General features: G+C 66.9%; 56 protein-coding genes (1 of these 56 running past the window's edge). 23 read left to right on the top strand and 33 right to left on the bottom strand.

The window, feature by feature from the left end:
• Positions 1-450, top strand: the 3' end of a protein-coding gene (locus ACWGIC_RS23545; protein WP_452078095.1) for a DUF6297 family protein. It extends 819 nt beyond the left edge of the window; the window shows 450 of its 1269 coding nt (coding positions 820-1269); its start codon lies beyond the left edge, outside the window; the stop codon is at positions 448-450.
• A 46-nt stretch (positions 451-496) separates the two neighbouring features.
• Positions 497-1072 (top strand): EndoU domain-containing protein, encoded by a 576-nt coding sequence (locus tag ACWGIC_RS23540; RefSeq protein WP_452078094.1) that lies wholly within the window; start codon positions 497-499, stop codon positions 1070-1072.
• A gap of 4 nt (positions 1073-1076) precedes the next feature.
• Here ACWGIC_RS23540 and ACWGIC_RS23535 read toward each other — a convergent pair whose 3' ends face one another.
• Positions 1077-1790, bottom strand: a complete 714-nt coding sequence (locus ACWGIC_RS23535) for an SDR family oxidoreductase (protein ID WP_452078093.1) — start codon at positions 1788-1790, stop codon at positions 1077-1079.
• 75 nt (positions 1791-1865) lie between these two features.
• Here ACWGIC_RS23535 and ACWGIC_RS23530 point away from each other — a divergent pair, with 75 nt between their 5' ends.
• Positions 1866-2699 (top strand): LysR family transcriptional regulator, encoded by an 834-nt coding sequence (locus ACWGIC_RS23530; protein ID WP_452078092.1) that lies wholly within the window; start codon positions 1866-1868, stop codon positions 2697-2699.
• A 146-nt stretch (positions 2700-2845) separates the two neighbouring features.
• On the opposite strand, the gene ACWGIC_RS23525 is transcribed toward ACWGIC_RS23530, so the two are convergent.
• A complete protein-coding gene (locus ACWGIC_RS23525) occupies positions 2846-3115 on the bottom strand; it encodes a helix-turn-helix domain-containing protein (protein ID WP_452078091.1) in 270 nt (89 codons plus the stop codon).
• A 304-nt stretch (positions 3116-3419) separates the two neighbouring features.
• Between ACWGIC_RS23525 and ACWGIC_RS23520 the strand changes: the two genes are divergently transcribed.
• Both ACWGIC_RS23520 and mctP read left to right on the top strand, forming a co-directional pair.
• Positions 3420-3698, top strand: a complete 279-nt coding sequence (locus tag ACWGIC_RS23520; protein WP_452078090.1) for a DUF3311 domain-containing protein — start codon at positions 3420-3422, stop codon at positions 3696-3698.
• Entirely contained in the window at positions 3695-5359 is a 1665-nt protein-coding gene (gene mctP / locus ACWGIC_RS23515; protein ID WP_452078089.1) for a monocarboxylate uptake permease MctP, read from the top strand. Before ACWGIC_RS23520 ends, mctP begins: the two co-directional genes overlap by 4 nt.
• A 4-nt stretch (positions 5360-5363) precedes the next feature.
• On the opposite strand, the gene ACWGIC_RS23510 is transcribed toward mctP, so the two are convergent.
• Positions 5364-6017 carry a hypothetical protein gene (locus tag ACWGIC_RS23510; RefSeq protein ID WP_452078088.1) on the bottom strand — a complete coding sequence of 218 codons (654 nt, stop codon included), beginning with the start codon at positions 6015-6017 and terminating at the stop codon, positions 5364-5366.
• 249 nt (positions 6018-6266) lie between these two features.
• Between ACWGIC_RS23510 and ACWGIC_RS23505 the strand changes: the two genes are divergently transcribed.
• Positions 6267-6842 (top strand): peroxidase-related enzyme, encoded by a 576-nt coding sequence (locus ACWGIC_RS23505; RefSeq protein ID WP_452078087.1) that lies wholly within the window; start codon positions 6267-6269, stop codon positions 6840-6842.
• On the opposite strand, the gene ACWGIC_RS23500 is transcribed toward ACWGIC_RS23505, so the two are convergent.
• From ACWGIC_RS23500 to ACWGIC_RS23480, 5 genes are all read right to left on the bottom strand, one after another.
• Positions 6830-7117, bottom strand: coding sequence for a hypothetical protein (locus tag ACWGIC_RS23500; protein ID WP_452078086.1), 288 nt, complete (start codon positions 7115-7117; stop codon positions 6830-6832). The genes ACWGIC_RS23505 and ACWGIC_RS23500 overlap by 13 nt on opposite strands.
• Positions 7118-8086 (bottom strand): bifunctional helix-turn-helix transcriptional regulator/GNAT family N-acetyltransferase, encoded by a 969-nt coding sequence (locus ACWGIC_RS23495; protein WP_452078085.1) that lies wholly within the window; start codon positions 8084-8086, stop codon positions 7118-7120.
• 225 nt (positions 8087-8311) lie between these two features.
• A complete protein-coding gene (locus tag ACWGIC_RS23490) occupies positions 8312-8461 on the bottom strand; it encodes a hypothetical protein (protein ID WP_162836041.1) in 150 nt (49 codons plus the stop codon).
• 257 nt (positions 8462-8718) lie between these two features.
• Positions 8719-9909, bottom strand: a complete 1191-nt coding sequence (locus ACWGIC_RS23485; RefSeq protein WP_452078084.1) for an AAA family ATPase — start codon at positions 9907-9909, stop codon at positions 8719-8721.
• Between the two features lie 130 nt (positions 9910-10039).
• Positions 10040-10798, bottom strand: coding sequence for a MerR family transcriptional regulator (locus ACWGIC_RS23480; RefSeq protein ID WP_452078083.1), 759 nt, complete (start codon positions 10796-10798; stop codon positions 10040-10042).
• A 186-nt stretch (positions 10799-10984) separates the two neighbouring features.
• Here ACWGIC_RS23480 and ACWGIC_RS23475 point away from each other — a divergent pair, with 186 nt between their 5' ends.
• Positions 10985-11491, top strand: a complete 507-nt coding sequence (locus ACWGIC_RS23475; RefSeq protein WP_452078082.1) for a DoxX family protein — start codon at positions 10985-10987, stop codon at positions 11489-11491.
• Positions 11492-11563: 72 nt separating this feature from the next.
• Here ACWGIC_RS23475 and ACWGIC_RS23470 read toward each other — a convergent pair whose 3' ends face one another.
• Positions 11564-12853 (bottom strand): acetyl-CoA C-acetyltransferase, encoded by a 1290-nt coding sequence (locus tag ACWGIC_RS23470; protein WP_452078081.1) that lies wholly within the window; start codon positions 12851-12853, stop codon positions 11564-11566.
• A gap of 95 nt (positions 12854-12948) precedes the next feature.
• Between ACWGIC_RS23470 and ACWGIC_RS23465 the strand changes: the two genes are divergently transcribed.
• On the top strand, positions 12949-14283 hold the full coding sequence (locus tag ACWGIC_RS23465; RefSeq protein ID WP_452078080.1) for a 3-oxoacyl-ACP reductase: 1335 nt from the start codon (positions 12949-12951) through the stop codon (positions 14281-14283).
• Positions 14284-14286: 3 nt separating this feature from the next.
• Positions 14287-15126, top strand: coding sequence for a MaoC/PaaZ C-terminal domain-containing protein (locus tag ACWGIC_RS23460; protein ID WP_452078079.1), 840 nt, complete (start codon positions 14287-14289; stop codon positions 15124-15126).
• On the opposite strand, the gene ACWGIC_RS23455 is transcribed toward ACWGIC_RS23460, so the two are convergent.
• Positions 15115-15774: a TetR/AcrR family transcriptional regulator gene (locus tag ACWGIC_RS23455; protein WP_101436807.1), complete on the bottom strand. Its 660-nt coding sequence runs from the start codon at positions 15772-15774 to the stop codon at positions 15115-15117. The two genes, ACWGIC_RS23460 and ACWGIC_RS23455, sit on opposite strands and share 12 nt — an antisense overlap.
• A gap of 120 nt (positions 15775-15894) precedes the next feature.
• Here ACWGIC_RS23455 and ACWGIC_RS23450 point away from each other — a divergent pair, with 120 nt between their 5' ends.
• Positions 15895-16539, top strand: a complete 645-nt coding sequence (locus ACWGIC_RS23450) for an SCP2 sterol-binding domain-containing protein (protein WP_452078078.1) — start codon at positions 15895-15897, stop codon at positions 16537-16539.
• A 30-nt stretch (positions 16540-16569) separates the two neighbouring features.
• Positions 16570-17148 (top strand): SCP2 sterol-binding domain-containing protein, encoded by a 579-nt coding sequence (locus tag ACWGIC_RS23445; RefSeq protein WP_452078077.1) that lies wholly within the window; start codon positions 16570-16572, stop codon positions 17146-17148.
• A gap of 481 nt (positions 17149-17629) precedes the next feature.
• Here the strand turns inward: ACWGIC_RS23445 and ACWGIC_RS23440 are convergent, their stop codons facing one another.
• Complete coding sequence (locus ACWGIC_RS23440) at positions 17630-18280, bottom strand: hypothetical protein (RefSeq protein ID WP_452078076.1); 651 nt, start codon at positions 18278-18280, stop codon at positions 17630-17632.
• Positions 18281-19001: 721 nt separating this feature from the next.
• Between ACWGIC_RS23440 and ACWGIC_RS23435 the strand changes: the two genes are divergently transcribed.
• The 4 genes from ACWGIC_RS23435 (at position 19002) to ACWGIC_RS23420 (ending at position 23994) form a co-directional block, all read left to right on the top strand.
• A complete protein-coding gene (locus tag ACWGIC_RS23435; protein WP_452078075.1) occupies positions 19002-19682 on the top strand; it encodes a hypothetical protein in 681 nt (226 codons plus the stop codon).
• A gap of 67 nt (positions 19683-19749) precedes the next feature.
• Positions 19750-21147 carry a transcriptional regulator gene (locus tag ACWGIC_RS23430; RefSeq protein WP_452078074.1) on the top strand — a complete coding sequence of 466 codons (1398 nt, stop codon included), beginning with the start codon at positions 19750-19752 and terminating at the stop codon, positions 21145-21147.
• Entirely contained in the window at positions 21148-22974 is a 1827-nt protein-coding gene (locus ACWGIC_RS23425) for a DEAD/DEAH box helicase (protein ID WP_452078073.1), read from the top strand.
• 60 nt (positions 22975-23034) lie between these two features.
• Positions 23035-23994: a NaeI family type II restriction endonuclease gene (locus tag ACWGIC_RS23420; RefSeq protein ID WP_452078072.1), complete on the top strand. Its 960-nt coding sequence runs from the start codon at positions 23035-23037 to the stop codon at positions 23992-23994.
• A 22-nt stretch (positions 23995-24016) separates the two neighbouring features.
• Here the strand turns inward: ACWGIC_RS23420 and ACWGIC_RS23415 are convergent, their stop codons facing one another.
• Positions 24017-25303: a DNA cytosine methyltransferase gene (locus ACWGIC_RS23415; RefSeq protein ID WP_452078071.1), complete on the bottom strand. Its 1287-nt coding sequence runs from the start codon at positions 25301-25303 to the stop codon at positions 24017-24019.
• 86 nt (positions 25304-25389) lie between these two features.
• Between ACWGIC_RS23415 and ACWGIC_RS23410 the strand changes: the two genes are divergently transcribed.
• Positions 25390-25842 carry a very short patch repair endonuclease gene (locus ACWGIC_RS23410; RefSeq protein ID WP_452078070.1) on the top strand — a complete coding sequence of 151 codons (453 nt, stop codon included), beginning with the start codon at positions 25390-25392 and terminating at the stop codon, positions 25840-25842.
• Positions 25843-25944: 102 nt separating this feature from the next.
• Here the strand turns inward: ACWGIC_RS23410 and ACWGIC_RS23405 are convergent, their stop codons facing one another.
• From ACWGIC_RS23405 to pdhA, 12 genes are all read right to left on the bottom strand, one after another.
• The gene (locus tag ACWGIC_RS23405) at positions 25945-27060 is read right to left on the bottom strand and encodes a DNA cytosine methyltransferase (RefSeq protein ID WP_452078069.1); all 1116 of its coding nucleotides are present in this window, start codon (positions 27058-27060) and stop codon (positions 25945-25947) included.
• A gap of 10 nt (positions 27061-27070) precedes the next feature.
• Positions 27071-27499 (bottom strand): very short patch repair endonuclease, encoded by a 429-nt coding sequence (locus ACWGIC_RS23400; RefSeq protein WP_452078068.1) that lies wholly within the window; start codon positions 27497-27499, stop codon positions 27071-27073.
• A gap of 12 nt (positions 27500-27511) precedes the next feature.
• Positions 27512-27976 carry an FxsA family protein gene (locus tag ACWGIC_RS23395; protein ID WP_452078067.1) on the bottom strand — a complete coding sequence of 155 codons (465 nt, stop codon included), beginning with the start codon at positions 27974-27976 and terminating at the stop codon, positions 27512-27514.
• A gap of 76 nt (positions 27977-28052) precedes the next feature.
• Positions 28053-28964 (bottom strand): SEC-C metal-binding domain-containing protein, encoded by a 912-nt coding sequence (locus tag ACWGIC_RS23390; RefSeq protein ID WP_452078066.1) that lies wholly within the window; start codon positions 28962-28964, stop codon positions 28053-28055.
• Between the two features lie 51 nt (positions 28965-29015).
• Entirely contained in the window at positions 29016-29513 is a 498-nt protein-coding gene (locus ACWGIC_RS23385; RefSeq protein WP_452078065.1) for a DNA topology modulation protein FlaR, read from the bottom strand.
• A 16-nt stretch (positions 29514-29529) separates the two neighbouring features.
• Entirely contained in the window at positions 29530-30714 is a 1185-nt protein-coding gene (locus ACWGIC_RS23380; protein ID WP_452078064.1) for a hypothetical protein, read from the bottom strand.
• Entirely contained in the window at positions 30711-31295 is a 585-nt protein-coding gene (locus tag ACWGIC_RS23375) for an ABC transporter ATP-binding protein (protein WP_452078063.1), read from the bottom strand. Before ACWGIC_RS23375 ends, ACWGIC_RS23380 begins: the two co-directional genes overlap by 4 nt.
• A gap of 31 nt (positions 31296-31326) precedes the next feature.
• Complete coding sequence (locus ACWGIC_RS23370; protein WP_452078117.1) at positions 31327-33261, bottom strand: ABC transporter ATP-binding protein; 1935 nt, start codon at positions 33259-33261, stop codon at positions 31327-31329.
• 20 nt (positions 33262-33281) lie between these two features.
• Positions 33282-33848, bottom strand: a complete 567-nt coding sequence (locus ACWGIC_RS23365) for a TetR/AcrR family transcriptional regulator (protein ID WP_452078062.1) — start codon at positions 33846-33848, stop codon at positions 33282-33284.
• Positions 33849-33957: 109 nt separating this feature from the next.
• On the bottom strand, positions 33958-35301 hold the full coding sequence (locus ACWGIC_RS23360; RefSeq protein WP_452078061.1) for a dihydrolipoamide acetyltransferase family protein: 1344 nt from the start codon (positions 35299-35301) through the stop codon (positions 33958-33960).
• A 16-nt stretch (positions 35302-35317) separates the two neighbouring features.
• The gene (locus tag ACWGIC_RS23355; protein ID WP_452078060.1) at positions 35318-36310 is read right to left on the bottom strand and encodes an alpha-ketoacid dehydrogenase subunit beta; all 993 of its coding nucleotides are present in this window, start codon (positions 36308-36310) and stop codon (positions 35318-35320) included.
• Entirely contained in the window at positions 36310-37515 is a 1206-nt protein-coding gene (gene pdhA / locus ACWGIC_RS23350; RefSeq protein WP_452078059.1) for a pyruvate dehydrogenase (acetyl-transferring) E1 component subunit alpha, read from the bottom strand. Before pdhA ends, ACWGIC_RS23355 begins: the two co-directional genes overlap by 1 nt.
• A gap of 360 nt (positions 37516-37875) precedes the next feature.
• On the opposite strand from pdhA, the gene ACWGIC_RS23345 reads away from it, so the two are divergent.
• Positions 37876-39297, top strand: a complete 1422-nt coding sequence (locus tag ACWGIC_RS23345) for a M20/M25/M40 family metallo-hydrolase (RefSeq protein WP_452078058.1) — start codon at positions 37876-37878, stop codon at positions 39295-39297.
• A gap of 123 nt (positions 39298-39420) precedes the next feature.
• Here ACWGIC_RS23345 and ACWGIC_RS23340 read toward each other — a convergent pair whose 3' ends face one another.
• A complete protein-coding gene (locus tag ACWGIC_RS23340) occupies positions 39421-40434 on the bottom strand; it encodes an ABC transporter substrate-binding protein (RefSeq protein ID WP_452078057.1) in 1014 nt (337 codons plus the stop codon).
• Positions 40435-40496: 62 nt separating this feature from the next.
• On the opposite strand from ACWGIC_RS23340, the gene ACWGIC_RS23335 reads away from it, so the two are divergent.
• Positions 40497-41513, top strand: coding sequence for a FecCD family ABC transporter permease (locus tag ACWGIC_RS23335; protein WP_452078056.1), 1017 nt, complete (start codon positions 40497-40499; stop codon positions 41511-41513).
• Complete coding sequence (locus tag ACWGIC_RS23330; RefSeq protein WP_452078055.1) at positions 41510-42490, top strand: FecCD family ABC transporter permease; 981 nt, start codon at positions 41510-41512, stop codon at positions 42488-42490. The genes ACWGIC_RS23335 and ACWGIC_RS23330 overlap by 4 nt, the downstream gene beginning before the upstream one ends.
• Here the strand turns inward: ACWGIC_RS23330 and ACWGIC_RS23325 are convergent, their stop codons facing one another.
• The 3 genes from ACWGIC_RS23325 to ACWGIC_RS23315 are packed head-to-tail and all read right to left on the bottom strand — an operon-like array spanning position 42491 to position 45954.
• Positions 42491-43333: a transglutaminase family protein gene (locus ACWGIC_RS23325; protein WP_452078054.1), complete on the bottom strand. Its 843-nt coding sequence runs from the start codon at positions 43331-43333 to the stop codon at positions 42491-42493.
• Positions 43330-44277 (bottom strand): alpha-E domain-containing protein, encoded by a 948-nt coding sequence (locus ACWGIC_RS23320; protein ID WP_009085091.1) that lies wholly within the window; start codon positions 44275-44277, stop codon positions 43330-43332. Before ACWGIC_RS23320 ends, ACWGIC_RS23325 begins: the two co-directional genes overlap by 4 nt.
• A 15-nt stretch (positions 44278-44292) precedes the next feature.
• Positions 44293-45954, bottom strand: coding sequence for a circularly permuted type 2 ATP-grasp protein (locus ACWGIC_RS23315; protein ID WP_452078053.1), 1662 nt, complete (start codon positions 45952-45954; stop codon positions 44293-44295).
• A gap of 166 nt (positions 45955-46120) precedes the next feature.
• Between ACWGIC_RS23315 and ACWGIC_RS23310 the strand changes: the two genes are divergently transcribed.
• The 3 genes from ACWGIC_RS23310 to ACWGIC_RS23300 are packed head-to-tail and all read left to right on the top strand — an operon-like array spanning position 46121 to position 48810.
• Positions 46121-47038, top strand: a complete 918-nt coding sequence (locus ACWGIC_RS23310; RefSeq protein ID WP_452078052.1) for an ABC transporter substrate-binding protein — start codon at positions 46121-46123, stop codon at positions 47036-47038.
• Between the two features lie 42 nt (positions 47039-47080).
• Positions 47081-48040, top strand: coding sequence for an amino acid ABC transporter permease (locus tag ACWGIC_RS23305; protein ID WP_452078051.1), 960 nt, complete (start codon positions 47081-47083; stop codon positions 48038-48040).
• Positions 48037-48810 carry an amino acid ABC transporter ATP-binding protein gene (locus tag ACWGIC_RS23300; protein WP_452078050.1) on the top strand — a complete coding sequence of 258 codons (774 nt, stop codon included), beginning with the start codon at positions 48037-48039 and terminating at the stop codon, positions 48808-48810. Before ACWGIC_RS23305 ends, ACWGIC_RS23300 begins: the two co-directional genes overlap by 4 nt.
• 57 nt (positions 48811-48867) lie before the next feature.
• Here ACWGIC_RS23300 and ACWGIC_RS23295 read toward each other — a convergent pair whose 3' ends face one another.
• From ACWGIC_RS23295 to ACWGIC_RS23275, 5 genes are read right to left on the bottom strand one after another with little or no spacing between them, the layout of a single operon-like run.
• Positions 48868-49467: a DUF3558 domain-containing protein gene (locus ACWGIC_RS23295; RefSeq protein WP_452078049.1), complete on the bottom strand. Its 600-nt coding sequence runs from the start codon at positions 49465-49467 to the stop codon at positions 48868-48870.
• Positions 49468-49492: 25 nt separating this feature from the next.
• Positions 49493-50242: an ESX secretion-associated protein EspG gene (locus ACWGIC_RS23290; protein WP_452078048.1), complete on the bottom strand. Its 750-nt coding sequence runs from the start codon at positions 50240-50242 to the stop codon at positions 49493-49495.
• 27 nt (positions 50243-50269) lie between these two features.
• Positions 50270-51508, bottom strand: a complete 1239-nt coding sequence (locus ACWGIC_RS23285) for a hypothetical protein (RefSeq protein ID WP_452078047.1) — start codon at positions 51506-51508, stop codon at positions 50270-50272.
• Position 51509: 1 nt separating this feature from the next.
• Positions 51510-52118, bottom strand: a complete 609-nt coding sequence (locus tag ACWGIC_RS23280; RefSeq protein WP_452078046.1) for a DUF3558 domain-containing protein — start codon at positions 52116-52118, stop codon at positions 51510-51512.
• Positions 52119-52643 (bottom strand): hypothetical protein, encoded by a 525-nt coding sequence (locus ACWGIC_RS23275; protein WP_452078045.1) that lies wholly within the window; start codon positions 52641-52643, stop codon positions 52119-52121.
• Between the two features lie 267 nt (positions 52644-52910).
• On the opposite strand from ACWGIC_RS23275, the gene ACWGIC_RS23270 reads away from it, so the two are divergent.
• A complete protein-coding gene (locus tag ACWGIC_RS23270; RefSeq protein WP_452078044.1) occupies positions 52911-55214 on the top strand; it encodes an oxidoreductase in 2304 nt (767 codons plus the stop codon).
• Positions 55215-55307: the final 93 nt, after the last annotated feature.

The following is a 55307-nucleotide window of genomic DNA, read 5'->3' as shown; positions in this document are numbered from 1 at the left end:
TTCGCGGTAGCCGTCGGCCATGTCGCTGTTCCCACTCTGCCGGGACCGGTGCTCGTCGGGATCGGCGCGTACGTCGCGCTTACTCCTTTCGGGGCCGGTCTTGGCGTGCTGTGGCGGAATCCGGGCCGGCGAAGGTGGCTGGGTTCGTCGTCGTGGGAGCTGGTGCTCGCCCACGGCGTCGCGTTGGCCGCGGTCGGTCTGGTCTGGTGCGCTCTGCTCTCAGTGGCGCTTTTGGCGTTGGGCACCGCGTTTTCGCCGCTCTCGTGGGTGACAGTTGCCCTGGCGGTGCTCTCGGTGTTGCGCACCGTCACCCGACAGCCGGTGGACTACAGCAGCGCGGGTTTCGTCGACACTCCTGCTGGCCCGATGCCAGCAAACCTTATGCGGCAACTGTTCCGCGGTCCGGACCTGCTGGCGGTCGGCATTCTGGCGCTCGCATTACTCGGCTGAACGGCGGAGTCCGGGTTAGGCTCCGTGCCGACGAGAGGAGCCGAAGGTGGGCGGTGGACACGCTTCCGGCATCGGCCGCAGGGCGACGTGCGAATTTCCGCCCGGGTGGAGCGACGCGCAGATCATCGCGGTGGTCAAGGACGTGGCCAACGATCCGGGCGAACCCCGGCGGCAGCAGTACAACGGCCGCTGGCGCTGCGTCGGCGAACGGTACGGCGTGCGCGTGGTCGTCCTGGTCAACGGCGACGGGCACGTGCACACCAGCTATCCGCTGCCGGGCCCCGGCGTGGTCCGGAACCCGGACGCCGCGCGAGACCCGGCGAACCCGACGGTCGACGACCGCGCGGGCAACCGGATCAGCTACTTCGTCGACAGCGTCCTGCGCCTGCTCGGCGCCCGGATGGCGCCGGAAGACCTGGAGCACTACCGCGACCTGCAGTGGTCCGGCGAATGGGAGGAGCTGGCCGACACCATGGCCGCGCACTTCGAGGTCACCGGCATCCAGCTCAACCCGGACGAGTACGCGGATTTCGAGAAGCTGCTGAACTCCTTCGAACTGCCAGTCCGCGACTGCCGCTACCTCAACGACCGCGAACGAGTCCTCGCCGACCTGCGCGGCTGAGGCGTCACCAGGGGACCACCCCGGCGTCGTCGAAGAAACCGCCGCGTGGCCCGTCGTCCGGCAGGGTCGCGAGCTTGACCGCGATCGCCGCGCCCTGTTCAGGCGTCCGCGTTCCGGCGTAACCGTTGAAATCCGTTGCGACGTAACCAGGGCAGGCGGCGTTGACGATGACGTTCGTGTCGGCGAGCACGCGGGCGTACTGCACGGTGATGCTGTTGAGCATCGTCTTCGAGGGCGCGTAGGCGGCGAGGACCGGACCGCTTCGGAGTTCGAGCGAGCCCATGTTGCTGGACATGTTGACGATGCGCGGCGATTTCGCTTCGCGCAGCAGCGGCAGCATCGCGTTCGTGACCCGGACGACGCCGAAGACGTTCGTCTCCAGGACTGTCCGGACGACGTCGAGGTCGAGCGTCGTCGGGTCCTGGGCACCGCCGTCGAACTGGCCGCTGATGCCCGCGTTGTTGATCAGGACGTCGAGCCGTTCGAGGGACTTGGCCGCAGCGGCGACACTGTCGTCGGAGGTGACGTCGAGCGCGACTCCGAACGCGTCGATGCCCGCCGCGCGGAGTTCCCCGACGGCCTTCTCGCGGTTGTTTTCGTTCCGTGCACCCACGGCGACGGTGAAGCCGAGCGAGCCGAGGCCACGGGCGATGGCGAGGCCGATTCCCTTGTTCGCGCCGGTGACCAGCGCGGTTTTCGTGTCGTTCACTCCGTCCATGGTCGGCGCGCGGCCGTTCTTCGGCCAAGATCAATAAGGTCCGCTGTGATACCCGCCAGGTATTACGCTGCAGTGGTGGACGACCTTGAGACCCGCGAACTCCGCTACTTCGCGGCGGTCGCCGAAGAACTGCATTTCGGCCGAGCCGCCGAACGGCTAGGAATCGCTCAGCCGCCGCTCTCGCGCGCGATCGCCCAGCTGGAGCGACGGCTCGGGGTCCAGCTCCTCGACCGAAACCGCCGGGGCGTCGCGCTGACCGAGGCGGGCCGGGTCCTGCTCCGCGAGTCCCGGATCGCCCTCGACGCGGTCGCCGCCGCTGCCCGGCGCACCCGTCGCGCCGGAGATCATCCGCTGGTACTGGCGACCAAAGCCGGAGCGTCGCACGAAATCCTGCAGCGGCTCCTGGCCGCGAGCCCTCCGGTCGAGATCCTGCTGTGCGAGGTCGGCGAACAAGCCGGGCTGCTGCGCGACGGTTCCGCCGACGTCGCGCTCATGCACCGCCCCTACGACGACCTCGCCGGGTTCGACACCGAGGATTTGCACGTCGAGGGCCAGGTCGCGATCCTCCCGGCGGCACATCCGCTCGCCGCCCGGGAAACGCTGACCATGGCCGAGGTCAGCGATGTGCCGGACCTGCCGATGGCCCGCTGGCCCCGCCTCGACGGCAGCTACCCGGACGGTCCCGGCCCGGAAGTGCGCACCCAGTCGAAACTCGCCCAGCTGGTCGCGCTCGGCCGGACGCTGCTGGTGATCCCGGCGTCCAGCCGGGCTTGGCAGTGGCCGGAACACGTCGCGATCCCGGTCGTCGACGCCCCGGACGTCACCACGGTAATCGGCTGGCCGCCGAACAGCCGATCACTGGCGGTAGCCGCGTTCGTCCGCGCCGCGGTCGCGTCGGTTGCCGGGTGAGCACCGGCTGTCAGCCGCGACTTGTCCACACTTGTCCACAGGCAGCCCGTGGTTGCCCGATCTGCTGGCCGCTGCTGCCCTCGGCGGCCGGATCCGGAGCCTCTGCCCCGCCGTCCCGCCGGACTGCCCGATCGCGCCGCGAACCGTCAGCTGGCCTGCGAAAACGCCGCCGGGTCGCCGTTGCAGGCGACCCGCAGCCGGTCCAGCGGCATGCCCACCGCGTCGGCGATCGCCGCGACCGTGAAGAACGCGGGCGTCGGGATCCGGCCGGTCTCGATTTTTCGCAGGGTTTCGACCGAAATGCCCGCTTCCGCGGCCACGTCGACCATGCTGCGGCTGGCCCGGGCGGCGCGCAGCACCAGGCCGAGCCGCTCGCCACGGGAGCGTTCTTCGTCGGTGAGGGGCACGCGGACCATGCCGTTCAGTTTAGCCACAGAGTTGTCCACTGCCTGTGGATAACTCTGTGCACAAGCTGCCGAACTTCGTGGACAACCGCCGGTCAGCACAAGTTCTTGGGGCATTCGGCGCGGCCCGGCCCCGCCGATAGGGGTAGCGAACGGCCCACTGGGACCGCGCGGGAGCGGGTTGTCCCCGAGGTTGTCCACACCCTGGAACGTGTTCGTAGTGCTGATCGAATCGATATCGAAGTCGTATGACGGCGGGATGAGGGCGGTCTAGGGTCAGGCGGTCGCGTGTCACGTAAGTGTTAGGTGAGGTTCGATGTCCACTGCCAAACCGGGCGGTCGGGTGCGCGGGTTCCAGTTCAGTGCCTGGAACCTGCTGTTGCTGATCCCGTTGCTGATCCTGGTCACGCCGCTGTTCAACTTCGACGAGCCGCGGCTGTTCGGTCTTCCGTTCTTCTACTGGTTCCAGCTGGCGTTCGTCCTGCTGGGCGTGCTGTGCACCGGGATCGTCTACCTGGCGACCAAGGACAAACCGCGCAACCAGGGCCGGGACGAGCTGAGCGTCGACGACTTGGACGAGGGGGACGCCCGATGAGCAACATTCAGTGGGTCGAACTGATCGTCTTCGCGTTCCTGTTCGTCGTGGTCACCGTGCTCGGCTTCGTCGCCTCGCGGTGGAAGGCCGGCGGCAGCCTCGACCACCTCGACGAATGGGGGCTCGGCGGCCGCAAGTTCGGCTCGTGGATCACCTGGTTCCTGCTCGGCGGCGACCTCTACACGGCGTATACCTTCGTCGCCGTGCCCGCGCTCGTGTTCAGCGCCGGCGCGCTCGGCCTGTACGCGCTGCCCTACACGATCGTCGTGTACCCGATCGTCCTGCTGCCCGCGCTGCGCATGTGGTCGGTCAGCCGTTCGCGCGGCTACGTGACCCCCGCCGACTTCGTCCGCGGCCGCTTCGGTTCGCCGACGCTCGCGTTGCTGGTGGCGATCACCGGCATCGTCGCGACCATGCCCTACATCGCGCTGCAGCTGGTCGGCCTCGAAGCCGTGCTGCGCACGATGGGCATCAACGGTTCCGGCATCGTCGGGCACCTGCCGCTGCTGGTCGCGTTCGTCATCCTGGCGCTCTACACGTATCAGTCCGGCCTGCGGGCACCCGCGCTGATCGCGTTCGTCAAGGACATCTTGATCTACATCGTGATCATCGTGGCGGTCCTCTACCTGCCCTCGAAGCTCGGCGGCTGGGACCACATTTTCTCCACCGCCAAGGAAACGCTCGCCAAGCCGAACCCGAACACCGGCAAGCCGGCCGGTTCGATCCTGCTGACCTCGAGCAACCAGCTGCAGTACGCGACGCTGGCGCTCGGTTCGGCGCTGGCGCTGTTCCTGTACCCGCACTCGCTCACGAGCGTGCTCGCCTCGCGCGGCCGCAACGTGATCAAGCGGAACATGGTGGCGTTGCCGGCCTACTCGTTCGTGCTGGGCCTGCTGGCGCTGCTGGGTTATGTCGCGATCTCGGCGGGCGTCAAACCGCTGAAGAACGCGGCGACCGGAAAGCCGGACGGCAACACGATCGTCCCGCTGCTGTTCGACTCGCAGTTCACGAGCTGGTTCGCCGGCATCGCTTTCGCCGCGATCGGCATCGGCGCGCTGGTGCCCGCCGCGATCATGTCGATCGCCGCGGCGAACCTGTGGACCCGCAACATTTACAAGGAGTACATCCGCAAGGACGCGACGCCGAAGCAGGAGGCGAAGCAGGCCAAACTGGCGTCGCTGGTGGTCAAGCTCGGCGCGGTGCTGGTGATCATCCTGATCGACCCGCAGTTCTCCATCGATTTGCAGCTGATCGGCGGCGTGCTGATCCTGCAAACGCTGCCCGCGGTGGCGATCGCCCTGTACACCCGCTGGTTCCACAAGGCGGGCCTGATCGCAGGATGGATCGTCGGCATGGGCTGGGGCCTGATCATGCTGTACGGCATTCCCAACCCGGCCAACGGAAAACTCCACTTCGGCGGTTCCGCACTGGCGATGGGCAACCTGTCGGTCTTCGGCTGGCACCCCTTCCGCGGCACCGGTCTCGCGGTGGTGCAGATCTACCCCGGTTTCGTGGCCCTGATCGCGAACATCGTGGTGGCCGCGGTGGTTTCGGTCATCGCACGGGCACTGAAGTGGAGCCCGGGCAACGACGAAACCGCGCCCGAGGACTACCACGCCGACGAACACGACAAGGACCTGCGCCCGATCGGCGCGCACTGAGTCCTTAGTGGACGGAAGCCCCCGCGTCGTTGTCCGGCGCGGGGGCTTCTTCTGTTTTGCCGATCATTGCCTTCGCGACGAGGTAGAGCACCACTGCGTTGAGCAGATGCCAGAGGAAATGCGTGCCTGCTGGGAAATCTCCGCAGATCACTCCGTCGATGCTCCGGAAAGCCAGCGACAACGCGAAGATCGCGGTGGCCATGGTGAAGTGGAGCCAGTACGAGTCGCGCTTGACCGCCAATGCGATGGCGAACGCCGCGAGTCCGGCGAGTGCTGGGAGGTATAGCCCGCCGCCGAGTGCCGCCGACGCACCAGTGATGGCCAGGAACGTCGGTGCTCCTAGCCAGGACCACTTTGCTTTCGCTTGAAAGAAGACTCTGGGAAATGCTGCCGCGTAGAACAGGGTGAAGATCAGGATGGCCGCGGAGTCGGCGACTGCTCCCCAGCGCGTGGCGACCAGGTGAAAGACGCTGCTGGCAAGGAAGATCAACCCGGTGAGGGCGGCGAGGATCCGCCCGGTGCGCTGTCCGCCGGCCCGCCACCAGACCATCCCGGCGGCGACGAGGAAGGCGAGGTTGGCCAGGTCGTTGAGCGGCTCTCCCCAGAGTCCGGGCGCGGTGCGCTCGCAGTAACCGTCCACGTACGCGGTCCAGTTCACGGGGGTAAGCAAACCGCTTCCGGGTGAACGGGGTGCATCCGGGGTCAGTTGGTTTGGGTGAGCCGGGCCCGCCGTCTTCCCCAGGATCGCCGAGAGTCCGTCCGTCTGGTAAGCCGTGAAAGATCGACCTGCTGCGAAAAATTGCTTCAGTGATACGCGCACAACACATCGGCGATCATCTGCCGCAGCCGACCATCCGCATGGTCCTGCCCAAGCCGCTCCCGCGCCGAGCAGGTTAGCGTGGAACCCATGACCAACCCCGTGAGCCGGTTCCCCGTGACGGAACTCGAAGACCTCCCCGACGATCTCCGCGAGCGCATCGGCACTATCGCGGAGAAATCCGGCTTCACGCCGAACATCTTCCGCGCGCTAGGCCACCGCCCCGCCGAACTCCGGGCCTTCCTCGACTATCACGACGCGCTCATGGAACGCGACGGCGGACTCACCAAAGCCGAACGCGAACTCGTCGTAGTAGCCACCTCCGGCGCGAACCACTGCACCTACTGCATCGTCGCGCACGGAGCGATCCTGCGAATCCGCGCGAAGGACCCCGAACTCTCCGACCAGGTAGCGACCAACCCGTGGCAGGTCGAACTCGACGAACGCGGCCGCGCGATCGTCGACCTCGCGCTGGCGTTGTCCCACGATTCCGCGTTGTTCGGCGAAGGCGATCTGACGATGGCGCGCGAGGCGGGGCTGACCGAGGACGAGATCTGGGACGTCGGCGCGATCACCGCGTTGTTCGCGATGTCGAACCGGCTCGCGCATCTGACCGCGCTCAAGCCGAATCCGGAGTTTTACTCGATGGGCCGTCAGAAGCGGTAGAACGGTCCGGGCAGGTCGCGGCTCAGTTCGAACCGGTTGCGCAGCCAGCCGCGCAGCCGGTGCATCGGTTTCGTCCACACTCGCGGCGCGGGCCCGAAATACCGCGGGTCCGCGTGCGGGGTGAACGCGTCGCCGGTCAGGATGACTGCGTCGTGGCCCAGCGGGCAGTGGCCGGACACCGAGATCACGCCGCGCGTCAGGTTTTCGACCCAGTCGACCTCGTCGACGCCCAGCAGCGTGCGGCGATCGCACACAGCGCAGTACAGGACGAACATCTACAACTCCTGCCGCCAGGTTTCGCCGGTTACGAGGGGGCCGAACGCGTCCGTCTCGTCCTTGCCGACAAGTTCGAAACCGGCGCTGCGGTAGATCCCGCGTGCGGCGGCGAGCAGCGACAGCGTCCACAGTTCCATCGCGCGGTACCCCTGCGCGCGGGCGAATTCGACGCACTCGCGCACCAGACGTTTGCCGACGCCGTGTCCGCGGGCGGCGGGTTCCAGCAGGAGCAGCCGCAGCTTCGCGGTGCCTTCCTCGTCGCCGGGAGTGCAGAAAATACTGCCGGCCCGTTCGCCGTCGAGTTCGGCGATCCAGCCGGCCTGGCGCGGGTCGTCGCGGCGTTCGGCGAAATCGGCGACCACGCGCGCGACCATGGCTTCGAAGCGTTCGTCGAGGCCGTACTCCTCGGCGTACAGCGCGCCGTGCCGATGCACCACCCAGCCAAGGTCGCCCGGGCGCGGGGCGCGCACGGTGACCGCCGGTTCCGGCGACGATTCGCCGACGAGTGCGGTGATGGTCCCCATCGCATCGAGCAGACGGCGCTGGTCGGCGTCCGCGAACTGGTCGAGGAGGCTGCCGATCTGGCTGGCCGAACGGTGGTCGAGATCGGCGAAGGCGGCGTGCCCTTCGGCGGTGAGCGTGACGAGCTGGCGGCGCGCGTCGTCCGCGCAGCGTTCGCGGGTGACGAGCCCGCGGGCTTCCAGCCTGCCGAGCAGCCTGCTCGCGTAGCCGCCGTCCAGCGCCAGCCGTTTGCGCAGATCGGTGACCTGCAGCCGGTCCTGCTGGGCGAGTTCGAACAGCACGCGTGCTTCGCTCAGCGAGTATTCGGCGTCGGCCGGTCCCTCGTCGAGGACGCCGATCACGCCGGTGTAGAGCCGGTTGAAAGCGCGAACCGTGGCGACTCGTTCGGTGAGGACGGAATCCGGCACGGGGACCACCTTGACTCGATCGTTGACTGAGTCAAGCATCTCCCCCGCTGCCCGTCCAGAGCAAGCGAATTCCCCCGGCAGGGGACGCGGGAGGCGGAAATGGTCCAGACATATGGAAACCCCGTGATGCTGCCAGGTCGGGGGTCCGCCAGCATCACGGGGTCGTAGTGGGTATCGACGCGGCTCTCCGCGGTGTTACACCCAGGATTCGCTGTGGTCTAGATCACTCACGTGAGTGACACACCAACAGGTTGGTTGTGCAGGTCAGCGCATGAACGGCTGACGCGCCTGGGCGAGGGCGATGAGCTCCTGCCGGACCGTCGAGGTGGCCGCGGTGTCGATCGCCCGGTTCAGCGCCCGGCGAGTGCGAGCCTCGGCGCGGCGGGCACGGAGCTTGGCGGCGATGTTGCTCATGGTCTTCTGCATCCCCTTCGGAGGTCTTCGGTGGCTGTGTCTCTAGTATGCACCTTTTTTCACAAGGAAGCCAACGAATCTACGGTGACATGGGGCACTTGCCGAAGAATCATCGGCAGTCTCCTGAAGTTCACCGGACAGATCACGTGTTGGCGGTCACAAGTCGCTAACGCGCTAACACCCTCTACGTATATCTAGCAAAATCGCTATAAATAGCTAGGCAGCCGGATAGACCGGTAGCGAGGGGAAGATCCGGCTCAGTCCCGGCCGAGCAGGTAGTGCCCGAAGTGCGGCACGGTGAAGGCGATCTGCCCGCGTTCGGCGGAGTAGACCAGGCCTTTCTTCATGAGACTGTCCCGCGCTGGCGACAGCGAGGACGGCTTGCGGCCCAGGTAGACGGCCACATCGGCGGTGCCCGCGGCCTCGTCCCGGCCCTGGGTCAGCTCGGCCATCGCGAGCAGGTACTCGCGTTCGGCGGGCGTCGCGCGTTCGTAGCGCGACCCGAAGAACCCGACCGCCAGCTCGGACTCCGCCTCCGGCGCGGCGACCTGCACGTCCTTGACCGTGATCGGGTCGGCGGGCGCGGCGTCCCAGGCGGCTTTGCCGTAGGCCTGGATGAAATACGGATAACCGCCGGACGCGTCGAAGAGCGCGTCGAGCGCCTCCGGTTCGATCCCGGCGTCCTCGCGTTCGATCGGAGCCAGCACGGCGTAGTCAGCGTCCTCGCGGCTGAGCCGGTCGATGCGCGAGTAGCGGAAGAGCCGCTCGGAGTACGACTTCGAGGCCGAAAGCACGGCTGGAACATGCGGCAGTCCAGCCCCGACGACGACCAGCGGCGCGCCGGACTGCGACAGTTCGTGGCAAGCCGCGCACAGCGCCGAAACGTCGTCCGGCTGGAGGTCCTGGATTTCGTCGATCAGCAGCGCGACGCCGGTGCCGACGTCCGCGGCCAGCTCGGCGACGTCGGTGAACAGCTCCACCAGGTCGATCTCGATGTCGCCGGAATCCGCCCGGCCCTGTGCGGCGGGCACGTCGATGCCGGGCTGCCAGCGGTCGCGCAGCTTCGCGTCCGGCTTGTTCGCCTTGAGCGCGAACGCCTTCAGCACCCCGAGCACTTCCTCGACCCGATCCGGTGCGCGATGCCGCACGGCGAGTTCACGGATCGCCCGGTGCAACGCCGCCGACAGCGGACGCCGCAGTTCCGCGTCCGGCCGGGCCTCGATTTTTCCCGCGCCCCACCGGTGGCGGACGGCCATCGACCGCAGCTCCCCCAGCAGCACCGTCTTGCCGACGCCGCGCAGGCCGGTCAGCACGAGACTGCGCTCCGGACGTCCGCGGGCGACGCGTTCGAGCACGACCTCGAACGCCTTCAGCTCCCTTTCCCGGCCAGCCAGCTCCGGCGGCCGCTGCCCGGCACCGGGCGCGAAGGGATTGCGGATGGGGTCCACTCTGTCACCGTATCGAGGTATCTAGCGTGGGCCCGATATTCGCGCATATACAGCTAGTGCGTGTCGTAGAAAGATGGCCGGGTCTGCAGCCCCGTCCATCCTTACCCCCAGCGCACCTTCTGACGGAGCATTAGTCCGTCAGGTTCCGCTCCGCGTAGATCTTCATCGCGTCGCGGATGTACTCGGCCGTGCCGGGGCCGTGCTTCTCGTCGTACGAGCCGTACCGCGGGTCGTCGACATACATCTGCCCGAGACCGGCGAAGTAGCACTTCGAGACGGTCCCCGCAGCGGGTTGCAGCCAGGCGTGCAGCCGTGCGGTGACAGCCTGCGTCTCGTCCGAACCAGCGTCGTAGCCGTCCTTGCGGGCAGCGCCGAACGCCGCCGAGATGTCCAGCTGTTCCTGCTGGAAAGCCTTCTTCTCGTCCTCGGACAGCGACCGCCACCACTGGTCGCCCTTGCGGTAGGCGTCGGCTCCCCAGCGCTGGGTGACCTCTTCCTTGTACTGGGTGTGGTCGAAACCGTCGAACATTTCCTCTGCCATCAGTCGTTCACCTCCCTTCAGTTTTCGCAGCGTGGTCCGCACGGAGTCGATCTGCCGCCCGATCCGCTGCTGTTCCTGCTTCAGCAGCGCCAGGTGCGTTTCGAGGGCCGCCACGCCGTCGCGCTGGCCGTCGAGCACCTCGGCGATCGCGGGCAGGCCCAGACCCAGGTCGCGCAGCAGCAGGATCCGCTGCAACCGGACGAGGGATTTCTCGTCGTAGTAACGGTAGCCGTTGCTGCCGATCCGCGTCGGCGGCAGGAGCCCGACGGCGTCGTAATGCCGCAGGGTCCGGCTCGTCGTGCCCGCGGATCGGGCGATGTCCTGGATCGACCATTCCGTCCTGACCACGGCTTCGACGGTAGAGGTTGACGTAGCGTCAAGGTCAAGTCCGAGAGCCGCTAGAAGTGTCTAGGGGAATCTAGAGTCAGAGCAATATTCGCCTAGGTATCGCTAGCCCGGTTCGGCGAGCAGCGGCGCGGGCAATCCCGGTTGTAGGTTCTTCTTCAAGGGATTACAGACCAGAGAGGCGAGACCGTGATACTGCGCCGGGTGGCACGTCCACTGCTCGCGTCGATCTTCGTGTTCGGTGGCATCGGTGCCCTGCGCGACACCCAGGGCCACGCGAAGGCGGCCGAACCGTTCCTCACCGAGACCTTCGACAAGGTCGAGGGCCTGGTTCCGGATCAGGTCCCGCGCGATCCGGCCACGCTGGTGCGGATCGACGCGGCGGTCAAGATCGGGGCCGGGCTCGCGCTGGCGAGCGGCAAGGCTCCGCGGCTGGCGGCGGTGGCGCTGCTCGGGTCGCTGGTGCCGACGACCCTGTCCGCGCACCGGTTCTGGCAGCTGACCGATCCGGGCGAGAAGCAGGCTCAGCAGATCCAGTTCTTCAAGAACGCGTCGCTGGCCGGCGGCCTGTTGCTGGCCGCGGGCGACACGGCGGGCAAGCCGTCGCTGGGCTGGCGGGCCCGGCGGGCGGCGAAGAAGGCGGGCAAGCGCGCCGACAAACTGGCCAAGCGCGCGGAGAAGTCGCTCACCGACTGACTCGGCTAAACGTCCGTGAAGGGCTCCTTGAGGGAATTAGATTCCTTCAAGGAGCCCTTCACGGACCTTGGCTTACTTCTCCAAGATCGCGGTGACGCCCTGGCCGCCCGCCGCGCAAATGGAGATCAGGCCGCGTCCGGAACCCTTCTCGTTCAGCAGTTTCGCGAGCGTCGCGACGATCCGGCCGCCCGTCGCCGCGAACGGGTGCCCGGCCGCGAGCGAGGAACCGTTCACGTTGAGCTTCGCGCGGTCGATCGAGCCGAGCGGCGCGTCGAGGCCGAGCTTCTCCTTGGCGAACGCCGGGTCCTCCCACGCCTTGAGCGTGGCGAGCACCTGCGACGCGAACGCCTCGTGGATTTCGTAGAAGTCGAAGTCCTGCAACGTCAATCCGGCACGCTCAAGCATCCGCGGCACCGCGTACGCCGGGGCCATCAGCAGACCCTCGTCGCCGTGCACGTAGTCGACCGCGGCGGTCTGGCTGAACGTCAGGTACGCCAGCACCGGCAGCTTGTGCGCCTTCGCCCACTGCTCGGTCGCGAGCAGGACGGTCGACGCGCCGTCGGTCAGCGGCGTCGAGTTGCCCGCCGTCATCGTGCCGTCCGGGCCGCCGTAGACCGGCTTGAGCTTGGCGAGCTTTTCGACCGAGGAGTCCGGGCGGAGGTTCTGGTCGCGCGCGAGCTTGAGGTACGGCGTGACCAGGTCGTCGAAGAAACCGCGGTCGTAGGCGGCGGCGAGGTTGCGGTGGCTGGTCGCGGCCAGTTCGTCCTGCGCCTCGCGGGTGATGTCCCAGACCTGCGCGGTGAGGGCGGCGTGCTCCCCCATGGACAGCCCGGTGCGCGGTTCGGCGTTGCGCGGGATTTCCGGGACGATGTGGCCTGGCCGGATCTTCGCGACGAGCTTGAGCCGGTCGGCGAGCGTCTTCGCCGCGTTGAGCTGCACGAGGATCTGGCGCAGGTTGGCGTTCACCGCCAGCGGGGCGTCACTCGTGGTGTCCACGCCGCCCGCGATCGCCGAATCGATCTCCCCGAGCGCGATCTTGTGGGCGACGTTGATGACTGCCTGCAATCCGGTGCCGCACGCCATCTGCACGTCCGACGCCGGCGTCGCGGGCGAGAGCTTGCTGCCCAGCACGCTTTCGCGGGCGAGGTTGAAGTCCTTGGAGTGCTTGAGCACCGCACCGGCGGCGACCTCGCCGATCACCTCGCCCTGCAGCGAAAACCGGCTGACCAGACCGTCCAGCGCGGCGGTGAACATGTCCTGGTTCGAGGCCCGGGAGTACGGGCCGTTCGACCGCGCGAACGGGATCCGGTTCCCGCCGACGATCGCGACCTTGCGCACCGCGGGGGTTTTCCTGGTCGCCATGGGCCTCCACCTCTCTGAGTCGTCCCTTTCACACTGTAACCTACTAGCGAGTAGGTTAGACTGCGACGTGACGCAGACTGCACGGGAGGCACGTGATGGCGGACAGGTACCAGCAGTTCACGAAGACCCCTCTGGGGAAATTCGTGGTGCCGAAGCTCGGCCTGCCCAACCCCTCGACGTTGCGCCGGTACCGTCCCGGCCAGCCCGCACTCGAGGGTCCCGCACTTCTCGGTGCCGCGCCCGGCGGACGGCTGGAGAAAACGGTCCGGGGGCAGCTCACCGAGGCGGGCATCGAGGTGATCAGCGCGCCGGCCGACAAGCACGCCGCGCTCGTCTTCGACGCCACCGGCGTGAAGGATCCGGGACAGCTGCGTGAGGTCTACCGGTTCTTCCACCCGGTGATCCGCAAGGTGGGTTCATCCGGCCGGGTGGTCGTGCTCGGCACGCCGCCGGAGCTGGCCGACGGCCGTGAGCGGATCGCGCAGCGCGCGCTGGAAGGGTTCGTGCGCTCGGTCGGCAAGGAACTCAAGCGCGGCGCGACGGCGCAGCTGGTGTACGTCGCCGAAGGGGCCGAGGACGCCGCCGAGTCGACGCTGCGGTTCCTGCTGTCGGCGAAGTCGGCGTTCGTGGACGGCCAGGTCATCCGCGTCGGCACGCACGCGACGACCGCGCCCACGCCGGAGAACTGGGAAAAGCCGCTGGACGGCAAGGTCGCGCTGGTCACCGGTGCGTCGCGCGGCATCGGCGAGGCGATTGCCGAAACCCTCGCCCGCGACGGTGCGCACGTGGTCGCGCTGGACATCCCCGCCCAGGGCGGCGACCTGTCCGCCGTGGCCAATCGAATCGGCGGTTCGGCACTGCAGCTGGACATCACCGCCGCTGACGCCCCGGCCAAGCTCGCCGAGTACCTGACCTCGCGGCACGGCGGCGTGGATGTCGTGGTGCACAACGCCGGCATTACCCGCGACAAGACGCTCGGCAACATGACCGAGGGCGGCTGGGATTCGGTGATCGCGGTGAACCTCGCTTCGCAGCTCGCGGTGAACGACAAGCTTCTCGGCGACAAGATTCTGCGCGAAAACGGCCGTATCATCGGGGTTTCGTCGATCGCGGGCATCGCGGGCAACGTCGGTCAGACGAACTACGCGACCTCGAAGGCGGGCGTGATCGGGATGGTGAACGTCGGCGCACCGCAGCTCGCGGAGTACGGCGGCACGATCAACGCGGTCGCGCCCGGGTTCATCGAGACCAAGATGACCGCCGCGGTACCGCTGTTCATCCGCGAAGCTGGCCGGCGGCTGTCCAGCCTCGGCCAGGGCGGACTGCCGGTGGACGTCGCGGAAACCATTGCCTGGTATGCGAATCCGGCGTCGGCGGCGGTCAACGGGAACCTGGTCCGCGTGTGCGGCCAGGCACTGCTGGGGGCGTGAGGAATGGCTGTTCGTGAAGTGACGAGCGCGCCCAGCCTGGCGACGCTGTACCCGAAAGCCCTGCTGCGCCGCGGCGGCGGCTCGACTCTCCCGGCCACGGAACTGGTGCGCCCAGAGGTCGTCGTCGACCCGGCACATGTCGCGGCCTACAACGAAGTCTGCGGATTCCGCTTCTCGGACGAGCTGCCGGCGACGTATCCGCACATGCTCGTGTTCGGGCTGCAGATGGCGTTGATGACCGAACCCGGGTTTCCGTTCCCCCTGCTGGGTTTGGTGCACGTCGAAAACCGGATCACGCAGCACCGTCCGCTGCTGCTCGGCGAGACGTTCCGGGTGAGCGTTCGCGCGGAAAACCTGCGGCCGCACGAAAAAGGCAGCCAGTTCGACATGGTGAGCGAGGTCCACTCCGGCGCGGACACGGTGTGGAGCGAGGTGTCGACTTATCTCCGCCGCACGGGTTCAGGTTCGGGTTCTTCAGCCCCGCGCGCCCAGCTGACGCCCCCGAAGCCGTCCGCGTTGTGGCACGTCCCGGGCGACATCGGCCGCCGCTACGCCGAGGTGTCCGGCGACCGCAACCCGATCCACCTGCACCCGCTGACCGCGCGCTTGTTCGGTTTCCCGAAAGCGATCGCGCACGGGATGTGGACGAAGGCGCACGCACTGGCGTCCTTCGAGGGCCGGCTGCCGGACGCGTTCAGCGTCGCGGTGCGGTTCAAGCAGCCGGTGCTGCTGCCCGGCCGCGCGGCGTTCACGACCTGGCAGACCGAGGACGGGTGGGCGTTTGAGCTGTGGCACGCGCGGAAGCCGAAACCGCACCTGGACGGGGTGATCTCAGCCCTCTGAGGGCTTCCAGACCTGCCCCTCGACGAGGTCGTTGAACCCCAGCCACACCAGGTTCATCAGCCACGACGCGAGCACGCCGTCGGAGATCTCCGGGTGGTCCAGCGCCCAGTCGGCCAGCGATTCCGCCGCGCCGACCAGCGCCGCGGCCAGGCCGGGACCGGAGAACTCCGTCTGCTCGCCGAGGCCTTTCCGGGTGCCCGCGGCCACCACGAGCGCCGCGACCAGTTCGATCGCGCGCGTGCGCATCGCGGTGATCTCCGCCGCGAACCCGCCGCCGACCGTCAGGGCTTGGCGGTGCAGCACCGTCCAGGACTCGCGGTACTCGGCGACGAAGCGGTAGAACGAGCGCAGGCCGTGCCACAGCTGCATGTCCGGCGGCAGATCGGGCTGCACGCCGGCCTGGATGGCTTCCAGCAGGCGAGTCGCCTCGCGCTGGATGCTCTTGCCGAAGAGGTCTTCCTTCGAGCCGAGGTAGGTGTAGATCATCGGCTTGGAGACGCCCGCGACCTCGGAGATCTCGTCCATGGACGCGGAGTGGTAACCGTGCTGGGAGAACACCTGCACCGCGGCGTCCAGGATCTGCCGTTCACGGACCGCCCTCGGGAGCCGTCTCGCTCGCTCGGGTGGGCGCTGATCTTCGTCGGGCACAGTGCTGTTTCCTCCCTCTCGCTGGCACGGACGGTACCCGTCCCCAGGTCGGCGGCGTTGCTTGCCGCACTACCTACTCACCGGTAGCCTTACGGCGGAAAGTTCCGGAAGGGGTGGAAGATGGCCGACAACCCGGAGGCGACCAGCTCTGACCTGGCCGGCCTGCGCGGGGTCGCGCTGCTGGACGCGTTGGACCGCACCGAAGCCGTCGACGCGAGCGCGCTCGACGTCAACGCGGTCGCGGACGCCATCGACCCCCGTGAGCTGGGCCGTTCCGATATGAACCGGCTGCTGGCGGCGCTGGTCCGGCTGTCTGAGCAGGTGCCGGCGTTCTCGCTGGACAAGGTCGACCCGACGAAGTTCGCCACGCTGGTCGCACGCGCGTCGCGAGCGCAGCTGGAGGCGGTGGTCGCCGAACGTCCGCTGCGGGAACGAGTGCTGGACGAGATCTTCGCGCGCATGGGAGCGCACATCCGTGCGAAGTCGCTGCGCGCGGTGGTGCACTGGCGGCTGTCCGGCGGCACCGGCGAGGGCGGCTACGACCGCTACGAGACCGTGCTTTCCGACGGCACCTGCACCGTGTCCCGCGAAATGCGCGAGAAACCCCGAGTGACGATTACGCTTTCGCCCGTGGACTTCTTCCGCATCATTACCCATCAGGCCACGCCCGCGGTCCTGTTCGTCACCGGGAAACTGAAGGTCAAGGGCGACCTGGCCTTCGCAGCCGGGCTGGTCGGCCACTTCGACCTCCCCCGACCGGCCTGAGCCGCTCCGGTGTCCCGCTGGCGCTCGCGCATGCGTGCCGCGCACTCACCCGGTGAGCACGCGGTGAACGGTTTCGCCCGCACCCTCGAGGTGGGCAAACTGACGCCGGAACAGTTCGTGCAGGTCCTGGAGACACTGCACATGCTCGGCACGGCCGGAGCCGGCATCGACATCGCCTCGCTGACCACCCAGTCTTTGGTGGATGTCGTCGCGACGGCTTCGCGGGAGCAGCTGAAAGGCATCGCCGACCACGACGAGCTGCGCTCGGTGTTCCTGGACGAGATCTTCCGCCGCATGTCGGAGCATTTCCGCCCGGAACGAGCCCGGCACGTCGACATCGTGGTCTCCTGGCGCTTCCCCGCCGGGGACGATTTCGACCGCTACCAAACGGTCATCGAGGACGGCCTGTGCGTCTCGAGCACCGACCTGGCCCGCACCCCGGACACGACGATCACGGTGGCGGTCGAGGACTTCATCCGGATGGCGACCGGGAACGCCGCTGTGGCGGCGATGTTCGTGACGGGGAAGGTGAAGGTCAAGGGAGAGTACGCGCCGGCGGTGCGGTTGTCGGGGTATTTCGACATTCCTAAGCCGACTGGGGCGGACTAGCCGCGCGCCGGCGTAAGGGGCCGTTCACGCCGGCGCGCAGGACTAGTCAACCCGCGCGAGTCACCAATGCCAGTGGGTCAGGCGGATGATCAGCGACAGCAGCCTGAAGAAAAAGATCACGAGCTTGAACCAGGGGCTGCTGGCAGCCTTCCGGACACGCTTCCCGCGTCGGCGAATGGTTACGCTGATACGGGCGATCTTCCGCTTCCAGCGACTGCCGGACGGAGTGATGATTCCCCTGCTGAGCCGCTTACAGCGCAGGTCACGCTTACTATTGACCACAGAACATGGCCTTCCGTAGGAGTTCGGTCGTGTTCGAAGGGATAGGGCTGGCCGATGGCTTGCCGGCGCTCGGTCAGTCCTGTCTCGGGGTTTCGCCTGAAGATCGCAAGGCGGACCCCGCGCGCCTGCCGGCTGACGGCGTGCGCGGACACTGAAGGTGCTCGACCAGGGTTGTTCACGGTATGTATTCACTCGGCTCCTAGGCTGCGGGTCTTCCCAAGCGCCATCGAACGTCAGACCCGACGGCAGTTACTCTGTGTAGTAGTGGCTCGGCTTCCTCGAGTAATGCGCGCACGGTCGCGTAGTCCTGTGCGCGCAGGGACGTGAGTGCCGCCGAGATCATGTCTGCGGCAGTTGGGGTGGGCGTGGCGCTCGGCAGGGACTCCTGGGGGTCAGGCTTGAGGCGCGGACCGCTGGAGGCGGGGCTGCCGACTTGGTTTGCGTCGCCGTCCGGCTCGGACGGCACGGCGAGTTTTCCGTTGCGCCGGTCTAACCGGCACGCCTTGCCGTTGCGCCGGTCCTTTTTTCCTGCGCTTTCGCCCTCGCTTGTGGTGTGCACCACAGCATTATTAGCGACTTGGCCCCCTGTGGTTGCTCGCGGAAGGCTCTCTTTGGCCGCGCGGCGCAGCTCGATGAGCTCGTTTAAACGGCACGGCAGTTCGCGTTCGGGCGTCCGGACAGCGGCCGCCCGGTGGATCGTCTCGAGGAATGCCGCGGGCGGGATTCTTGCCAGATTCAGGTACTGGGACAGGGTGGGCTGCGCTACGTGCAAGATGGCGGCGTTGGACACCATGCTCCGATTCGGCAGGCGGCGATACAGTTTCTTGAGCATGGCGGCGAACGCGAGCACTTCTGGAGTGGGCGGGCGTCCAAGCCGTTTCCCGACTTGTCCCAAGGCTGGCATGTTCCTCGAACTCCTTTGCTGAACTCCGACTTAGGGAAACGGCTCAGGGAATCGGCTTAGGGAATCCTGGCCTTACTGGCTCATCGGACTGTCGCGAGGTGTGAGTCGCAAGACTGGCCGCGCCGCGGCATGAAGACCATCATGAGATGGGCAGCCTCGGCAGAACCTGTTGCCGCGCAACGGGTCTAGAGCGAGTCTAGAACGGGTTTAGCTTACGTCTTGGACTGCTTCGATGGTCAGGTAATCCCGCCGTGCTCCCTTGTTCCTGGATTATTTGTGTTTTGGTGATGGTGGTTCTCGGCGAGCCTAGCAGCCTTCGCGCGTGGAGCGTCAGCGGTTCTTGCGTACGGAGTGTCGGCCGCGTACGCGCTCTTCGCGGTGCGCGCGCCACGTACGCGGGTGACTGTTGCGGCCGCACCGGTCGCTGATTCGAAAGTCGACAAGTCGACTTTCGCCGAAATTTCACCAGATGGATAGATCTTCCCGCCTGGTGAAATCTTACTGAGTAAACAATCGATTTTCTTTGCAATAATCGGTGTAATGACAACGCGATGGCAAATTTTGCAATAATTGCAGTCTGTCTGCGGTTGCAGACAGACTCTCTGTGTCCTGATATAAATCAGCCAGGAAGGGCTTTGAAGCCGAGATGACGTGTGATGGAGGAAAGATGCCGCTTTCCTGGCAAGATGAAAACCTGGGCACCATGAAAAGGGTGGCCTTGTGGCTTGTTTCCGAAGTTGGAGAAGGGAGCAAGTTCACCAAGGCGGAGCTGCGTGACGCCTTTCCGGGCGTCTCGCAGATCGACCGGCGGATGCGGGATCTCCGGAGTTTCGGATGGCGCATCGACACGAACCGGGAGGACGTCACCTTGGCTGCCCCGGAGCAGCGCTTCGTGGAGCAGGGCCAGCCGGTGTGGGAAAAGGGTGTGACGTCCAGGCCGTCGCATGCGCCGGCGATCGGTGCCACGCGTCGCCGGGAGATCATCGCGCACGATGACAACATGTGCCGTTCGTGCGGTATCACTCCTGGTGACATGCATGAAGACACGGGGGAAGGCGCACAGCTCGACATCGCGCGCCGCAAGGTGCGGGTTCCGGACGGCGGGGTGGAGGTACAGCTGGTAGCCGAATGCCGCAGGTGCCGGTTGGGGGGGAACAAGCTTGTCGCGGATGCCGTTGGGGTGGCAGCCAGGGCGAAGGGCCTGAGCGAGGCTGACCAGCGGGTCCTGGCAAGCTGGATCGAAGCTGGTGAACGGGACTTCCGGGAGGTGGAGCGCGTGTGGGCCAATTACCGCGCGCTGCCGGCCGAGTCGCGCGACAGCGTCCGCAGTGCGATTGGCTTGGACTGAAGCATCTCTGGGCTAGGGCCGGGATATCGTTTCTCCCGGGAAGCCCGTGGCCGGCGCAGGAGTGGTGATGATTAAAGACTATGGGCAACCGCCCCGAGCCGACGAGATTCGGCACCTCATCGAGCGACGGCTCAAGGAGGTAGCCGAAGCGGCGGGCCCGCGGGAAACCCAGACGGTCGACTGGCGCGGCAAGCAGGTTCACCTGGATGTTGTCGAGGTGAGGATCGGGGATCTCTACTACAACCCCGCTACCCACCGCGTCCGCGCTCAGCGCACCCACGATCCACGGCTTGACGCGCTGGTCGACGAGGATCCCTGGTCGGTTGAAAGCCAGCAGTACCTGGACAAGCTACTGAAAGTCCCGCCGGCGGACCCGACGCAGATCGATCAGGCTTTCACCGACCTGAAAGAAAGCCTTCAGGAGTATGGGCAGTCCGAACCAGGACTGACGACCGTTGATGGCGTGCTCGTCAACGGGAACACTCGCCGTGCAGCGTTGATGGAGCTCAGCGGCCCTGAAGCGACCATGCGGGTTGCCGTGCTGCCGGCGTCCTGCGACTGGTCTGACGTACGAGACGTCGAGCTGTCCCTTCAGCTGAGGAAGGAACATCGCCGCGATTATTCGTACATCAACCGGTTGCTGGCTATCGATGAGCTGGTCAGCCAGGGCATCCCGATGCCGGCTATCGCGCAGACTTTTCGCAGCACGGTGCCGGCTTGTGAGCAGGACTTGTGGGTCTTCTCCGCGATCAAATCAATGATCGAACGCAGCGAGGTCGGCGGGAAGCGCATCCCGCTCATCGCGTTCGAACGAGACCAGGAGAAGATGCGGGAGCTGGCGCGGACTTATCAGAAGGTCAAGGCCGCCAGGCCGGATGATGCCGAGGTCCTGAAGGAAGCACGTCTCGCTGCGATCGCGCTGGACTTTTCCAAGACAGACGTCCGGTTCATCGAGCCGGACTTCCTGGATCGGTATCTCTCGCCCCGGTTGCCGGATGGATTCATCCCGGAGATCCGGTCAGCCGAAGTCGCGATCCCTGGGCTGGGCAGGGCGGTGAAGTCTGGGTCCAGCCAAGCCGCTACGGCCAGGGCGTTCACCGACAAAGTGCTTCGCGCGGTGGCTGAGAAGTCGGCTAACACCGACGGAAAATCCGAGGCTTGGACAGAAGTTCACGGCTTGATGGACAACGCGATCAAGCTGGCCGGCAGCGATCAGACGCTGACGAAGAAGAAGCGGAAGGTATCGGATCGGGTCACCGCCGCCACGGACCAGTTGCAGCAGTGCGTGACCGACTTGGTGATGTCGCGCGCTGACCGGTCCCTCGATGAAGAGGCATTCGACGATGCGCTGCTGAAGCTGAAGAAGGTCCTTCGCCGGCTGGCGGTTGAAGGGACGCGTACGGTCAAAGAACCTGGTGACGGCGTTGAGTGGTTGCGTCACGTAATGCTGGAGTCTGGTTCCTGAGTGGCTGAATCGTCGCCCAGCCTGGTGCTGGCCTTTGACCAGACAAGAACGCGTGCGGAACTTCGCGCCCAAGCGTCCTATCGGGAGTCGCTCGCCAGCATGATGGCGCGGTTTCCCGGTGGCCGGATGGTGGACCGGCTGGCCGCCCAGGTGCCGATCGACGAGTTTCTGGCTGGGCTCGAAGAGCTAGCGAACTGGCCTGAACCGGAGACAGTCGTCTGGGAAGAGGATTTCCGCGCCCGGGCTCTGGGACTGCTCCACGACGCGGAACGGTCAGAACAGATTCTGGCCGGAGAGCCAGAGAGCGACCAGGTCTCCGCAGCGGACGTCCCCGCGATCCTCGGTCCTGGGTGGACGGCGGATCTCACCGAGTTCCAGCGTCGTGACATCGCCAAGCTTCTCTCGCTGGGGCACGGGGCGAACTTCAGCGTTCCTGGTGCCGGCAAGACCCGCGTTGCGCTCGGGGTGTTTTCGGCTCTGCGGGAACAGGGACAGGTCGACCGTGTCCTGGTGGTCAGCCCGAAGTCCGCGTACGAAGCTTGGGTTGACGAGAGCCAGGAGTGCTTCGGCGACGGCTTTACTGTGCAGTTCCTGGGGAGGGCTGGTTTCCGTGGCGCTGACTTGCTGATCGTCAACTACGAGAGACTCGGCCGTTCCCTTGAAACTCTGGCGGACTGGCTGGACGCGGGTCCCGCACTGATGATCCTCGACGAGGCACATCGGATGAAACTGGGCACGGCCGGCGTCTATGGCATGGCCTGCATGTCGCTCGCTCCCCTGAGCAAGGCGCGGCTGATCTTGACCGGGACACCGGCCCCGAACGGGGCTCGCGACCTGGAGAGTTTGCTCGCTTTCGTCTGGCCAGGCCGTGGCCGGCGGGTGGTGAGCCAGGCGGTGGAGGGCGGCAACCTGGACTACGCCAGCCGCGTGCTGAAGCCGATGTATACCCGTACGACCAAACAGGAACTGGGCCTGCCGCCCGTCAGTCTCAGGGTCCGGACTGTCGAGATGCCTCCTCTGCACCGGGAGATCTACGACGCGCTTCTGGGGCAGTTCGTTTCTGCTCGCGCGGAACGAAGCCGGTCTGACTTCGACTCGCTGGGCAGGACTGTTCTTCGCATGATCATGGCCGCGACGAGCCCTGCCTTGCTTGCGCAGGGGGCTTCTCGCTACGAGCCGCTGTCTTTGCAGGTCCCTCCGTTGGAAGTGCCGCCCAGCAACCCCCTGTACGAACTGCTCGGCTCATTGGGCGAGTACGAGATACCGCCGAAGTACCAGGAAGCTCTCGCGATCGTGGCCGGCAACGCCGCGCAAGGCCGGAAGACCCTTGTCTGGGCCAGTTTCGTGCGAAGCATTACCACGCTGGAGAGCCTGCTCGCGGACTTCTCCCCCGCGGTAGTGCACGGTGGCACGCCGGACCGTCAGGAGCAGATCGATCGTTTCCGTACCGATCCGTCGTGCCAGGTACTGATCTCGAACCCCGCGACACTTGGCGAGGGGATCAGCTTGCACCAGGTCTGCCATGACGCGGTCTATGTCGACCGCGACTTCCAAGCCGGACGCTTTCTGCAGAGCTTGGACCGGATCCATCGGCTAGGTCTCGCACCGGACGCGGAAACCAACGTCACCATCCTCTCTGCGCGCGAAACAATCGACGAGGTCGTCGCGCTGCGGCTCAACGAGAAGCTCGACTTCATGGGCCGGATCCTCGACGACTCCGCTGTCCGGCAACTCGGGGACCCGGATGATGAACCGGCAGCGGTGGCGGGCATGGATTCAGCAGATGTCGAAGCGCTGATGCTGCACGTCGCGGCACGCGAGAAGTGAGTGCGGAACTTCCGGCGAAATCGCTGTGAGCTGCCGGCGAAGCGAACTAGGGTCGTTCGCATGGTGGACGATGAGCCGGGCGGCCAAGCAGGGTTGTGGAAAGAGCCTGCGAGCCAGGATCCCGACCCGCAACTCGACGAGGTCGCCGCGATTCTCCGTAACGCCGATCCGGACGGACAGCGATTCGCGAGGGCGATCCGCCGCAGCTTTGACATGCTGCTTGACGGCCAGAACACTGGCCGCTATCGCTGGGATCAGTTGCACAAGACGGAGAAGACTCACGCCGGCACGCTGATCGAGATCAACATCCAGCGAGAGTTCGAGTTCGCCGGCGGCGAGTCTATGGACTATGCGATCGGAGGCGTCGACGTCGACTGCAAATTCTCGCAGCGGAACGGGGCCTGGATGATTCCTCCGGAAGCCCGCGACCACTTGCTTCTGGTGGTGTGGGCCAGCGACCAAGAATCCCGGTGGTGCGTAGGCCTGGTACGGGCCAAGCCGGAATATCTGCGGATCGCCCAGAACCGGGATGGCAAGAGCACCCTCAACGCCTACGGAAGGGGACAGATCCGCTGGCTCTTCCGAGATGCCCCGTTGAAAGAAAACTTGTTGCTGCGCCTCAACGATGCGGAAATCAAGGAGGTCTTCGCATCGCGGTTCGGGCAGCAGCGGGTCAACGCGTTGTTTCGCGTCGCTCTAGGAAGACGTGTGTCGCGTACCGTCGTAGCCACAGTAGCCATGCAGTCCGACTATATGAAGCGCGTCCGGGGGAATGGTGGAGCGCGCACGATCCTGAAACGTGAAGGTATCGTGATTCTTGGCGACTACGTCAACCACGTTAATGTCGCGAAGACCTTGAATATGGCTGAGCCAGGTGAGGGAGAGTTCGTCAGCGTGCGGCTGCGGCCGAGGGCTGCGAACGACCTCGGCCCTTCTGTGGAGCTGGACGGTGAGGAGTGGGTGGTCGCTTCTCCGGGCGCGCAAATCACGAAGCCTGCGCCCGACCTGCCTCGAGTCTGACGTTGGCCGCAGGACTTCGGTCTCAGCTGATCTTGGTCCGGTTCTTCTGGAACGCCTCATGCCGGACATGGTCATCCTGGCCGACGAATGCCTTGAAGTCGCCGAGCATGTACTCGACGCCCTTGTCACCTTGGTGGATCTTCAGGTCGAAGTCCTGGCTGATCAGGCTGATTCGTTTCTCCAGTTCTGGAATATCCAGCTGAAGTCCGGATTCCTTTTTAAGTTCCTCTGCGGTGACGAATCTATCGGTTTTTCGCAGGGCGCGATAAACCGGGTCATGTTCCTGGTTCAGCTGCCGGTCGCTGACTTTCCCTTCCTTCTGCAGGGCCTTCATGATTGCTTTCCCGACGGCGAATGCCATGGGCGGCGGGAACGCGTTGCCGATCTGCCGGTAGTTCGAGGTCTTCCGGCCGGTGAATTTCCAGTCGCCGAACTCATTTGCCCAGCCTTGAATGCGAGCCACCATCTCGTTGGTTAGCTTGGGGCCGGGCTTCCCTTCGAATTTATCGCCTGGTTTCGGTGCGTCGTCAGCGAGGCCCATCGCATCCACGCCGAGTTCGGCCCATGCGCGCTTCGCGCGAGTCGGCCCGAGATCCGCGCCGCCGTGCTTCTTCGAACCGCCGACGATGGTAGGGGCGATCTTGCTGGCCTTCTTCTTCCAGTCTTCGAGGCCTTCCCATTCGTGCTTGCCCATCAGGTCTCCGATGGCTTCCGCGACGGTGACTTCACGCTCGGACTCTTCCGGCCAGGAGAAGTGGTCCGCATACTCCTTCTGGAGTGCGACGAGCACAAAACGTGGCCGGAGTTGCGGCACGCCGAACCCGGCCGCGTGCAGGAGCCGCCACTCGGCGACGTAACCAAAGCTCACGAGCTGGTCCATCACATGCTGGCGGTAGGCGGCGAAGCGGGGCATGCTCAGTCCGCGGACGTTCTCAAGCATCACGGCGCGCGGCTTGATGACGTTGACTTGCTCCACGGCCCATGCGAACAGATCACGCTCGTCGTTCGCGCCCAGCTGCTTGCCGGCGATGGTGAACGGAGGGCACGGAACCCCGCCTGCCAGGAGCGCGAGTTCTGGCCACCCCGCATCGTTGTCCGGCCGGTGATGCTCCGGTACCCACGTCTCGGGATCGGCGACGTCGCCCTCTCGGACGATGTGCTCCTCGCCCTCGAAGTTGGCCCTCAGGGTCGCGCACGCGTTGTGGTCAAGCTCGATCGCGAGCCGATGAGTAAAGCCAGCCTCTTTCAGGCCTAATGCCTGGCCGCCGGCGCCAGCGCAGATCTCGATGACCTCGAAGGCCTCACTCACAGCAACCTCCTCAGGGCTCGCGCGAGATGCTTGGGCGCGGAACGGTATCTTTCCTCATGGCTTGAACCCTGCTGGAAGGGGTGTCGATGGCACGTGGCGACGCTCGAGACAAAGCGCACGCCAAGGGGCTCTACCCCGCTCCTGCCAGCGAGGGCCGTTCGAGGAACATGCGCGCGAACCGCCGCACGGACACCAAGCCTGAGGTGACTCTCCGCAAGGAACTGCATCGGCTTGGTTACCGGTACCGGAAAGATCTCCCCCTGGTGCTCGACGGTGGCGTCCGGGTGCGGCCGGACATCGTTTTCACGGCGCGGAAGATCGCAGTCTTCGTGGACGGCTGCTTCTGGCATGTGTGTCCCGAACACGGCAGGCAGCCGACGAGCAACGAGTGGTACTGGACGCCGAAACTGCAGCGCAACATGGCCAGGGACGAGTTGGTGACCGGCGCGTTGCGCGACGCCGGGTGGAACGTGGTGCGCATCTGGGAACACGTTCCGCTGCCGGAGGCAGTGGCCGCGGTCACTGATGCGATGAGCTAGCTGGAACACGTGTTCGACTGTAGTGCGCAGGAACGTCCAGATCTGTGAAACACGCGCACGGCGCGCCGCCTAGCTGCACAAAAGAGTGGCTGCGACTGCGTATCAGCCAGCGGCTTCCAAGCTCATTTCCCCACGCGCCAACGGCATCAGGTAATTCTCCGACAACCACCGCACCACCGGCACGCACACCGCGTCCCCGAAACCGAACAGTGCCTGGTTGTTTCGCAGCCCGTCCAGCGCGTACTTCCCCGCGCCCATCAGCCGCGCGTACTCCCGCGGCGTCATCCATCGGACCCGCACCGATCCTCGGCCAGCCTGCACCACAGCCTGTTTGGACGAGCCGCCCCGGGCGGTGCGCAGGCAGCCGGAGATGTCGTCCGGCCGGACTTCCCACACTGGTTTTCCGTTCCGGGTCCGCCGGTAGGCCGTCCGGTACACCAGCTTCTTTCCCGCTTTGAGCTGCGTCAATCGCTCCAGCTGAAGCGGGGACAGCGACCCGATGAACCCCGAGGTCCGGAGCGGATTCCACCAGCGCTCGTCGTCGGCGGAAAGGCGTTCGACGGCGGCGGACAGCCCGGTGACCAGCAGCGGCGGAGGCGCGGGCAAGGCGGCGCGATGTGTCCGCAAAGAAGGGTCGAGCGCCAGCCAAGCCGGGCGGAGCGGCGACGGAGCGGACGAGTCGGAGGGCGGGCTTTGCGCGCCGACGATGAACAACCGCGGCCGTGACTGCGGGACGAACCGCCGGGCGTCGAGGGTCAGGACGTCGGCGGAGTAGCCGAGGCGGTTGAGTTCTCCGATTGCCGCGCGGAGGTCGTCGCCGCCGTGGCTGGTGGCTAGGCCGACTACGTTTTCCAGCGCTACCACCGGCGGCCGGTCGGGGCCTAGTTCGTCGAGGATGCGGGTGAATTCCCAGAACGTCGACGAGTGCGAGCCCGCCAGGCCGCGGCGCCAGCCGGCCAGGGAGAGATCGGTGCAGGGGAAGGACGCCCAGGCCAGGCTGAGACCAGCGGGCAGATCCGCGCCGCGCAGGGCGGCGACGTCGCCCAGTACGTACTCGTGCGCGCCCTGGTCGTTGAAGTGTGCCTCGTACATCGCTTGCTTCGCCGGTTCGATGTCGTTCGACCACGCGACGTCGAAACCGGCCGGTTCGAGGCCTAGGCGCACGAGGCCGATGCCGGCGAAGAACTCCGCGGCGGTGGGCTGACCCGGTAGAGGCATGGCGCCAACATTAATGGGGCCGGCGTTCCTGGACGGTCTCGATCACTCGCGACGCGGCGACGTCGCTCGCTTCGTGTTCCCAGATTCGCACCGACAGCCAGCCCGCTTCGAGCAGCAGCGCGTCGGTATTCGCGTCGCGGCGGCGGTTGGTTTCGATCTTGGTCCGCCAATAATCGGCATTGTTCTTCGGCCAGGTGCCGTGTTCCGGGCAGCCGTGCCAGAAGCAGCCGTCCACGAAAACCGCCACCCGAGCCGGGCCGAACACCAGGTCAGCCTCGCGGCGGACGCCCTTCACCGGACGGCGGTGCACTCGGTAGCGGTACCCGGCGGCGTGCAGGATCTTGCGCAGCGCCATTTCGATCCCGGTGTTGCGGGACTTCTGCCTGCTCATGCGGGCGCTTACCGCGGAAGTCGTTTCCAGCCGCTCCACGGGAGTCATTGTGGCAAAGGCTCAGCCTTCGACGATCCGGCCTTCGATCACCGGGTGCTTCGTCGGCCGCGGCTCCTCCGCGACGACCTCGCTGTCCACCACCATCACCGGGCCGCGCCGCTGGTTGGCGTACCGGATCGCGCGCTTCTCGGCACGACGCAGCCAGAACCGGCGGGCGATCGAGCGGGTGGGCGGCAGGAGGAACAGCAGGCCGAGCACGTCGCTGACGAAACCGGGGACCATGATCAGCACGCCGCCGAGCGCGACGAGCATGCCGTCGGTCAGTTCCTTCTCCGGATTGCGGCCCGACTGCGCGGTCGCCATGAACGCACGCATCGCCTTGCCGCCCTCGCGACGCGCCAGCCACGAGCCCACGAACGCGCCCGCGATCAGCAGAGCGATCGTGCCGAGCACACCGACGACCGAGCCGACCGCCCAGATGGCGGCGACTTCAGCGATGACGTAGAGCAGGAACACGACAGCCATACCTAGTGAACGAACGAGTGCCGGGTTTTGCTCCCGGGGGTGGATCAGCGCAGGTCAGCTGGCTGTCGTGGCGCGGTCAGGAGAGGCGCGGACGGCCGCAGCATTTCTTGTATTTCGCGCTCGAGCCGCACCAGCAGGGCTCGTTGCGCGCGGGAGGCCAGCTCAGCGCGCCGCCTTCCTCGAAAATCTCGTTCATGCAGGCCAGCCGGGTGTCTTCGGCGGCTGGATCGCCGCCGGTACGGGTCGCGAACTCCCGGAGTCTCTCGGTGGTCAACGGGACCATCACGATCCGGGCAGTGCCCGCCTCGGACAGCTCCCGGTTGTCGGCCTCGCGGTCGGCGACGATGGTGTCCACATCGGCGTGTTGAACCAGGTGCGGCCAGGCCTCGTGCGCGCGGGGAATCTCGTCGCGGGGCCAGAACAGCACTCGCACCTCCCCCGGAGGCGCTGGCGGGGCGGGAGCACGGTCCGAATCCGAAGGGCTCTGAACCGACTCGTCCTGCTTATCCGGAGGCAACCCCAGTGCGCGGCGCACCCGTCGGCGAGCAGTCAAGATGTGGTTCGCGTGGGTGAAGAACCCGAACTCCGGGTTCCCGCCGGTCGACTCCTGCTCGGACAGCCGGTCTGCGGCCAGGTCGAACCAGGTCAGCGCCTGCTGCAGCTCGCCACAGTGTTCCAGCAGCTCAGCGGCCAGGTGATACGGCACCGGTGAGGCCAGCCGCTCGGACCGCAACTCGTCCAGGCAGGCCTGGGCCTCCTCGGTCCGGCCGAGGTCGAACAGCACCTCGGCGAGTTCAACCCGGGCGTTGCCCCCGTCCTCGCCGCCCAGAGCGACAGCCTGGGTCAGCAATGCGATGGCGCGGTCATCGTCGCCGGCCTGACGTGCTGCCTGGGCTGCCTCGAACAAGATCTCTCCCCGCTCATCGGGGTACTTCTCCATTTCGGCTTCCAGTTGTGCGGCGGTCTCCGCGGCCGTTCCCGTCCTCATGTGAGGCACTGTATTGCTGGCCCCGGACGGGATGAGCGGCGCCGGTCGGGGTCAGAGGGTGTGCAGGAACGCGTCGACCTCGCGCGGTGTGCGCAGCAGCACCTGCCGTGCGGAGGGCGCTCCGGCGGCGATCCGCTGCAGCATCAGCGGGCGGCGGGTCGGCCACTTCCAGATCCACTGGACTAGTTCGGCGTCGATTTTCGACACGCATCCGGCGGCCTGAGTCTCTTGGCCCCATTCGCGCAGCTGCCGTCGCACGGCGCGGAACAGGCAGACATAGCGCGAGGCGTCTAGGAGCACCACGGTGTCGGCGAACGGCAGGCGCAGGTCGAAGGTCTTGCTGTAGTTGCCGTCGATCACCCAGCTGTCCGTGCTGGCGGCTTCGGCGACCGCGGCGCGGAACTCTTCTGGCGGGGCAGGGACCCAGCCGGGACGCCAGTAGAGCCGGTCCAGATGGGTGACCGGAAGGTCTAGGGCGGTACCGATGCGCCTGGCCAGGGTGGTTTTTCCGGCCCCGGAACACCCGGTGACCATGATGCGTCGCCCCATGCCGTCGACCCTAGGGCTAGACCGGGATAAAACTCGCCGCAATTAACCCCAGCACCAGCAGATCCGGACCCCGTACAAGCTGCCGCACGAGACCCGCCGGGATCAGGACGCCCTCGTACAGCACCATCCCCATCGAGCTGAAGTCCAGCGGGCCGCGGGTCACCGAGCGCACCGCCGCGAGCGCGGCGAGCAGGACGGCGACCACCGCGCTGACCGAAGCCGGAATGCCCAGCAACAGGACCACACCCGCCCAGACCAAGGCGAGCAGGCCCAGAAAACCGCAGGTCACGGCATGCAGACGCAGGTTCGACGCGTCCAGCCAACGACGCAGGCCGGGCACTCGATGCAGCTGCGCGACGGGCGCGGTGAACGGCAGCAACGCCAGATAACCGCCGATGCCGAGCAGCCACACCGACGTCACGGCGGGGAACGTCGCGTGGGTCGCGAGCACAGCGAGTGCCAGGAAGACCGGCAGTCCGAGCGTGTACCGGCGCGCGAGAGTCCCCGTGACGACATACCGGGTGACGATGAAACGCCCGGCCAGTGCGTTCCGCCACGGCACCGGGCGTCCGGCCGGGAGCAGGGCCCAGACGTCCAGGAAGGCGGCGGACGTCCGGCGCACCATGCGTTCGGTGTAGTGCCGGATCAAGCTGTCGCGGGAAACCGTGTGCGGCAACGAAACGGAACGGGTCAAGGCGACGGCCGAGAGCCCAGCAGCGACCGCGTAGGTCCACAGTGGAACAACCAGGGCCAGTGCGAGGGTAAGCGGCAGAAGGGATTCACCGGGGAACGGCCGGCGGCGGCCCATCGCCAGCGCCAGCGCGGCGACGGTCAGATACAGCGCGATCGGCCCGATCAGGCTGGGCGGGAACCCGATGAGCATCCCGGACACCGCGAAGAAGTAAGCCGCCAGGCCGAATCGGGCCGCCCAGTCCAGCACGAGCCGTTGAGTGAGCACAGCAGGGCGCTGGCCGTCGAAATCGTCCCAGGTCAGCGTCGCCGGATGGGCCCACACGTAGCCGCGCCGCAGGGTGGCTCGCCAGGCCAGCGCGAGGCCGGTGCACAGCACGAGCACGCTGCCGAGCGCGCCCACCGGTGCGCTGCCGATCAGCTGGCTGCGCACCAGTTCGGTGTTGTAGAACGGCGAGCCCAGCAGGCCGGCGGCGATGACCAGCGCCAGTACCAGGTCCGGGCGTTTCACAGGTCCACCACGTAATCCGCGACCTCGTCCGCGAGCGGCGGGTGATGGCTCGCCACGACCACCGCCGCGCCGCGCTGGACGCTGGTGGTGACCAGGGTGGACAGCCAGGCCCGGCCCTCGGCGTCCAGGGCGCGTTCCGGTTCGTCCAGCAGCAGCACCTCGTGCGGGCGCGCGACCGCGGCGTGCAGGAGGAGCCGGCGGCGTTGTCCGGCGGAGAGTTCCGCCGCGGGCACATCGGGAGCCGGGACGGGGCCGTCGGCCAGTTCGCCGCCGAAGGAATTGCGCAGCAGATCGAGATGCTGCCGGGGCGTGAGTTCGTCGAAGAGCGCCGAATCGTCGAAAAGGACGGAAACCCGGCGACGGAAAGCGGCGGACCGCTCGTCCGGCGGTCCGCCGCAAACGGACACGGAACCGGACGTCGGCGTCTGATTCCCGTAGAGACAGCGCAGCAACGTCGATTTGCCCGCTCCGTTGGCACCGCGGACGACCAGGCATTCGCCGGCGTCGACGGCCAGGTCGAGACCGCTGAACAGCGCTGTCTCGCCCGCGGTGACCCCCAGGTCTTGAGTGGTGATGAGCACGAAACCCCCTCGGCTGATCACCCCAAGATAGTCACTTCAAGTACGCCTCCGCTTGCAGCGTGAACAATTCCGCGTACCCGGCATCGGCGGCCATCAGCGCTTCGTGCGTGCCGTACTCCGCGACTTTCCCGTGATCCAGCAGCAAAATACGCTCAGCCTGGCGCACTGTCGAGAAACGGTGCGAGATGTACAGCGTCGTCCGCCCGTGCGACAACGTGTGCAACCGGTCGAACAGGTCGTGCTCGGCCTGTGCGTCCAGTGCGGACGTCGGCTCGTCCAGGATCAGGATCGGGGCCTCGCGCTGGAAGGCCCTGGCCAGCGCGATTTTCTGCCATTCCCCGCCGGACAGCGACACGCCCTGGTCGAACCACCGGCCGAGCGGGCTGTCGTAACCCGTCGGCAGCCGGGCGATGCGCTCGTCGGCTCCGGCGCGGCGGGCGGAGTCCTCGATGTGCTCGCGATCGGTGAGCCGGTTCAGGTCGCCGAGGCCGATGTTCTCCGCCGCGGTGCCTTGGTAGGTCACGTAATCCTGGAACATCGCGCTGATCTTGGTGCGCAGTTCGACCGGGTCGTACTCGCGGATGTCCACGCCGTCCAGCAGAATCCGGCCCGCTGTCGGGTCGTACAGCCGGCACAGCAGCTTGAACAGCGTCGATTTGCCCGCGCCGTTGCGGCCCACTACCGCGACGGTTTCGCCGGGACGGATTTCGAAACTCACCCCGTGCAGCGCCGGTTCGTCCGCGCCCGGATAACTGAAGCTCACCGACTCGAACTGGATATGTCCTTCCACAGTGGACGGAAGCGGACGCGGCTTCGGCGGTGCGGTGATTTCCGGTTTGGTGTCGAGGAATTTGTACAGCGTGTCCAGGTAGAGATTGTTCTCGTACATCCCGGAAAACGCGGTGAACAGCCCGGTCACCGAGCTTTGCACGGACGTCGCGGCGGCGGTGTACAGCGCGAGATCGCCCAGCGTGAGCCGTCCGCCGACGGCTTCCAAGGCGATGTACAACGCGATCGCCGAGCCGACCATGGTGCTCAGCAATCCCCACGACGTCGAGCTGACATTCCGTTTCACCGTCAGCTTTCGCTGCCGTTCATAGGACACCACGCCCAGCTTCCGGAACCGGTCCACGAAGTACGGGCCGAGGCCGAACAGCTTGGTCTCCTTGGCATACGTGTCCGTAGTGACCAAAGAGGACAGATAGTCCATCCGCCGTTTGATCGGCGACATCATGAAGGTGAGCCAGAACGCCCGCGATCCGTACTTCGACTGCGAGATGAACGCCGGGATCGGGGCCAGCAACGCGACCAGCGCGAGCAGCGGGCTGATCGACACCAGCAGGGCGATCATGCTGGCGAAGGTGATCAGCGTCCGGATCAGGCCGAGCGCCGAGGTCATCATCGACAACGGGCGCGTCGGCGCTTCCTGCGCGGCCTGGCGCAGCATGTCGTACGACGCCGAACCCTCGAAGTAGGCCAGGTGCAGATCGCTCGCGTGCCGCATGACCTGGTGCCGGATGGTGAGCGTCATCCGTTCCTGCAGCAGGGTTTGCGCGATCGTGGTGATCGAGCTGCTGATCGCGGTCGCCGCCAGCACGCCGAACTGGAACAGCGTGATGCGCACGATGTCCGCGGTCGACCCCCGATGCTGGATCGCCGCGACCACCGAGTCCAGCAGGATTTTCGCGATATACGCGGTGACCGTCGGCAGCAGGCCGGACGCCAGCGTGACGACCGCGAGCAGGATCGTCAGCGTCGGGCTGGCCTGCCAGGTCAGCTTCGCGACCTTCGGCAGGCCGCGAACGGTGCCGCTGATCGAAGTGCGCATCCGCGACAGCCGCTCCCGCACGCCTTTCGGCTGTTCCGGCTGCTCCGGTTCCGGGATGTCGACCGGTCCGGTGAGACCGCTGTCCGGCACCGATTGCGCCATCCGGCGGCGACCGCGGCGGCCGAGGACCATCTCGATCCCGCCCCCACCGCCGGGGATCACGCCAGCACCGAACCGTGCAGGAAGACGTCGATGACCTCGTCGGTGGTGGGAGAACCCGGCATCGGGCGGGATTGCGTGAACAGCAGCGCCAGGAACAGCGAAGCGGCCTTGTCCACCGGCAGCCGCAGCCGGGCAGCGTCCGGAACGAACAACTCGCGCACCGCGCGCTGCACCGCCTCCAGCGACTCGCGCCGGCTGTCCCCGGTCACCGACTTGCGGTTGCGCACCTCCTCCGGGCGCGGCCGTCCCTTCATGGTCGCCGCCATCACCGCGCCCATCCGCTGCAGATGCGCGTTCATCGCTTCGGCGGCCTCCGCCAGCCGCTTCTCCAGCGGCAGCTCAGCCGGGATCTCCCCGATCATCTCCAACGCCTCCGCCGGATCGAGCGCGGCTTCCACGCACGCGTCGAACAGTTCGTCCTTGTCCTGGAAAACCCGGAAGATGGTGCCCTCGCCGATCCCGGCGGCCCGGGCGATCTGCGCGGTCGTGACCCCGCGGCCGTGCTCGACGACCAGCGGAAGCACGGCGCGGACGATCATCCGCCGCCGGTCGTCCGGTGCCATCCCCGGCGCTCTTTTTCTCGTCTCCATACTGTTCAAGGTACGGAGTGAGTGCTCACTCCGTCAACTCGATAAACGAAAGGCCGTGCCCGCGCGGACACGGCCTTGTCGCTTAGTACGTGATCGCGACCGCCGGATCGGCGAGCAGCGCGCCGACGTCGGCGAGGAACTCCGACCCCTGCTGCCCGTCGACCACCCGGTGGTCGAAGCTCAGCGACAGCTGTATCACCTTGCGCACCTTGATCTCGCCGTCCACCACCCACGGGGTGTCGCGGATGGCCCCGACCGCCAGGATCGCCGACTCGCCCGGGTTGATGATGGGAGTGCCGGTGTCGACGCCGAAAACGCCGACGTTGGTGATCGTGAACGTGCCGCCCAGCATCGCCGCCGGAGTGGTCTTGCCCTCGCGCGCGACGTCGGTCAGCTCGGTGAGCGCGACCGCGAGTTCCTTGAGCGACAAGGAATCCGCGTCCCGGATCTTCGGCACCACGAGCCCGCGCGGAGTCGCCGCCGCGATGCCGAGGTGCACGTAGTCCTTGTAGACGATCTCCTGCGCGGCCTCGTCCCACACCGCGTTGACGTCCGGCGTGCGCTTCGCCGCGAGGCACACGGCCTTCGCCGCGAACGCGAGCGGAGTGAGCTTGACGCCGCTGAATTCGCGCGACTTCTTGAGCTTTTCGCGCAGTTCCATCATCGGCGTGACGTCGATGGTGAGGAACTCCGTGACGTGCGGAGCGGTGTACGCGCTCTGCACCATCGCGGCCGCGGTCGCCTTGCGGACGCCCTTGATCGGCACGCGCCGCTCGCGGGTGGCCGGGTCGTAGCCAGTCTCCACAGTGGACACAGTGGACACCGTGGGAGCGGCGGAACCGTTGGCGGCGCGGTGCACGTCGTCGCGGGTGATCACGCCGCCGTCGGCGCTGCCGGTGAGCGAGTGCAGGTCGACGCCGAGGTCCTTGGCCAGCTTGCGAACCGGCGGTTTGGCCAGCGGGACGTAACCGCCGCGCGGAGTCTCGGCCACCGGCGCGGGTGCGGCCGCGACGGGAGCGGGAGCCGGTGCGGCAGCGGGAGCCGGTGCGGAGCCTTTACGCGCCCGCCGGGTAGTTCCGGCCGCCTTGGAGCCGTAGCCGACCAGCGGCTTCATCTCCTCCTCGGCAGGCTCGGCTGAAGAGGGAGCGGAAGCAGCGGGCGCGGGCGAGGCTTTCTCGTCCGGATCCACGTCCATGGTCAGGATCGGCGTCCCGACCTCCACCGTCTGCCCCGGTTCCACGTGCAGTTCGGTGACCACCCCGGCCCACGGGATCGGCAGTTCGACCGCGGCCTTCGCGGTTTCGACCTCGACCACGATCTGGTTGACCGTGACCGTGTCGCCCGGCTTGACGCGCCAGGCCAGGATGTCAGCTTCGGTGAGCCCCTCCGCCGTGTCCGACAAGGGGAACTGTTTGTACTCAGGCATTTCGGAAGGAACCCCCTTACCAGGCGAGCGAACGGTCGACAGCGTGCAGGACCCGGTCGAGGTCGGGGAGGTAGTGCTCCTCGAGCTTCGCAGGCGGGTACGGCGTGTCGAATCCGGTCACGCGCAGGACAGGGGACTCCAGGGAGTAGAAGCATTCCTGCTGGACCCGGGCCGCGATCTCCGAGGTCAGCGAGGATTCCGACGGCGCTTCGCTGACCGCGATGAGCCGTCCGGTCTTGCGCACCGACTCGAACACCGGCCCGAGGTCGAGCGGCGAGAGCGTGCGCAGGTCGATGACCTCCAGCGATTTGCCCTCGGACTCGGCGGCCGTGGCGGCTTCGAGCGCCACCTTCACAGACGGGCCGTACGCGACCACCGTGGCGTCCGTGCCCGGGCGCACCACCTGCGACGAGAACACCCGCGACGGTGCCGTCGAGGTGTCGACCTCCATCTTCAACGCGCCCGAGTGGTACAGCTTCTTGGGCTCGAAGAAGAGGATCGGGTCGTCCGAGCGGATCGCCTCCTGGATGCCCCAGTAGGCGTCCACGGCGTTCGAAATCGACACCACCTTCAGGCCTGCGATGTGCGAGAACAGCGATTCCGGCGACTCCGAGTGGTGCTCCACCGCGCCGATCCCGCCGCCGAACGGCACCCGGATCACGACGGGCATCTTGACCTTGCCCTGCGTGCGGTAGTGCAGTTTCGCCAGCTGCGAGGAGATCTGGTCGAAGCCGGGGAAGATGAACCCCTCGAACTGGATCTCGCACACCGGCCGGAATCCGCGCACGGCGAGGCCGACCGCGGTGCCGATGATGCCCGATTCGGCCAGCGGCGTGTCCAGCACGCGCTGCTCGCCGAAGTCCTTCTGCAGTCCGTCGGTGATCCGGAAGACGCCGCCGAGCTTGCCGACGTCCTCCCCCATGATCAGGACCTTCGGGTCCTCCTCCATCGCACGACGGAGACCGAGGTTCAGCGCCTTGCCGATCGTGAGCTTCTGCAAGTCAGTCATCAGTGCTCACCTGCCGCGGCGAAACCGTCGAGATAGGACAGATACTCCTCGCGCTGCGCTTCCAGCACCGGCGAAGGTTCGGCGTACACCTGGGAAAACACCCGGTCCGGCGGCGGCTCCGGCATGTTGAAGGTGTACTCGCGCAGTTCGGCGGCGAACTGGTCGGCCTCGGCCTGGACGCTGTCGAAGAACGCCTGGTCGGCGTGCCCGCCCCGGGCCAGGAACGCGCGCACGCGCTCGATCGGGTCCTTGAGCTTCCACTCCTCCAGCTCGTCCGAGAGCCGGTAGCGGGTGGGGTCGTCGGTGGTGGTGTGCGCGTCCATCCGGTAGGTGAACGCCTCGATCAGCACCGGGCCGTTGCCGTGCCGGCATTCCTCCAGCGCCCACCGGGTGACGGCGAGGCAGGCGAGGACGTCGTTGCCGTCCACGCGGATCCCGGGGAAGCCGTAGCCGCGGGCGCGCTGGTAGAGCGGCAGCCGCGACTGGCGTTCGGTCGGCTCGGAAATCGCCCACTGGTTGTTCTGGCAGAAGAAGACCAGCGGCGCGTCGTACACCGCGGCCCACACGAAACCTTCGTGGACGTCGCCCTGCGAAGTCGCGCCGTCACCGAAGTAGCAGATGGTGGCCTCGCCACCCTCGTCTCCGACTTTGCCTTCGAACTTCTGGCCCATCGCGTAACCAGCCGCGTTGAGCACCTGGTTGCCGATGACGATGGTGTACGGGTGGAACCGGTGCGCCTGGTAGTCCCAGCCACTGTGGTCGGTGCACCGGAAAATCCCGATCAGGTCGCGCATGTCGATGCCGCGGGTGTAGGCGACGCCGTGTTCGCGGTAGCTCGGGAAAGCCATGTCCCGCGGCTGAAGCGCGCGACCGGACCCGACCTGCGCGGCTTCCTGTCCGAGCAGCGGCACCCAGATGCCCAGCTGTCCCTGGCGTTGCATCGCGTTGGCTTCGCGGTCCGCGCGGCGCACCAGCACCATGTCGCGGTAGAGGTTCTTCAGCGCTTCGTCGTCGACGTCCGCCACGTAGCGGTCGAACCGCTCGGACGGGACTCGCTGGCCCTCAGGGGTGAGCAGCTGAGTGAGCTCAGCGCCACCTTCGCTTGTCGCTCGCAAACCGGCGATCACCTGTTCAGGGGAAGGCTGAGCCGCTACGGCGGCCGGCCCGTCTCCAGGTTCCGGGTGCGTCCACTGTTCGGACGGCATGAGCTGTTCTCCTCGGTGTCGGCGCCGCGAGCGGCCGCTTGTGGCGGCCACAGCGACTGCACCGGCGGGGACCGGCTCCTCGGGTCCGAGGCTCCCGGCCACCGTCGGCGTTGACGGTTCGTGGGCACATCCTGGCACGAGAATTGCTCCGATGGAGAGCGGCAGTTGCTGATTTGTTGCTGAGAAAACCTCGCTGAACAGCGGAAACGTTTGGAAGCCCGAGTATGGGAGAGGCGATGGTCGGGTGGCCATCCCGCGTCCCACCTGCCCTCGTGAGCGCCTGTCGCGGTTCTCGCCGCGATCAGCACTCACGACGTTCGGTCGCACCGGTGACGTCGGTCACCGTGGCAAGATGGCGCTGTGGAACAAAAATCCGTACGCGAATCTGTGGTCTCGACGTGGATCAACGACGTCACGCCGAGCCTGTCCGGTCTGGTCGCGATCCCCGCGCTGTCCCCGGCGTTCGACGCGGACTGGGCGTCGACCGGGCATCTCGCCGCCGCCGTCCAGCACGTCAAGAGCTACCTCGAAGGGCGCGACCTGCCGGGCGCGCGGATCGAGGTGATCGAGCTGGAAGGCCGTTCCCCGCTGCTGTTCGTCGACGTGCCGGCCACCCCGGGCGCGACCGACAAAGGCACTGTCCTGATGTACGGCCACCTCGACAAGCAGCCCCCGGTCGGCGGCTGGTCCGAGGGCCTCGACCCGTGGACGCCGGTGATCCGCGACGGTCGCTTGTACGGCCGCGGTTCGGTGGACGACGGCTACTCCGGGTACGCGGCCAGTGCCGCGGTGGAAGCGGTGCACGCGGCCGGCGGCGAGCACGCGCGAATCGCGCTGCTGCTGGAAACCGGCGAGGAATCCGGCAGCCCGGACCTGCCCGCCTACCTTGAGCACCTGAGCGCGCGGCTCGGCGAAGTCAGCCTCGTCGTGTGCCTCGACGCGGGCGGCATGGACTACGAGCGGCTGTGGCTCACCACCAGCCTGCGCGGCATGGTGCACCTGACGGTCAACGTCCAGCTGCTCGCCACCGCGCAGCACTCCGGCTTGGCCAGCGGCGTCGTCGCCAGCTCGTTCCGCGTGCTGCGGCAGCTGCTGGAGCGGATCGAGGACGCGGAAACCGGCGAGATCAAGCTGTCCGAGCTGAACGTCGAGGTGCCGGCCAGCCGCCGCGCCGAGATCGAGGCGGTCGCGGAAGTGGCTCCGGAAGCGCTGCGCACTGCGTTCCCGTTGGTGAGCGGCGGAAAGACGGTGTCCGAGGACGCGCTTGAGCTGCTGTTGAACAACTACTGGCGGCCGACGCTGTCGATCATCGGCGGCGAAGGACTTCCGAAGCCCGCCGAAGCAGGCAACGTGCTGCGCCAGAGCACCACGCTCACGCTCAGCTTCCGCCTGCCTCCCACGGCGGTCGCGGAGGACGCGCTGGCGGCGATCAAGCGGGCGCTGACCACGGATGTCCCGTACGGCGCGAAGGTCACCATCGCCGAAGACCAGCAGGCGGAGAACGGCTGGAACGCGCCGGAGGAAGCCGCGTGGCTGACCGACGCGCTGCGCCGGGTCGACGACGAGGTGTTCGGCCGCCCGCACCGCGCCGCGGGCATGGGCGGGTCGATCCCGTTCATGGGCCTGCTCGGCGAGAAGTACCCGCGGGCGCAGTTCCTGGTCACCGGCGCGTGCGGGGCGGATTCGAACATCCACGTGCCCGATGAGTGGCTGAACCTGGACTACGCCCAGCAGGTCACCGAAGCGGTGGCGCACCTGCTGGACGCGCACGCCCGCAGCTGACCCGGCGAACGCCCCAATGTGGCATTGGGTGCATCTCACGCACCCAATGCCACTTTGGGTGCGTCGCATGCACCCAATGCCACATTGGGTGCGTCGCATGCACCCAATGCCACATTGGGGTGCTTAGGCGAGTTTGGCCAGTGCGTCGGCGATCCGGGTCTGCTCCGGGGCGAACCGCTGGTACGAGAACGGCGTCTCGTTGTTCCACGGGATCAGCTTGCCCGCCTTAACCGCGGGCAGCTGCTGCCAGGTCGGGACGCCGCCGAGCCCGTCCGGGCCGAGCGACAGCGAGCCGCCGCGCGAGTCGTACATGATCACGTCGGCCGAGTATTTGCCGACGTTCTCCCAGCTCACCTGCTCGTAGTAGCCGCCCTGGCTTTCGTCGGGCTTCTCCGGCAGGACGAACTGCATCCCCTTCTCCTGGTAATGCTTCGAGGTCGCGAACTTCGCCGGGTTGGCCACGTACGTCGTGTCCTTCTGTGCCGACAGCAGCAGCACCTTGAGCCCGGCGGTCTTCTTGACCGCCTCGGCGAACTTGGCGTCCGCTGCCTCGTACTTCTCTTTCGCCTGCTGGATTTCCGGCGTCGCGACGTCCGCGCCGAGCGCCTTCGCCAGCGCCTCGAACTTCGCGATCCCCTGCGGCATCGCGATGTCCTGCAGTCCGATGCCGACACTCGGCGCGGCCTTGTCCACCTTGTCCGCCAAGGTGTCCGGCACGTACCACATCTGCTGCTTCAGGTAGATCACGCTGACCAGCAGCTGCGGGTTCAGCGAGACGTACTTGTCGAAGTTGAACTCGTTCCAGACGTTGCCCAGCGACGTCACCGTCTTCAGGTCGACGCCGCCTGCCTGCGGGTCGGTCTTGCCGTCCGGCAGCCGCGACGGGCCGAAGATACCCACCGATTTCACGCCGAAGTCCCACAGCGCGGCGGCGGCGGTCACCTGTGCGACGATCCGTTGTGGACGCTCGCCGCTGAGCTTGCGGCCGCGGTCGTCGGTGAAGGACCACGTCGCGCCGCCGCCCGCCGCCGGCTGGTCGTCTTTGTACCCGCAGGCGCTCAGCAGGCCGAGGGTGCCCGCGGCGGCGGTGCCTGCGAGGAATCCGCGGCGGGACAGCCGCGCCGGTGAGATGGTCATCGGAACTCCGGAGGATCGGGTGAGGTACCGCCTGAGGTTAGCCTTGCCTTAGGGTGAACGCCATGGTCCTGCTTGGGGAGCGCGTCACATCCCGGCGCTGGGGCGTCCGCGCGACAGTCCTGGTCGCGGCGCTCGTCGCACTCGTCGCGGTGGTGGTGCTGTCCATCGCCTTCGGCTCCAACCGGTTGCCACTCGGCAGCGTCTGGCACGCGTTGTTCTCCTACAGCGGCACGTTCGAGGACGTCGTGATCCGCGACGACCGGCTGCCGCGGACGGTGCTCGGGCTGGCCGTCGGCGTCGGACTCGGGCTGGCCGGCGCGCTGCTGCAGGCGATCACCCGCAACCCGGTCGCCGACCCTGGCCTGCTCGGCATCAACCACGGCGCGGCGGTCGCGATCGTCCTTGGCGGTGCGGTGTTCTCGGTGTCCTCGCCGCAGCAACTGGTTTGGTTCGCCTTCTTCGGCGCGCTGGCCGGAACGGTCCTGGTCACGGTGATCGGCGGTTCGGTGAGCCCGCTGCGGCTGGTGCTCGCGGGCGTCGCGGTGCAGGCCGTGTTCGTCGGGATCAACCAGGGCATGCAGATGATCAACACGCACAGCCTTGACCAGATGCGGTACTGGCTCGTCGGCTCGCTGGTGAACCGGAACCTCGACAGCCTCGCTGGGCTGCTGCCGTTCTTCCTGGCCGCCCTGGTGATCGCGGGAGTGCTCGCGCGGCCACTGAACGCAGTCGCGCTCGGCGACGACAGCGCGCGCGGCCTCGGCGCGAACCCCGCGCTGACCCGGGCGGTCGGCATGGTCGCGGTCGGCTTGCTCTCCGCGACGGCGACCGCGGCGTGCGGCCCGATCGCCTTTATCGGGCTGATGATCCCGCACGTCGTGCGTGCGTTGGTCGGCCAGGACGAACGGTGGGTGCTGCCGTTGTCCGCGCTGCTCGGGCCGGTATTACTGCTCAGCTGCGACGTGCTCGGGCGGCTGCTCGGCGGCAACGGCGAAATCCAGGTGGGCGTGATGACGGACGTGATCGGCGGCATCGCCTTCGTGGTCGTGGCGCGGCGGCTGAAGGCGGTGCGGCGATGAGGACGTGGGTGGTCGTCGGACTGCTGGCCCTGGTGGCAGCGGTGCTTCTGGTGCTCGCCGTGGGCACTGGGGATTACGAGATGTCTCCGGCCGAAGTGCTGCAGACGCTCGCCGGTTCCGGCACGAAGGCGCAGTACCTGGTCGTCACCGGCCGCCTGCCGCGAGCGTTGGTGGCGATCCTCGTCGGCGTCGCGCTCGCGCTGGCGGGCACGGTTTTCCAGACGGTGACCCGGAACCCGCTCGGCAGTCCGGACATCATCGGCTTCACCACCGGCTCGGCTACTGGCGGGATCATGATGATCCTGCTGTTCGGCGCGGGCCCCGGGCTGGTCTCCGTCGGCGCGATCGCGGGCGGCCTGCTCACTGCCCTGATCGTCACCGCATTGTGTGCCCCGCACGGTCTGCTCAGCTCACGGCTGGTGTTGCTGGGCATCGCGGTGAGCGCCGTGCTGGCCGGGGTGAACGGTTACCTGCTGGTGCAAGCGAAACTCGAAGCCGCCGCGCAGGCCGTCGGCTGGCTGACCGGTGACCTCGCGGGCCGCGACTGGAACTACTTCGTCCCGCTGTGCCTGGCCGTCGTGGTGCTTTCGCCGTTCCTCTTCGTGCACCACCGTGCGCTGCGGATGCTGGAAATGGGCGATGACGCGGCCGTCGCGGTCGGCGTCGCGGTGCCGCGAGTGCGTGCGGTGGTGCTGCTGGCGGCGGTCGCACTGGCCGCTTCCGCGACCGCCGCGGCCGGGCCGATCCCGTTCGTCGCCCTCGCCGCACCCCAGCTCGCTCGCCGCCTGACCCGCCGGCCGGGACCGAACCTGGTGGCTTCCGCGGCGATGGGCGCGGTGCTGGTGCTGGCGGCGGACTTCGTGGGGCAGCGCGTGCTGGACGCTTCGCTGCTGCCGGTGGGCGTGGTCGCGGCCGCGCTGGGCGGCGGGTACCTGCTGTGGCTGCTGGCGGTTTCCCGCCGCCGCCAGGTCGCGTGACTAAGCCAGCCGGGTCAATTCCACCGAAACATCCAAAGTGGACTGACTGGCCCCGGTGAAGATCCCCTTCAGCGGGGCCACATCCGCGTAATCCCGCCCGGTCGCAACCCACACGTGCCGCGGTCCCACCGGGATCGCGTTCGTCGGGTCGTGCGCCCACCAGCCGCCGGTCCACACGTCGACCCAGGCGTGGCTCTCGCCCTCCACCTTCTCGCCGAGCTTCGCCTCCGGTTTCGTGTGCAGGTACCCCGAGCAGTACCGCGCCGGGATGCCGATCGCCCGCAACATCACCAGCGAGACGTGCGCGAAGTCCTGGCACACGCCCTCGCGTGCTCGCCACGAATCGGTCGCCGTGCTGTGTACACCAGTGGTTCCGGGCTGGTATTTCAACTGCTCGTTCACCCAGCCGCAGATCGCGAGCACCGCGTCCGCCGGGTCGAGGCCCTTGCGCAGCGCTCGGGCCTGTTTGGACAGTTCCTGATCGTTCGGCGTGTACGGCGTCGGGGTCAAAAACTCCGTGCGCTGATCGCGGACGGTCTCGCTCTGCAGGTCCTTCCACGTCGCCGAGCGCACCGGTTCCGCTTCGTCCGCGGTCTCCACCACGGACGTCGCGAGCACGGTGAACTCGGTGTGCGGCGCGTGCAAGTCGAATGACGTGACGTCGGTGCCCCAGTAATCGGTGTAGCGATAGGCCCTCGTGGCCGGGGACGTTTCGATGCGAGTGGCCAAAGTGGTCTGCCGCCGGTCCGAGCGCGGGGTGAGCCGGGCTTCGTTGTACGACTGGGTGGCCGGGGTCGCGTACCGGTAGCCGGTTCGGTGTGTCACCCGCAATTGCCAGCTCACAGGGACACCTCCGCGCCGCTCCACGCCACCCACGGCGACGTGTGGAAGTACTGGATGGACACGGCTTCCCCGACTTCCTTGATCGCTTCCTGCAGTCCGCGCAGCCGGCGCGGCAGATCGTCCAGCAGCGCCGCGGGGTGGAGGAATTCCAGCTCACTGCGGGCACGTCCGAGCAGCCGTACGGCCTCGGACTTTTCGTTGCCCCGCGCGTTGATCCCGGGATCCAGCTGCCGCAAGCAATCTTCCGCTTGGCGCAAAGCGTGGAAGACCGAACGCGGGAACAGTGTGTCCCTTAGCAGGAATTGCACCACGCGTGCGGCATCAAGCGCGCCACGGTTGGTGCGCAGGTAAGTGTCCTGCGCGCCCGCTGAGCGAAGCACGGTCATCCATCCCGGAGACGACGCCCGGTCGGAAACTCGCGAAAGCAGCAGCCGTACCACCATGTCCGCGCGTTCGACCGATCGGCCGAGTACCAGGAAAAGCCAGCCGTCGTCGCGGCTCATCGTGGAATCGGCGAGCCCGGCGAACATCGCCGCCCGTTCCTCCACAAAGGACAGAAAGGCGTGCGGTCCGGCGCGGCGGGCGTAACGCTGCCGGTCCGGCACCGCGTTCCAGGTCGCGTTCAGGCATTCCCACAGCTCAGTCGAGACGACCTCGCGCGCACCGCGGGTGTTCTCGCGGGCGGAGTTGATCGAACCGACGATGGACGACGGATTGTCCTTCGCGTAGGCGACCAGTTCGGTCAGCTTCCACACGTCGAGCGCGTCGCCCGCGTCGAACGGGATGCCGAGCACGGCGAGCAGTTGACGGCTGACGTGGTCCGGGTCGACGCTCGCGTCTTCCAGCAGCTGATGCACCGAGACGTTCAGGATGCGGGAGGTGTCGTCGGCGCGTTCGACGTAACGGCCGATCCAGTACAGCGACTCCGCGTTGCGGGCCAGCATCATGGTTTCCCTCCCTCAGCTCTGTTGTTGCTGTTGTTGCTGCTGCGAAGTGGACAGTTCCGGGCCCTGTTCGGCGGCGACACCGTCCACAACGGACACATCGCCGAGTGCTGGCCGGTCCAGTTCCTGTTCGGACGTCGAGGACCGCGAAGCGAGCACCCAGGTGTCCTTCGATCCGCCGCCCTGCGAGGAGTTCACCACCAGGCTGCCCTCGGGCAGCGCGACCCGGGTGAGCCCGCCGGGCAGCACGAAAATGTCCTTGCCGTCGTTCACCGCGAACGGCCGCAGGTCCACGTGGCGCGGCGCGAGCCGGTCGTCCACCTTGGACGGAACGGTGGACAGCTGCACCACCGGCTGCGCGATCCAGCCGCGCCGGTTCGCGCGCACCTTGCGGCGCACCGCGTCCAGCTCCTTTTTGGACGCCTCCGGTCCGAAAACGATGCCGTATCCGCCGGAACCCTCGACCGGTTTGATCACCAAGTCGTCGGCGTGCTGCATGACGTGGTCGAACTCGTCGGGCAGCCAGCAGCGGAAGGTGTCCACATTGGGCAGGATGGGTTTCTCGTTCAGGTAGTAGCGCACCATTTCCGGCACGTAGGTGTAGACGAGCTTGTCGTCGCCGACGCCGTTGCCGACCGCGTTCGCCACCACCACGTTGCCCGCGCGGGCGGCGTTGAGGATGCCCGCGACGCCGAGCACCGAATCCGGCCGGTGGTGCACCGGGTCGAGGAATCCGTCGTCGATCCGCCGGTAGATGACGTCGACCTGGCGTTCGCCCTCGGTGGTGCGCAGGTAGACCACGTTGTCGCGGCAGAACATGTCGCGGCCTTCGACCAGCTCCACGCCCATCAGCCGGGCCAGCAGCGAATGCTCGAAGTAGGCCGAGTTGTAGACCCCAGGGGTGAGCACGACGACCATCGGGTCCGCGACGTTCGGCGCGGCCGCCGCTCGCAGCGCGCGAAGCAGATGTGACGCGTAGTCACCGACCGGGCGGACCCGATGCCGCGCGAACAGGTCCGGGAACACGCGCGCCATCGTGCGCCGGTTCTCCATCACGTACGACACGCCGGAGGGGTTGCGGAGATTGTCCTCCAGGACACGAAAGGTGCCCTCTTCGTCGCGGACCAGGTCCACACCGGACACGTGGATCCGCACGCCGTTGGGCGGTTTGATCCCGTACGCCTCGCGGTGGAAGTGCTCGCACGAGGTGATCAGCCTGCGCGGCAGCACGCCGTCGCGCAGGATCTGCCGGTCGCCGTAGACGTCGGCGAGGAACGCTTCCAGCGCGCGGACCCGCTGGGTCACGCCGCGTTCGAGGCGGGACCATTCGGTCGCCTGGATGACGCGGGGCACGAGGTCGAGCGGGAACGGCCGCTCCTGGCCGGAGAGCGAGAACGTGATCCCCTGGTCCACCATCGCCCGATCGAGGGCCTGCGAGCGGTTGGTGAGATCGCTGGCGTCGAGCGCGGCGATCGAGCCGTACAGCGCTCGGTAAGGGCCGCGGACCGTGCCGTCGGGCGCGAACATCTCGTCGTACGCGCCAGCGTGCGGCGGCTCCGGGGCGAGGTAGCCGTCGAACTGCGCGCCGGGCCGGGCCGCGCGGCGGCCTTTCACCGTTCGCGCACGTCGTCCGGCTGGCGGCAGCCGGGGACCGGGGTTGCTGTTCATGGGGGACATCCTGACTTACCGTGCGCGGCGGCCGTGACACCCGTCTTCCGGCCTGTCCTGTGCGAAACTTCCCCGTGACGCAGCAGTGCTGTGCATACCCGCTTCCGAGTGGCAATATGCCAGCTCTCAACCCTTGAGAACTACGAGGAGTGACGAAGTGGCCCGAGGACAGCAAATGAAGGCACTCGCCCTTCTCCCAGCCTTCGCGCTCGTCGGCATGACGATGGCGTGCGGCGCGGGCGGCAACGGAGCTGGCGGCACCGACGCGGGTTCCAGCCAGGCTCCCGGCGGGACCGACAGCGCGCCGGCCGCGCAGAAGGACGCGGCGCTGGCCGCGCTCGTGCCCGCGGAGATCAAGGCCGACGGCAAGATCGTGATCGGGCAGGACCAGACCTACCCGCCGAACGAATTCGTCGAGAACGGCAAGGCGACCGGCTTCGACGTCGACATCGCCACCGCGGTCGGCCAAGTGCTGGGCGTGCAGACGGAGTTCCAGAACTCGGCGTTCGACGGCATCATTCCCGGTATTTCGGCGAAGAAGTACGAAATGGGCATCTCGTCGTTCACGGTCAACGCCGAGCGGATGCAGACCGTCGACATGATCTCGTACTACAGCGCGGGCACCTCGCTCGCAGTGCTCAAGGGCAATCCGGACAAACTGTCCGTGGACGACCTGTGCGGCAAGAATGTGGCCGTGCAGAAGGGCACCACGCAGGTCGACGACCTCGGCAAGCGCAACACCGCGTGCACCAAGGCGGGCAAGCAGCCGATCAACATCACCCAGTTCCAGGCGCAGACCGACGTGAACCTGGCGCTGACCGCGAAGCGCGTGCAGGCCGAACTGGCTGACTCGCCGGTCATCGACTACGCGGTGAAGCAGACCGGCGGCCAGCTGGAAGCCGAAGGCCAGCCGTACGACACCGCGCCGTACGGGATCGTGCTGCCGAAGGGCAGCGGTGACTTCGGCAAGGCGGTGCAGGGCGCCGTCCAGAAGCTCATCGACAGCGGGATCTACAAGAAGATTCTCGACAAGTGGGGCTTGTCGGGTTCTGGCGCCATCGCCAAGTCGGAGATCAACCCGTCCGCTTCCTGAAGAACCGTCCGCTTCCTGAAGAAACTGAGGACGTAGTCACTCGTGTCCACTCCCCCCGGCCCCGCCGACTCCTGGCAGGAGGCCGACACCACCCCGATCAAGGCGGTCCCGGTCCGGCATTACGGACGCTGGATCGCCGGCGTGATCATCGTGTTCCTCGCGTTCATCGTGATCCGCAGTGTCGTCACGAATTCCGCGTTGGAGTGGCCGGTTGTCGGCCAGTACCTTTTCGACAACCGGATTCTCAACGGCCTGCGGAACACGTTGCTGCTCACGGTGCTCTCGATGCTCATCGGCATTGTCGGCGGCGTACTGCTCGCGGTGATGCGGCTGTCGCCGAACGTGCTGATGTCGGGAGCGGCGTCGATTTACATCTGGTTGTTCCGCGGCACGCCGTTGATCGCTCAACTGGTGATCTGGAACTTCCTGGCGCTGGCGTATCCGAAGATCGGTCTCGGCATTCCGTTCGGGCCGACCTTCATCAGCTGGGACACGAACACGCTGATCAACCAGTTCGTCGCCTCGTTGCTGGGCCTCGGCCTGAACGAGGCGGCGTACATGGCGGAAATCGTCCGCGGCGGCCTCCAGTCGGTAGACGGTGGCCAGCTGGAAGCGTCGTCCGCACTGGGCATGAGCCGGGGCAAGACCCTGCGCCGGATCATCCTGCCGCAGGCGATGCGGGTGATCATCCCGCCCACCGGCAATGAGACCATCTCGATGTTGAAGACCACGTCGCTGGTGGTCGTGATCGGATACTTCGAGCTGTTCGTGTCGGCGCAGACGATTTATTCGCAGAACTACAAGACAGTTCCGCTGCTGATTGTCGCCGCGACGTGGTATTTGTTCATGACGTCGGTGCTGACGGTCGTGCAGTATTACATTGAGCGGTATTTCGCCCGGGGAACTTCACGGGCGACCGCGCAGAAGAACAGGTGGGGAGCGCGAATGCTGGGCTACCGCTTCGGCCGCGGTGGCAGCGGATCCGGGGGTGCGGTGCAGTGACTCCCGTCGTTTCCGCGCAAAAGGTGTGCAAGAGCTTCGGCTCCCTGGACGTGCTCAAGGGCATCGACCTGGAGGTGCACGACCGAGAGGTGCTCTGCCTGATCGGCCCGTCCGGTTCCGGCAAATCCACCCTGCTGCGCTGCATCAACCACCTGGAGAAAATCGACGCCGGCCGGCTGTATGTCGATGGCGTGCTGGTTGGCTACCGTGAACGCGGCGGCCGGCTGCACGAGCTGCGAGACAAGGAAATCGCCGAGCAGCGCAAGAACATCGGCATGGTTTTCCAGCGGTTCAACCTGTTCCCGCACATGACGGCGCTGGAAAACGTCATGGAGGCCCCGGTGCAGGTGCGTCGGGAGCCGAAGGCGCAGGTCCGGGAGCGCGCGCTGGAACTGCTGGACCGGGTCGGCCTGGCCGACAAGGCGCGCTCCTATCCCGGCCAGCTTTCCGGTGGCCAGCAACAGCGCGTCGCCATCGCGCGGGCGCTGGCCATGCAACCGAAGCTGATGCTCTTCGACGAGCCAACGTCCGCTTTGGACCCAGAACTGGTGGGTGATGTCCTTGGCGTCATGCGCCAGCTGGCCAAGGACGGGATGACGATGGTCGTGGTGACCCACGAAATGCAGTTCGCCCGCGAGGTAGCCGACAAGGTCTTCTTCATGGACGGCGGGGTTGTCGTGGAGTCCGGTTCTCCGGATGAGGTGATCGGGGACCCGAAACATGAACGCACTAAGGCGTTCTTGTCCCGGGTGCTGAACCCGAACGCTTGAGAGCGAAGGCCGCCCGGAGATTCTCCGGGCGGCCTTTTTCTTTGCGGTTGAGCGGACTTATCGACCGTTCATCCGGGAGATCGCCGCGTCGGCGAGTTTGGTCGCTGTGCCGCAAGGATCCGCGTACACGGGGCTTTCTTGCCTGAGCTGGGTCACGACCGTGTAAGTGAGGTTGTCGCGGATCCCGACGGCAAGGGCACATATTCCGGGCGGCGGCTGACCTCGGCCGTAGACAACCGCCGGATAGCCCTGGATGGCCGGCTGGGTTTTGAAGTATGTGATGGCACCGTTCGCGTGTTGAAGGTAAACCCCGTTGAGGCCATGCGTATTTCCGGTCACCAGGCTGCCGCTGAAGTTGCCGCCGCGGCTGAAGACCCAGGCGCAAGTCTTGTCGGTCACGGAGTTTTCCACTTTAGTTCTCGCTACTTTGCCGCCGATCTTCTCTATGGCATCGGTGGCAATGGCGGAACATGGGTCTGTCTCAAAGCGTGCTGTGTCTTTGATCGGCTGCTCCACTTTTGGGGCAGTGTTCGCCGAGGACGTCGGGGCTGCCGCCGATGAGAGCAGCGCCGCGCCGCTGTTGGTGCCACTGCACGCCGCAGCCGACGAAAGGCCGACTGCGGTGATAAGTGCCGCAGCAAAGCTCAGGGACCGCATTTGTCTCCCTTGCAAGACTGTGGGGTCAACGCCCAGAACGCAGCTCGTTCTCCAACTGCTGCAGCTTCTTCGCCATCTCCTGCGGCCCAGCCCCGGCAAGGCTGATCCATCCGGACTTGTCCACCCCGAACAGAATCCGTCCCTCTTCCATATCCGCCCACCCAGGAGGATTCTCGTTGCGCCGCCGCTTCCCGCGGCTGTCCCGGACCGCGACGTACAGCCGCCCGAAGTACGTATGCGGTTTCTCAAGCCACTGCAGTACCTGCTTGGCGTCGCGAAGGCTCGGACTCGTCCGACCGGACGGCTGTCCGCCACTCTTAGCCAGATTCAAGTCCTCATCGGAACAATTGAGCGACAAGACCCGCGCAGCTGGCGCTTCCGGCAGCAACGCGATGAACTCCCGAACCAACGTATCCGCCGAACACGGCGAGATGTACAGCTTCTGGTTCACCGCAACAACAGTCGCCGCGTCCCGGCCGCTTGCCGCCGCGCGCACTGTCCTTTCGCCACGTTCCGATTTGACCCACGAGTAGTACTCGACGCCGGGCCGCTGCAGCAGATGCATCGTCTCGACGAAGTCGTCGACGAGACGTCCGCGTTGCATCAGCCCGACGCCATGCAACTCGCGGTCAGTGTCGGCGGCCAGCTGCCTCCGCTCCTCAGGCGAGTACCAGAGCGCGCCGCGGACCAGCGTCGGGTGGATGTCGCCGAGATTAAGCCGCTCCAGCAGCACCTCGAAGGTCTGCAGACTCAGCTCAACGGGCTTGCGCAGCACCGACTTTCCCTCCCCCTGCCCATTCCGCTAAGCCCCGATGACCGGCGGCGTCGGCCGATTGCCGTCGTAACCCCCGAAAATCGAGTCGGGGTCCTCCTCGGCCAGGAGGATTTTGCGCTGGTGCTCTTCGTCCTCGGGGCCTTTGCCGCCCTTGCCGCCGCCCATGCCGCCCATGCCGGGCTGACCCTTCGCTCCGGCCGCGCCCGCGCCGCCGCCCATGCCCGATCGCGCCGCGCCCTCGCCGAGCGCTCCCGCGCCGGTGCCGGTGCCTGCGCCGACGCCTCGCGGTCCGCCGCTTCCCGGGCTGCCCGCGCCGCCGGAGCCAGCGCCAGACCCGGATCCGCCCGGCCCGAATCCGCCGCCACCGCCGCTCGTCGGTCCGAAGCCGCCGAACCCGCCGACCGGTCCGAACGCACCGTTCATCCCGCCGTTTCCGGTGTTCCCGCCCCCGGGCAGAGTCGAGGGAGGTTGCCCGGTCGGCGGCGGTGTCGGAGGTGTGGGATCAGCCCAAGCCGCCCTGGTGCTGTCGTTCGGCGGCATTGGCGGAGTCACCGGTGTCACTGGCCCACCGTGACCGGGTGGTGGAGGTGCCTGCATGCCAGCCGCGCCAGGAGGAGCGGAGTATGTGCTGGGACCGCCGGTGTAACCGCCGCTGTAGTTGTGCGACGACCCGCCACCGGACGAGTGGTGGCCAACGCCCGAGCCGATTCGCCCGCCAGTGGTCCCTGGCGTCGACTGATCCGGAGTAATGCCGGTCGCCGACACGTTCGGATCGTGCGCGGCCGGATAGTCCGGTGCCAACGTGGTCTTGCGCGGTTGCGTGCTCTGGTAATAGGGCTCGTACAGTTCGACGTTGAACTTGGTGTCCGAATCGAACTGCGCGGCTGCTTTTTCGTCGTCGCTGGCGCCGATTGAGACGTAGTCGGTCAGCTTCTGATCGTCAGGGCGGTCCTTGGCGACCTGCCGGGCGTTCTGTTTGACGTACCTGAACGCGTCGGACTGCTCCTGCATGGAGCGGTGTGCCCGGTCCATGTTCTCCGCGACGATCTGCGAGCTTTGAATCAGCGGGGTCAGGCCAGCGGTGCCGGTGTCGGCGGCCTTGCCCTTCCAGAACGCGTTGAGCTTCGCTTGGCTCTCGGTCAGAGTCCGGACAACGTTCTCGTGGATGGTCTTGAGCCCGCCGGACGCGTCGCGCGCGCTGTCGAGCGTCGAAGTGTCGCCCGGGTCGTGAATCTTTGTGTAGATCTCCCATCCGCTGTAGGTCATGTTATTGACCCTTCAGATGCGTGATAGCGGCGGACGCGATCTTGGTAGCCATTCCGCAAGAATCGCTGTAAACGGGACTGTCGTGGCGGAGCTGGGCAATAACCGTGTAAGTCACGTCGTCTCGGATGCCGACCGCGAGGTTGCAGGAGCCCTCGGCTTCGCCGCCGTTGTCGTAGACCACGGCGGGGTAGCCCATGATCGCGGGCTGAGGTTTGAAGGTGGTGAGGCCGCCCCGGGACTTCTGGATGTAGAGGGCGCTGAGGCCTTGCTTGTTCCCGGTCACCACGCCGGCACTGACGTTCCCGCCGCTGTTGTCGAAGACCCAGACGCACGTATTGCCGAGATTCGAGCGTTCAGTCCGGATTTCCTTGGTCTTGCTCGCGGCGCTTTCGACGGCGGCGGTGCTGACGGCGGAGCACGGGTCGCTCTCGACGCCGGAGGTGTTGTTGATCGGCTGGTCGACTTTCGGAGCCGGGTTCGGCGAGGAAACCGGGGCTGAGCCCGAAGACGACGCCGGCGCGGCGGTGCCGCCGGTCGACCCGCCGCATGCCGTGAGCGACGCGAGAGCGCCTGCGGTGATCAGCGCGGCTACAGAGTTGCGGGGGCGCATTTAGTCAACCTTTCCGGCAGCACGAAGCTGATCTTTGGCGTTCTGGTCATTGTTCTGGTAGGCCGTGCGGACCTGCTTCAAAGTGTCCACGTACGCCGTGATGTACTCCACCGCCCCGGTCAGGAAGCTGTTGTACGCGGTTCCCGACTTGTTCGCCACGTCGGCATAGCCTTGACTGCCGACTTCAGAGCCCGGTGGGACTATCTGCATCAGAAGCCTCGCCTGCTTGCGCGCCCGCTCGTGATCGCCGTCAAGGCTGTCTTCCAGGCTCTTGATGACCTCGTCGATCGCTGCTGGGTCGAACTCCCAGCCGCTGTTCCCGGAGGCGGCGGCGAAGTCGGCTGACGCCTGCTTCTTGCCCAGAGCCGCGTAGTCCGGCGCTGCTTCGATGCCCGTTCCCGGAGGCGGCGGCACCGCCGCGTTGGCCCCCGGTACAAACCCGGATCCGGGCGGAGGAGCGGTCGGGGCCGTCGAGATGATCTGGTTCTGGACGCCCTGCAACCCGCTGTACGTTCCGTCTGGCATGTCGTGCCTCCCCGCACGGGCCGCGGCTTCCTGGGTGCGGCCTACCCTCTGTTCTTGATCAGCTCCGGGAAGTGACTTTAGCAGGCACGCACCCCCCGCGACCGCCGTTCGGGCAAGATCGCCCGGGCAGTGGCTCACCTCAGTAGCCGTCCGCGAGCGCTCGGTGACCGCGGCGAAGGGCGGACGTTCGCTACTCCACCCGGCCCCTTGCTCATCCGCCGTTGATCCGATTCCCTGAGGGCCGACGATCGTGGGGAGAAGGGGCTCGTGCCGACCGATACGACCTTGCCGCCGCTTGATCCGTTTGCCGGGGTTCCCGACAAACGGTACGAGGTGAAGGCCGCGGACCTGCTCAAACCTGGCAACAGCGGCCTCATGCGCTGGCGTCGTCAGGCCACCAACGCGCCGATTGTGCTGGTCGAGGACGCCTACATCACCGGCACGCTCGACCTGCGCGCGGCCGATCTCAACTTTCTCTTCCAATTCGAACGCTGCCGGTTCGAGCATCCGCCGGATGTGCGCGAGGCGACTCTTCTCGGGCTCGTTTTCCGGAAATGCTGGCTTCCCGGGCTGCGGGCGCGCAATTTGCGCAGCCGGAATGACGTCCGACTAATTCGCAGCGTTGTGGAGATCGCAGCCGACGGATTCGAGCTGGAGACCACGACCGTGCAGCGCGGGGACGATCGCGAGCGCGGGATGCCCAACGCCGCGGTCAATCTCACCGACGCGGTGATCGACGGATCTGTGGTGCTCACGCGGACCACGATCAGCCATCCGCACGGGAAAGCCATCCAAGGCGACCGGCTGGTGATTACCGGTGCGCTCCTTGCCTACCGGATGGTCGCCAAGGGCGAGGTGCGGCTGCCGGGCATGCGCACTGGCGGTAACGTCAACTTCTCCGGCGCGACGTTCGACAACCCGGACGGCTTCGCGTTCAACGGGAACGGGCTGCACATCGGCGGCAGCCTGCTATGCGAGGTCGACAACTACGGACCGGCCAGTGAGCGGAAACGGTTCTCCGCCAAGGGAGTTCTCTACTTCCCCAGTGCCACTGTGGACAGTGACATCGTCCTGCGCGAGGCGCGGCTTCAGGTCGACCAGCGCGGGCCGATCGCCGTGGACGCCTGGAAGTCCGGGGATCCGTACCTCGATCCTCGGCCGGCGTTGGTCGCGGATCGGCTGAAGGTCGACGGCAACGTCGAATTGTCCGACGGGCTTCGGGCATTTGGCACACTGAGGATGGTCAACGCGCGCATCGGCGGGTCGCTGCGGCTCGCGGGTGCCGAAATCACCATGGTGCGCGGGCGGGCGACGCCGTATTACGACCGGGCGCTGCACCTCGACGGGTCCACGGTCGGCGGCGACATCGAGGCGACCAACCTCCGGGTGCCGATCGGGCAGCTCCGGCTCGCGGACGTCACGGTCGGCGGCAACTTCCTTGCCTGGAATTCGATGTTCCTGCACCCGGGGCGAGACGTGTTTTCCGCGCGCCGGGCCAAGATTTCCGGAAATTTTCAGCTGACGGACGCCACCTTGCAGGGCACCCTGCGGCTGCAGGGGGCGGAGATCGGCGGCAGCGTGAACATGTTCGGCACGTTGCTTACCGAGCCGGGGCAACGGAACTCGAGCAGTTTCTCCCTCGACATCCGTACCGCGCGGATCGGGCGCGACGTGGTGCTGACTGAGGACAAGGACCGGCCGTTCCTCGCTGAGGGCGGCGTGAACCTCGATGGCGCGCAGATCGCCAGGCGGCTCGACATGCACGGCGCGAAGCTCGGATCTCTTGCCCCGCATGGGATCGCGCTCGACGCCAGTGACGTCACGGCGGACGAGTTCATCCTCTCGCCAGCGGAGCCGCCGACTGGTTCGGTGCGGCTGCGCAGGGCACATTGCGGTGCACTGGCCGACAACGTGGAGATCTGGAACGCCACCGACGGTCTCGAACTTGAGGATTTCCGTTACGACGCCTTGAAACACGGCATCGCCCTCGACGACGACAAAGCGTTGGACCACCGGATCGAGTTGCTGCGCAAGGCAATGCGCGGCTACCGCCCGGGACCGTACGACCAACTCGCCGCGACGCTGCGCGCAGCCGGTAACGAAGAGCACGCGTCGACGGTCGCCTTGAGAAAGCAGCAGTTCCGCTACGAAGCCCTCGCGAAGGGTTTCAAGTTCTTCGGCCCAGGCGTCCGGGTGTGGAGCTGGCTGCAACGGTCCATGGTCGGCTACGGCTTCCGCCCGGTCCGCGCGCTCGGCTGGCTGTTCACGCTGCTGGTGCTCGGAAGCCTGTGGTTCGGCCTCGGTACAGACGACTGCGTCAACGACCACACCGGCCGCTACATGACCAGCGGACCGCGCTGCCTGGTCAACCAGCAGGACTCCGGTCTGCAGTGGAATCCGGTCATCTACACCGCCGACCTGCTCGTGCCGATCGTCGACTTCGGCAACAAGACGCGCTGGTACATGCACGGGGCGGACAACTGGGTGGCGGCCGGGTTCACCGCGTCCGGCTGGATCCTCGCGACGACGGTCGCGGCGGGCGTGAGCCGGATGCTGCGCAGAGAGTCGTGATTTGGCGCCTGTGTCTTTGGCGCCGGCTCCGCCGTCGCGGCGGGATCGCCTTCAAGTCGGCGTCTGGCGGGAACGACGCACCCGGCCCGGGGG

This window comes from Amycolatopsis sp. NPDC054798 (genome assembly GCF_053611505.1).
This window is presented reverse-complemented; position numbering and strand designations above follow the sequence as displayed.

What these genes read in the sequence shown, in the direction of transcription:
- ACWGIC_RS23535 (WP_452078093.1), bottom strand. Translation starts at nt 1,790, where the DNA reads ATGGACGGAGTGAACGACACGAAAACCGCGCTGGTCACCGGCGCGAAC.
- ACWGIC_RS23525 (WP_452078091.1), bottom strand. Translation starts at nt 3,115, where the DNA reads ATGGTCCGCGTGCCCCTCACCGACGAAGAACGCTCCCGTGGCGAGCGG.
- ACWGIC_RS23520 (WP_452078090.1), top strand. Translation starts at nt 3,420, where the DNA reads ATGTCCACTGCCAAACCGGGCGGTCGGGTGCGCGGGTTCCAGTTCAGT.
- mctP (WP_452078089.1), top strand. Translation starts at nt 3,695, where the DNA reads ATGAGCAACATTCAGTGGGTCGAACTGATCGTCTTCGCGTTCCTGTTC.
- ACWGIC_RS23505 (WP_452078087.1), top strand. Translation starts at nt 6,267, where the DNA reads ATGACCAACCCCGTGAGCCGGTTCCCCGTGACGGAACTCGAAGACCTC.
- ACWGIC_RS23500 (WP_452078086.1), bottom strand. Translation starts at nt 7,117, where the DNA reads ATGTTCGTCCTGTACTGCGCTGTGTGCGATCGCCGCACGCTGCTGGGC.
- ACWGIC_RS23495 (WP_452078085.1), bottom strand. Translation starts at nt 8,086, where the DNA reads ATGCTTGACTCAGTCAACGATCGAGTCAAGGTGGTCCCCGTGCCGGAT.
- ACWGIC_RS23490 (WP_162836041.1), bottom strand. Translation starts at nt 8,461, where the DNA reads ATGAGCAACATCGCCGCCAAGCTCCGTGCCCGCCGCGCCGAGGCTCGC.
- ACWGIC_RS23470 (WP_452078081.1), bottom strand. Translation starts at nt 12,853, where the DNA reads ATGGCGACCAGGAAAACCCCCGCGGTGCGCAAGGTCGCGATCGTCGGC.
- ACWGIC_RS23465 (WP_452078080.1), top strand. Translation starts at nt 12,949, where the DNA reads ATGGCGGACAGGTACCAGCAGTTCACGAAGACCCCTCTGGGGAAATTC.
- ACWGIC_RS23460 (WP_452078079.1), top strand. Translation starts at nt 14,287, where the DNA reads ATGGCTGTTCGTGAAGTGACGAGCGCGCCCAGCCTGGCGACGCTGTAC.
- ACWGIC_RS23450 (WP_452078078.1), top strand. Translation starts at nt 15,895, where the DNA reads ATGGCCGACAACCCGGAGGCGACCAGCTCTGACCTGGCCGGCCTGCGC.
- ACWGIC_RS23445 (WP_452078077.1), top strand. Translation starts at nt 16,570, where the DNA reads ATGCGTGCCGCGCACTCACCCGGTGAGCACGCGGTGAACGGTTTCGCC.
- ACWGIC_RS23435 (WP_452078075.1), top strand. Translation starts at nt 19,002, where the DNA reads ATGCCGCTTTCCTGGCAAGATGAAAACCTGGGCACCATGAAAAGGGTG.
- ACWGIC_RS23430 (WP_452078074.1), top strand. Translation starts at nt 19,750, where the DNA reads ATGATTAAAGACTATGGGCAACCGCCCCGAGCCGACGAGATTCGGCAC.
- ACWGIC_RS23420 (WP_452078072.1), top strand. Translation starts at nt 23,035, where the DNA reads ATGGTGGACGATGAGCCGGGCGGCCAAGCAGGGTTGTGGAAAGAGCCT.
- ACWGIC_RS23410 (WP_452078070.1), top strand. Translation starts at nt 25,390, where the DNA reads ATGGCACGTGGCGACGCTCGAGACAAAGCGCACGCCAAGGGGCTCTAC.
- ACWGIC_RS23405 (WP_452078069.1), bottom strand. Translation starts at nt 27,060, where the DNA reads ATGCCTCTACCGGGTCAGCCCACCGCCGCGGAGTTCTTCGCCGGCATC.
- ACWGIC_RS23400 (WP_452078068.1), bottom strand. Translation starts at nt 27,499, where the DNA reads ATGACTCCCGTGGAGCGGCTGGAAACGACTTCCGCGGTAAGCGCCCGC.
- ACWGIC_RS23395 (WP_452078067.1), bottom strand. Translation starts at nt 27,976, where the DNA reads ATGGCTGTCGTGTTCCTGCTCTACGTCATCGCTGAAGTCGCCGCCATC.
- ACWGIC_RS23390 (WP_452078066.1), bottom strand. Translation starts at nt 28,964, where the DNA reads ATGAGGACGGGAACGGCCGCGGAGACCGCCGCACAACTGGAAGCCGAA.
- ACWGIC_RS23385 (WP_452078065.1), bottom strand. Translation starts at nt 29,513, where the DNA reads ATGGGGCGACGCATCATGGTCACCGGGTGTTCCGGGGCCGGAAAAACC.
- ACWGIC_RS23365 (WP_452078062.1), bottom strand. Translation starts at nt 33,848, where the DNA reads ATGGCACCGGACGACCGGCGGCGGATGATCGTCCGCGCCGTGCTTCCG.
- ACWGIC_RS23360 (WP_452078061.1), bottom strand. Translation starts at nt 35,301, where the DNA reads ATGCCTGAGTACAAACAGTTCCCCTTGTCGGACACGGCGGAGGGGCTC.
- ACWGIC_RS23355 (WP_452078060.1), bottom strand. Translation starts at nt 36,310, where the DNA reads ATGACTGACTTGCAGAAGCTCACGATCGGCAAGGCGCTGAACCTCGGT.
- pdhA (WP_452078059.1), bottom strand. Translation starts at nt 37,515, where the DNA reads ATGCCGTCCGAACAGTGGACGCACCCGGAACCTGGAGACGGGCCGGCC.
- ACWGIC_RS23340 (WP_452078057.1), bottom strand. Translation starts at nt 40,434, where the DNA reads ATGACCATCTCACCGGCGCGGCTGTCCCGCCGCGGATTCCTCGCAGGC.
- ACWGIC_RS23335 (WP_452078056.1), top strand. Translation starts at nt 40,497, where the DNA reads ATGGTCCTGCTTGGGGAGCGCGTCACATCCCGGCGCTGGGGCGTCCGC.
- ACWGIC_RS23330 (WP_452078055.1), top strand. Translation starts at nt 41,510, where the DNA reads ATGAGGACGTGGGTGGTCGTCGGACTGCTGGCCCTGGTGGCAGCGGTG.
- ACWGIC_RS23320 (WP_009085091.1), bottom strand. Translation starts at nt 44,277, where the DNA reads ATGCTGGCCCGCAACGCGGAGTCGCTGTACTGGATCGGCCGTTACGTC.
- ACWGIC_RS23315 (WP_452078053.1), bottom strand. Translation starts at nt 45,954, where the DNA reads ATGTCCCCCATGAACAGCAACCCCGGTCCCCGGCTGCCGCCAGCCGGA.
- ACWGIC_RS23310 (WP_452078052.1), top strand. Translation starts at nt 46,121, where the DNA reads ATGAAGGCACTCGCCCTTCTCCCAGCCTTCGCGCTCGTCGGCATGACG.
- ACWGIC_RS23295 (WP_452078049.1), bottom strand. Translation starts at nt 49,467, where the DNA reads ATGCGGTCCCTGAGCTTTGCTGCGGCACTTATCACCGCAGTCGGCCTT.
- ACWGIC_RS23285 (WP_452078047.1), bottom strand. Translation starts at nt 51,508, where the DNA reads ATGACCTACAGCGGATGGGAGATCTACACAAAGATTCACGACCCGGGC.
- ACWGIC_RS23280 (WP_452078046.1), bottom strand. Translation starts at nt 52,118, where the DNA reads ATGCGCCCCCGCAACTCTGTAGCCGCGCTGATCACCGCAGGCGCTCTC.
- ACWGIC_RS23275 (WP_452078045.1), bottom strand. Translation starts at nt 52,643, where the DNA reads ATGCCAGACGGAACGTACAGCGGGTTGCAGGGCGTCCAGAACCAGATC.